Origin of the sequence: Cellulomonas hominis, from assembly GCF_901521055.1 — a bacterium.
GTDB lineage: Bacteria > Actinomycetota > Actinomycetes > Actinomycetales > Cellulomonadaceae > Cellulomonas > Cellulomonas endometrii.
In genome coordinates, this window is the sequence record NZ_CABEGA010000012.1 from 1 (window position 1) to 54,542 (window position 54,542).

General features: G+C 75.4%; 62 protein-coding genes and 1 other RNA gene. 35 read left to right on the forward strand and 28 right to left on the reverse strand.

Annotation, left to right across the window (positions count from 1 at the left end):
* The 5 genes from KJP73_RS02345 to KJP73_RS02365 form a co-directional block, all read right to left on the reverse strand.
* A partial coding sequence (locus KJP73_RS02345; protein ID WP_213281155.1) for a hypothetical protein occupies positions 1-181 on the reverse strand: 181 nt, incomplete at its 3' end.
* Positions 182-212: 31 nt separating this feature from the next.
* Positions 213-1,586, reverse strand: coding sequence for an NAD(P)/FAD-dependent oxidoreductase (locus KJP73_RS02350; RefSeq protein WP_213281156.1), 1,374 nt, complete (start codon positions 1,584-1,586; stop codon positions 213-215).
* Positions 1,587-1,675: 89 nt separating this feature from the next.
* Positions 1,676-2,743: an ATP-dependent DNA ligase gene (locus tag KJP73_RS02355; RefSeq protein ID WP_213281157.1), complete on the reverse strand. Its 1,068-nt coding sequence runs from the start codon at positions 2,741-2,743 to the stop codon at positions 1,676-1,678.
* 18 nt (positions 2,744-2,761) lie between these two features.
* Entirely contained in the window at positions 2,762-3,496 is a 735-nt protein-coding gene (locus KJP73_RS02360; RefSeq protein ID WP_213281158.1) for an ABC transporter permease, read from the reverse strand.
* On the reverse strand, positions 3,493-4,473 hold the full coding sequence (locus KJP73_RS02365; RefSeq protein WP_213281159.1) for an ABC transporter ATP-binding protein: 981 nt from the start codon (positions 4,471-4,473) through the stop codon (positions 3,493-3,495). Before KJP73_RS02365 ends, KJP73_RS02360 begins: the two co-directional genes overlap by 4 nt.
* 182 nt (positions 4,474-4,655) lie before the next feature.
* Here KJP73_RS02365 and KJP73_RS02370 point away from each other — a divergent pair, with 182 nt between their 5' ends.
* Positions 4,656-5,492, forward strand: a complete 837-nt coding sequence (locus KJP73_RS02370) for a TetR/AcrR family transcriptional regulator (protein WP_213281160.1) — start codon at positions 4,656-4,658, stop codon at positions 5,490-5,492.
* Positions 5,493-5,495: 3 nt separating this feature from the next.
* On the opposite strand, the gene KJP73_RS02375 is transcribed toward KJP73_RS02370, so the two are convergent.
* Positions 5,496-5,999, reverse strand: coding sequence for a DUF6328 family protein (locus KJP73_RS02375; RefSeq protein ID WP_213281161.1), 504 nt, complete (start codon positions 5,997-5,999; stop codon positions 5,496-5,498).
* Between the two features lie 76 nt (positions 6,000-6,075).
* Entirely contained in the window at positions 6,076-6,561 is a 486-nt protein-coding gene (locus KJP73_RS02380) for a GNAT family N-acetyltransferase (RefSeq protein ID WP_213281162.1), read from the reverse strand.
* A 193-nt stretch (positions 6,562-6,754) separates the two neighbouring features.
* Between KJP73_RS02380 and ssrA the strand changes: the two genes are divergently transcribed.
* Positions 6,755-7,122: a transfer-messenger RNA gene (ssrA, locus tag KJP73_RS02385) on the forward strand.
* Between the two features lie 78 nt (positions 7,123-7,200).
* On the opposite strand, the gene KJP73_RS02390 is transcribed toward ssrA, so the two are convergent.
* Positions 7,201-8,283, reverse strand: a complete 1,083-nt coding sequence (locus KJP73_RS02390; protein ID WP_213281163.1) for a Fic family protein — start codon at positions 8,281-8,283, stop codon at positions 7,201-7,203.
* A gap of 199 nt (positions 8,284-8,482) precedes the next feature.
* Entirely contained in the window at positions 8,483-9,280 is a 798-nt protein-coding gene (locus KJP73_RS02395) for a MerR family transcriptional regulator (RefSeq protein ID WP_213281164.1), read from the reverse strand.
* A 78-nt stretch (positions 9,281-9,358) separates the two neighbouring features.
* On the opposite strand from KJP73_RS02395, the gene KJP73_RS02400 reads away from it, so the two are divergent.
* The 3 genes from KJP73_RS02400 to KJP73_RS02410 are packed head-to-tail and all read left to right on the forward strand — an operon-like array spanning position 9,359 to position 10,258.
* Positions 9,359-9,727 (forward strand): nuclear transport factor 2 family protein, encoded by a 369-nt coding sequence (locus tag KJP73_RS02400; protein WP_213281165.1) that lies wholly within the window; start codon positions 9,359-9,361, stop codon positions 9,725-9,727.
* A gap of 10 nt (positions 9,728-9,737) precedes the next feature.
* Positions 9,738-9,998: a type II toxin-antitoxin system Phd/YefM family antitoxin gene (locus tag KJP73_RS02405; protein ID WP_213281166.1), complete on the forward strand. Its 261-nt coding sequence runs from the start codon at positions 9,738-9,740 to the stop codon at positions 9,996-9,998.
* Entirely contained in the window at positions 9,995-10,258 is a 264-nt protein-coding gene (locus tag KJP73_RS02410; protein ID WP_213281167.1) for a type II toxin-antitoxin system RelE family toxin, read from the forward strand. Before KJP73_RS02405 ends, KJP73_RS02410 begins: the two co-directional genes overlap by 4 nt.
* A gap of 33 nt (positions 10,259-10,291) precedes the next feature.
* Here KJP73_RS02410 and KJP73_RS02415 read toward each other — a convergent pair whose 3' ends face one another.
* From KJP73_RS02415 to KJP73_RS02430, 4 genes are read right to left on the reverse strand one after another with little or no spacing between them, the layout of a single operon-like run.
* Positions 10,292-10,966 (reverse strand): hypothetical protein, encoded by a 675-nt coding sequence (locus KJP73_RS02415; RefSeq protein ID WP_213281168.1) that lies wholly within the window; start codon positions 10,964-10,966, stop codon positions 10,292-10,294.
* Between the two features lie 52 nt (positions 10,967-11,018).
* A complete protein-coding gene (locus tag KJP73_RS02420) occupies positions 11,019-11,423 on the reverse strand; it encodes a nitroreductase family deazaflavin-dependent oxidoreductase (RefSeq protein WP_249669032.1) in 405 nt (134 codons plus the stop codon).
* Between the two features lie 15 nt (positions 11,424-11,438).
* Positions 11,439-12,539, reverse strand: coding sequence for a winged helix DNA-binding domain-containing protein (locus KJP73_RS02425; RefSeq protein WP_213281169.1), 1,101 nt, complete (start codon positions 12,537-12,539; stop codon positions 11,439-11,441).
* Complete coding sequence (locus tag KJP73_RS02430) at positions 12,536-13,906, reverse strand: FAD-binding oxidoreductase (RefSeq protein WP_213281170.1); 1,371 nt, start codon at positions 13,904-13,906, stop codon at positions 12,536-12,538. Before KJP73_RS02430 ends, KJP73_RS02425 begins: the two co-directional genes overlap by 4 nt.
* Before the next feature lie 113 nt (positions 13,907-14,019).
* Here KJP73_RS02430 and KJP73_RS02435 point away from each other — a divergent pair, with 113 nt between their 5' ends.
* The 5 genes from KJP73_RS02435 to KJP73_RS02455 all read left to right on the forward strand — a co-directional run bounded on the left by KJP73_RS02435 (position 14,020) and on the right by KJP73_RS02455 (position 16,285).
* A complete protein-coding gene (locus KJP73_RS02435) occupies positions 14,020-14,307 on the forward strand; it encodes a DUF1905 domain-containing protein (protein WP_213281171.1) in 288 nt (95 codons plus the stop codon).
* 114 nt (positions 14,308-14,421) lie between these two features.
* Positions 14,422-15,357 (forward strand): aldo/keto reductase, encoded by a 936-nt coding sequence (locus KJP73_RS02440; RefSeq protein WP_213281172.1) that lies wholly within the window; start codon positions 14,422-14,424, stop codon positions 15,355-15,357.
* Between the two features lie 43 nt (positions 15,358-15,400).
* Positions 15,401-15,640 (forward strand): ribbon-helix-helix domain-containing protein, encoded by a 240-nt coding sequence (locus KJP73_RS02445; RefSeq protein ID WP_213281173.1) that lies wholly within the window; start codon positions 15,401-15,403, stop codon positions 15,638-15,640.
* The gene (locus KJP73_RS02450; RefSeq protein ID WP_213281174.1) at positions 15,637-15,942 is read left to right on the forward strand and encodes a type II toxin-antitoxin system PemK/MazF family toxin; all 306 of its coding nucleotides are present in this window, start codon (positions 15,637-15,639) and stop codon (positions 15,940-15,942) included. The genes KJP73_RS02445 and KJP73_RS02450 overlap by 4 nt, the downstream gene beginning before the upstream one ends.
* Positions 15,943-15,982: 40 nt before the next feature.
* On the forward strand, positions 15,983-16,285 hold the full coding sequence (locus KJP73_RS02455) for a DUF1905 domain-containing protein (protein ID WP_213281175.1): 303 nt from the start codon (positions 15,983-15,985) through the stop codon (positions 16,283-16,285).
* Between the two features lie 39 nt (positions 16,286-16,324).
* Here KJP73_RS02455 and KJP73_RS02460 read toward each other — a convergent pair whose 3' ends face one another.
* From KJP73_RS02460 to KJP73_RS02470, 3 genes are read right to left on the reverse strand one after another with little or no spacing between them, the layout of a single operon-like run.
* Positions 16,325-16,762: a type II toxin-antitoxin system VapC family toxin gene (locus tag KJP73_RS02460; RefSeq protein ID WP_213281176.1), complete on the reverse strand. Its 438-nt coding sequence runs from the start codon at positions 16,760-16,762 to the stop codon at positions 16,325-16,327.
* Complete coding sequence (locus KJP73_RS02465; protein WP_213281177.1) at positions 16,759-16,986, reverse strand: FitA-like ribbon-helix-helix domain-containing protein; 228 nt, start codon at positions 16,984-16,986, stop codon at positions 16,759-16,761. Before KJP73_RS02465 ends, KJP73_RS02460 begins: the two co-directional genes overlap by 4 nt.
* 50 nt (positions 16,987-17,036) lie before the next feature.
* Positions 17,037-17,387: a CBU_0592 family membrane protein gene (locus tag KJP73_RS02470; protein ID WP_213281178.1), complete on the reverse strand. Its 351-nt coding sequence runs from the start codon at positions 17,385-17,387 to the stop codon at positions 17,037-17,039.
* Between the two features lie 154 nt (positions 17,388-17,541).
* Between KJP73_RS02470 and KJP73_RS02475 the strand changes: the two genes are divergently transcribed.
* Both KJP73_RS02475 and KJP73_RS02480 read left to right on the forward strand, forming a co-directional pair.
* Positions 17,542-18,444, forward strand: coding sequence for a LysR family transcriptional regulator (locus KJP73_RS02475; RefSeq protein ID WP_213281179.1), 903 nt, complete (start codon positions 17,542-17,544; stop codon positions 18,442-18,444).
* 50 nt (positions 18,445-18,494) lie between these two features.
* Complete coding sequence (locus tag KJP73_RS02480) at positions 18,495-19,736, forward strand: flavin monoamine oxidase family protein (RefSeq protein ID WP_213281180.1); 1,242 nt, start codon at positions 18,495-18,497, stop codon at positions 19,734-19,736.
* A 31-nt stretch (positions 19,737-19,767) separates the two neighbouring features.
* Here the strand turns inward: KJP73_RS02480 and KJP73_RS02485 are convergent, their stop codons facing one another.
* Genes KJP73_RS02485 through KJP73_RS02495 form a run of 3 tightly spaced genes read right to left on the reverse strand, consistent with a single transcriptional unit; the run spans position 19,768 to position 22,371 of the window.
* Complete coding sequence (locus KJP73_RS02485) at positions 19,768-20,277, reverse strand: DUF6584 family protein (RefSeq protein ID WP_213281181.1); 510 nt, start codon at positions 20,275-20,277, stop codon at positions 19,768-19,770.
* A 9-nt stretch (positions 20,278-20,286) separates the two neighbouring features.
* Positions 20,287-21,387 carry a GtrA family protein gene (locus tag KJP73_RS02490; protein ID WP_213281182.1) on the reverse strand — a complete coding sequence of 367 codons (1,101 nt, stop codon included), beginning with the start codon at positions 21,385-21,387 and terminating at the stop codon, positions 20,287-20,289.
* 3 nt (positions 21,388-21,390) lie between these two features.
* On the reverse strand, positions 21,391-22,371 hold the full coding sequence (locus tag KJP73_RS02495) for a phosphodiester glycosidase family protein (RefSeq protein ID WP_213281183.1): 981 nt from the start codon (positions 22,369-22,371) through the stop codon (positions 21,391-21,393).
* A 157-nt stretch (positions 22,372-22,528) separates the two neighbouring features.
* On the opposite strand from KJP73_RS02495, the gene KJP73_RS02500 reads away from it, so the two are divergent.
* The 3 genes from KJP73_RS02500 to KJP73_RS02510 all read left to right on the forward strand — a co-directional run bounded on the left by KJP73_RS02500 (position 22,529) and on the right by KJP73_RS02510 (position 25,753).
* Complete coding sequence (locus KJP73_RS02500; protein WP_283770208.1) at positions 22,529-23,407, forward strand: class I SAM-dependent methyltransferase; 879 nt, start codon at positions 22,529-22,531, stop codon at positions 23,405-23,407.
* Between the two features lie 70 nt (positions 23,408-23,477).
* Complete coding sequence (locus KJP73_RS02505) at positions 23,478-23,900, forward strand: VOC family protein (protein WP_213281184.1); 423 nt, start codon at positions 23,478-23,480, stop codon at positions 23,898-23,900.
* Between the two features lie 41 nt (positions 23,901-23,941).
* Positions 23,942-25,753: an AfsR/SARP family transcriptional regulator gene (locus KJP73_RS02510; RefSeq protein ID WP_213281185.1), complete on the forward strand. Its 1,812-nt coding sequence runs from the start codon at positions 23,942-23,944 to the stop codon at positions 25,751-25,753.
* Here the strand turns inward: KJP73_RS02510 and KJP73_RS02515 are convergent.
* The gene (locus tag KJP73_RS02515; protein WP_213281186.1) at positions 25,725-26,291 is read right to left on the reverse strand and encodes a GNAT family N-acetyltransferase; all 567 of its coding nucleotides are present in this window, start codon (positions 26,289-26,291) and stop codon (positions 25,725-25,727) included. The two genes, KJP73_RS02510 and KJP73_RS02515, sit on opposite strands and share 29 nt — an antisense overlap.
* A complete protein-coding gene (locus KJP73_RS02520) occupies positions 26,284-27,645 on the reverse strand; it encodes an NYN domain-containing protein (RefSeq protein WP_213281187.1) in 1,362 nt (453 codons plus the stop codon). Before KJP73_RS02520 ends, KJP73_RS02515 begins: the two co-directional genes overlap by 8 nt.
* Positions 27,646-27,734: 89 nt before the next feature.
* Between KJP73_RS02520 and KJP73_RS02525 the strand changes: the two genes are divergently transcribed.
* The gene (locus KJP73_RS02525; RefSeq protein WP_213281188.1) at positions 27,735-29,276 is read left to right on the forward strand and encodes a PucR family transcriptional regulator; all 1,542 of its coding nucleotides are present in this window, start codon (positions 27,735-27,737) and stop codon (positions 29,274-29,276) included.
* 117 nt (positions 29,277-29,393) lie between these two features.
* On the opposite strand, the gene KJP73_RS02530 is transcribed toward KJP73_RS02525, so the two are convergent.
* Positions 29,394-29,852 (reverse strand): PPC domain-containing DNA-binding protein, encoded by a 459-nt coding sequence (locus tag KJP73_RS02530; RefSeq protein ID WP_213281189.1) that lies wholly within the window; start codon positions 29,850-29,852, stop codon positions 29,394-29,396.
* Between the two features lies 1 nt (position 29,853).
* Entirely contained in the window at positions 29,854-30,885 is a 1,032-nt protein-coding gene (gene add, locus KJP73_RS02535; protein WP_213281190.1) for an adenosine deaminase, read from the reverse strand.
* A gap of 373 nt (positions 30,886-31,258) precedes the next feature.
* On the opposite strand from add, the gene KJP73_RS02540 reads away from it, so the two are divergent.
* The 12 genes from KJP73_RS02540 to KJP73_RS02595 all read left to right on the forward strand — a co-directional run bounded on the left by KJP73_RS02540 (position 31,259) and on the right by KJP73_RS02595 (position 43,222).
* The gene (locus KJP73_RS02540) at positions 31,259-32,332 is read left to right on the forward strand and encodes an ABC transporter substrate-binding protein (RefSeq protein ID WP_213281191.1); all 1,074 of its coding nucleotides are present in this window, start codon (positions 31,259-31,261) and stop codon (positions 32,330-32,332) included.
* Complete coding sequence (locus KJP73_RS02545; RefSeq protein ID WP_433995139.1) at positions 32,329-33,177, forward strand: ABC transporter ATP-binding protein; 849 nt, start codon at positions 32,329-32,331, stop codon at positions 33,175-33,177. Before KJP73_RS02540 ends, KJP73_RS02545 begins: the two co-directional genes overlap by 4 nt.
* The gene (locus KJP73_RS02550; RefSeq protein ID WP_249669034.1) at positions 33,174-33,956 is read left to right on the forward strand and encodes an ABC transporter permease; all 783 of its coding nucleotides are present in this window, start codon (positions 33,174-33,176) and stop codon (positions 33,954-33,956) included. Before KJP73_RS02545 ends, KJP73_RS02550 begins: the two co-directional genes overlap by 4 nt.
* Positions 33,953-34,741, forward strand: coding sequence for an ABC transporter permease (locus KJP73_RS02555; protein ID WP_213281192.1), 789 nt, complete (start codon positions 33,953-33,955; stop codon positions 34,739-34,741). The genes KJP73_RS02550 and KJP73_RS02555 overlap by 4 nt, the downstream gene beginning before the upstream one ends.
* Positions 34,738-36,369 carry an N-acyl-D-amino-acid deacylase family protein gene (locus KJP73_RS02560; protein WP_213281193.1) on the forward strand — a complete coding sequence of 544 codons (1,632 nt, stop codon included), beginning with the start codon at positions 34,738-34,740 and terminating at the stop codon, positions 36,367-36,369. The genes KJP73_RS02555 and KJP73_RS02560 overlap by 4 nt, the downstream gene beginning before the upstream one ends.
* Entirely contained in the window at positions 36,366-37,556 is a 1,191-nt protein-coding gene (locus KJP73_RS02565) for an alanine racemase (protein ID WP_249669035.1), read from the forward strand. Before KJP73_RS02560 ends, KJP73_RS02565 begins: the two co-directional genes overlap by 4 nt.
* Positions 37,557-37,610: 54 nt before the next feature.
* Positions 37,611-38,822 carry an amidohydrolase family protein gene (locus KJP73_RS02570; protein ID WP_213281194.1) on the forward strand — a complete coding sequence of 404 codons (1,212 nt, stop codon included), beginning with the start codon at positions 37,611-37,613 and terminating at the stop codon, positions 38,820-38,822.
* 53 nt (positions 38,823-38,875) lie between these two features.
* Positions 38,876-39,643 (forward strand): hypothetical protein, encoded by a 768-nt coding sequence (locus KJP73_RS02575; RefSeq protein WP_213281195.1) that lies wholly within the window; start codon positions 38,876-38,878, stop codon positions 39,641-39,643.
* A gap of 90 nt (positions 39,644-39,733) precedes the next feature.
* A complete protein-coding gene (locus KJP73_RS02580; RefSeq protein ID WP_249669036.1) occupies positions 39,734-40,927 on the forward strand; it encodes an NAD(P)/FAD-dependent oxidoreductase in 1,194 nt (397 codons plus the stop codon).
* Between the two features lie 101 nt (positions 40,928-41,028).
* A complete protein-coding gene (locus tag KJP73_RS02585; RefSeq protein WP_213281196.1) occupies positions 41,029-41,844 on the forward strand; it encodes a PP2C family protein-serine/threonine phosphatase in 816 nt (271 codons plus the stop codon).
* Positions 41,845-41,972: 128 nt separating this feature from the next.
* Positions 41,973-42,605, forward strand: coding sequence for a ClpP family protease (locus KJP73_RS02590; RefSeq protein ID WP_213281197.1), 633 nt, complete (start codon positions 41,973-41,975; stop codon positions 42,603-42,605).
* Positions 42,605-43,222, forward strand: a complete 618-nt coding sequence (locus KJP73_RS02595; RefSeq protein WP_213281198.1) for a ClpP family protease — start codon at positions 42,605-42,607, stop codon at positions 43,220-43,222. Before KJP73_RS02590 ends, KJP73_RS02595 begins: the two co-directional genes overlap by 1 nt.
* Before the next feature lie 75 nt (positions 43,223-43,297).
* On the opposite strand, the gene KJP73_RS02600 is transcribed toward KJP73_RS02595, so the two are convergent.
* Positions 43,298-43,750, reverse strand: a complete 453-nt coding sequence (locus KJP73_RS02600) for a helix-turn-helix domain-containing protein (RefSeq protein WP_213281199.1) — start codon at positions 43,748-43,750, stop codon at positions 43,298-43,300.
* A gap of 165 nt (positions 43,751-43,915) precedes the next feature.
* Here KJP73_RS02600 and KJP73_RS02605 point away from each other — a divergent pair, with 165 nt between their 5' ends.
* A complete protein-coding gene (locus tag KJP73_RS02605) occupies positions 43,916-44,809 on the forward strand; it encodes an LLM class F420-dependent oxidoreductase (protein ID WP_213281200.1) in 894 nt (297 codons plus the stop codon).
* 46 nt (positions 44,810-44,855) lie between these two features.
* A complete protein-coding gene (locus KJP73_RS02610; protein WP_213281201.1) occupies positions 44,856-45,236 on the forward strand; it encodes a VOC family protein in 381 nt (126 codons plus the stop codon).
* Between the two features lie 28 nt (positions 45,237-45,264).
* Here KJP73_RS02610 and KJP73_RS02615 read toward each other — a convergent pair whose 3' ends face one another.
* A complete protein-coding gene (locus KJP73_RS02615; RefSeq protein WP_249669037.1) occupies positions 45,265-45,762 on the reverse strand; it encodes a MarR family winged helix-turn-helix transcriptional regulator in 498 nt (165 codons plus the stop codon).
* An 87-nt stretch (positions 45,763-45,849) separates the two neighbouring features.
* Between KJP73_RS02615 and KJP73_RS02620 the strand changes: the two genes are divergently transcribed.
* Together KJP73_RS02620 and KJP73_RS02625 are read left to right on the forward strand one after the other, a co-directional pair.
* Positions 45,850-46,884: an EamA family transporter gene (locus KJP73_RS02620; protein WP_213281202.1), complete on the forward strand. Its 1,035-nt coding sequence runs from the start codon at positions 45,850-45,852 to the stop codon at positions 46,882-46,884.
* Between the two features lie 17 nt (positions 46,885-46,901).
* Positions 46,902-48,536 (forward strand): SpoIIE family protein phosphatase, encoded by a 1,635-nt coding sequence (locus KJP73_RS02625; RefSeq protein ID WP_213281203.1) that lies wholly within the window; start codon positions 46,902-46,904, stop codon positions 48,534-48,536.
* Positions 48,537-48,539: 3 nt separating this feature from the next.
* Here KJP73_RS02625 and KJP73_RS02630 read toward each other — a convergent pair whose 3' ends face one another.
* The gene (locus KJP73_RS02630) at positions 48,540-50,174 is read right to left on the reverse strand and encodes an endo-1,4-beta-xylanase (RefSeq protein WP_213281204.1); all 1,635 of its coding nucleotides are present in this window, start codon (positions 50,172-50,174) and stop codon (positions 48,540-48,542) included.
* A 122-nt stretch (positions 50,175-50,296) separates the two neighbouring features.
* Between KJP73_RS02630 and KJP73_RS02635 the strand changes: the two genes are divergently transcribed.
* The 3 genes from KJP73_RS02635 to KJP73_RS02645 all read left to right on the forward strand — a co-directional run bounded on the left by KJP73_RS02635 (position 50,297) and on the right by KJP73_RS02645 (position 52,890).
* Positions 50,297-51,097 (forward strand): endonuclease/exonuclease/phosphatase family protein, encoded by an 801-nt coding sequence (locus tag KJP73_RS02635; protein ID WP_249669046.1) that lies wholly within the window; start codon positions 50,297-50,299, stop codon positions 51,095-51,097.
* Positions 51,094-51,897, forward strand: coding sequence for a M15 family metallopeptidase (locus KJP73_RS02640; protein WP_213281206.1), 804 nt, complete (start codon positions 51,094-51,096; stop codon positions 51,895-51,897). Before KJP73_RS02635 ends, KJP73_RS02640 begins: the two co-directional genes overlap by 4 nt.
* An 87-nt stretch (positions 51,898-51,984) precedes the next feature.
* Entirely contained in the window at positions 51,985-52,890 is a 906-nt protein-coding gene (locus tag KJP73_RS02645; protein ID WP_213281207.1) for a universal stress protein, read from the forward strand.
* Between the two features lie 2 nt (positions 52,891-52,892).
* On the opposite strand, the gene KJP73_RS02650 is transcribed toward KJP73_RS02645, so the two are convergent.
* Positions 52,893-53,492 (reverse strand): sugar O-acetyltransferase, encoded by a 600-nt coding sequence (locus KJP73_RS02650; RefSeq protein WP_249669038.1) that lies wholly within the window; start codon positions 53,490-53,492, stop codon positions 52,893-52,895.
* An 11-nt stretch (positions 53,493-53,503) separates the two neighbouring features.
* The gene (locus tag KJP73_RS02655; protein ID WP_213281208.1) at positions 53,504-54,541 is read right to left on the reverse strand and encodes a LacI family DNA-binding transcriptional regulator; all 1,038 of its coding nucleotides are present in this window, start codon (positions 54,539-54,541) and stop codon (positions 53,504-53,506) included.
* Between the last annotated feature and the right edge of the window lies 1 nt (position 54,542).

Below are 54,542 nucleotides of genomic sequence, written 5' to 3' on the forward strand. Positions count from 1 at the left end.
CGCCGGCGGGCGGCTCGACGTCACGGGCGACGAGCCCGGCGGCCCACTCCCGCGACTCGGCCACGGCGGGGTCGGTGTCGGCGGCGTTCCGGAAGGCACCGGGGCGCGGGGACGGCGCGTCGGCGGCGCGGCCGCGCCGCCCGCGCCCCGTGCGGTGGAGCTCGCCGCCGCCGGCGGCCACCCCGGCCCCCTGACCGTCCCGGCCGCCGGCGTCAGCTGCCGGCGACGTCCTGCGCGCGCCGCGTCGGGTGCTCCGCCCCGCGGGACCGCAGCACCGTGCGCCCGACCACCTGCTGCCAGGTCGCGGTGCGCTCGGACCGGCCGGTGCCGATGAACGACACCGCCCAGTGCAGCAGCGTCGTGACGCGGTTCTTGAAGCCGACCAGGTAGACGATGTGCACGCCGAGCCACAGCAGCCACGCGACGAACCCGGCGGTCTGCACCGGCCCGATCTTCGCGACCGCCTGGAACCGCGACACCGTGGCGAGGCTGCCCTTGTCGCGGTAGACGAACGGCTCACCGGTCGGCTCGCCCTTGACGTGCCGGATGATCTCCTCCGCCGCGTACCGCCCGGACTGCATGGCGGCGGGCGCGACGCCGGGGACCCCCTTGCGGGAGGCCATGTCGCCGACGACGAACACCTCCGGGTGCCCGGGCAGGGACCCGTTCGGCTCGACGCTCACGCGCCCCGCCCGGTCCACCTCGGCGCCGGTCTGCTCCCCGAGGCGGCGGGCCAGCGGGGAGGCGGACACGCCCGCGGCCCACACCTTGGTCTGCGCGTCGATGCGGGTCCGGTTGCCGTCGGTGTCCTCCACGTCGACGAAGTCGGCGCCCACGTCGACGACCTTGTGGTTCATCAGCAGCTCGACGCCCAGGCCCTCGAGCGTGCGGGCGGCCGACTCCTGCAGCTTCTCGGGGTAGCCGGGCAGCACCTGCGGCACGGGGTCCACCAGCAGGATGCGGGCCTGCGACGGGTCGATGTGCCGGAAGTTGCCGCGGAGCGACCGGTGCGCGAGCTCCGCCAGCTGCCCCGCCATCTCCACGCCGGTGGGGCCCGCACCGACGACGACGGACGTCATGAGCCGGGTGCGCTCGGCGGGGTCGGTGGCGAGCTCCGCGAGCTCGAACGCCCCGAACACCCGGCCGCGGATCTCGAGGGCGTCGTCGATGCTCTTCAGGCCCGGGGCGTGGTCCGCGAACTGGTCGTTGCCGAAGTAGGACTGCCCGGCGCCGGCGGCGACGATCAGGCTGTCGTAGGGCGTCCGGGTCTCCCCGAGCGGCGAGGACGACACGACGACGCGGTTCTCCACGTCGATGTCCGTCACCACGCCCAGCAGCACGCGGGCGTTGCGCTGGCCCCGCAGCACGTCGCGGGTCGCGGGGGAGATCTCCCCGACCGACAGCACGCCCGTCGCGACCTGGTAGAGCAGGGGCTGGAACACGTGCGTCGCGGTGCCGTCGACGACGGTCACCCGCACCGGCGCGCCGGCCAGGGCCTTCGTGGCGAACAGGCCGCCGAAGCCGGAGCCGATCACCACCACGTCGTGGGGCTTTCCGGGTGTGCGCGAGGGGACGCTGGCGCTCATCAGGGGTCCTTCCGCGGAGGGGTGGCGGGACCCGTCCGACCCTACGAGCGCGGTGGTCGGAGCGCGCGCGGAGCCGGCACCGCCTCCCGTCAGGCCGGCGGCGCGAGGATGTCCGCCAGGCTGAACCCCACCGGCTCCTCGAGCTGCGCGTAGGTGCAGGTGGCCGGGTCGCGGTCGGTGCGCCACCGGCGGAACTGGGCGGTGTGCCGGAACCGGTCGCCCTCCATGTGGTCGTACGCGACCTCGACCACGAGCTCGGGGCGCAGCGGCACGAACGACAGGTCCTTCCCGGCGCTCCACCGGCTGACCGCGCCGGGCATCCGCTTGTCGCCGTGGGCGGACTGGTCGGCCCAGTCGCCCCACGGGTGCCCGGACAGGTCGTCGGCGCGCAGCGGCTCCAGCTCCTCCACGAGCGTCTTGCGCCGGGCCATCGGGAACGACGCCGCGACGCCCACGTGCTGCAGCCGGCCGTCGTCGGTCCACAGGCCGAGCAGCAGCGAGCCGACGACCGGGCCGGACTTGTGCCAGCGGAAGCCGGCGACCACGCAGTCGGCGGTGCGGGCGTGCTTGACCTTGAACATCGTGCGCTTGTCCGGCTGGTACGTGCCGTCCAGCGGCTTCGCGACGACGCCGTCGAGCCCGGCGCCCTCGAACCGGCCGAACCAGTCCTGGGCGACCGCGAGGTCCGCGGTCGAGGGTGTCAGGTGGACCGGCGCCTGCGCCCCGCCGAGCGCGTCGACGAGCCGCGCGCGCCGGTCCGCGAACGGCGTCCGCATGAGGTCCTCGTCGCCGAGCGCCAGCAGGTCGAAGCCGACGAACGACGCGGGGGTCTGCTGGGACAGCAGCCGCACGCGGCTGTCCGCCGGGTGGATGCGCTGCTGCAGCGCGTCGAAGTCCAGCCGGTCGCCGGACACCACGACGATCTCCCCGTCGACGACGCACCGCTCGGGCAGGTTCGCCTTGAGGGACTCGACGAGCTCCGGGAAGTACCGCGTCATCGGCTTCTCGTTGCGGCTGCCCAGGACGACCTCGTCGCCGTCCCGGAACACGATGGTCCGGAACCCGTCCCACTTGGGCTCGGTGTGCCCGAGGTCGGGGATCTCGGGCACGGCCTTGGCCAGCATCGGGGACACGGGTGGCATCACGGGCAGGTCCATGGCGCCCATCCTGCTCGTTCACGCCCGGCGGCGCAGCGCCCAGACCGCTCCGGCCACCGACGCCGCGCACCAGGCGAGCAGCACGACGAGGGAGCGCGCGGGCAGGGTGAACGCGTCGCTGACCAGGCCCGCCCGGACGAGCTGCGCCATCGGCTCGATCGGCAGCCACTCGTGCGCGCCCTGCAGCCACCCGGGCATCCGCTCGGCGGGGTAGGACACCGGGCTGAACAGCAGCACGACGAACACCAGGGCCTGCGTCATCAGGGACGCCAGCGCGGGCGCGAGCAGCGAGGCCATCGCGTACCCGACCGCGGCGGCCGTGAGCGAGACCAGCAGGGCGCCCGGCACGAGCCACGGCGCGAGCGACAGGTCGACGTCGAACCGCAGCACGCCGGCGACGACGCCCAGCACCATGCCCGGCAGCGCCAGCACGGTCCAGACCAGCAGGTCGCTGATCAGGAACAGCGACCGCGGCACCGGCAGGGTCCGCATCCAGTCGAGGCTGCCCTCGGTGCGGGACTGGGACAGCAGCTGCGGCGTGACGACCAGGCCGATGGTGATGAGCGTGACCGTCGGCGCGCCGGTGGCGAGGTACAGCGCGGTCACCGGGTCCGGGTCCCCGACCAGCAGGCCGTAGCCGATCACGGTGGCGACGGCCATGAACACCTGCACCACGACCATGAGCGGCAGGAAGGCCGACTGGCGGCGGAGCTGCCACTGCGCCAGCAGCAGGGTCTGCTCGACGGCGGTCACGCGGCCTCACCCGCCAGGGCGGTCGCGGTGCCGGCGTGGTGCTCGTCGCCGACCAGGTCCACGTACACGTCCTCCAGGGACGCGGGGGTGAGCGCGTACCGCTCCAGACGGTCGGCCGCGACCTCCGCCTGCGCCCACCGCACGACCTCCGCGGCGTCGTCGGACCGGACCGTCCCGGTCTCGCGGCCGCGCGAAGCGGACACGCCGCGGACGGCGGGGTGCCACGCCCAGGCCGCGCCGTCGAGGTCGTGCGCGAGGTCGGCCTCGACCGTGAGCGTGTCCTGCAGGTGCGCGGTGAGGCCCGCGGGGGTGTCGTCGGCGAGCACGACGCCGTGGTCGAGCACGGCCAGGCGGTCGACCACCCGCTCCGCCTCGCGCACGTTGTGGGTGACCAGCAGGACCCCGCGGCCCTGGTCGGCGAGCGCGCGGATCTGCTGCCACAGCAGCCGGCGGCGCACCGGGTCGACATCGTTGGTCGGCTCGTCCAGCACCACGAGCCGGCCCGGGGCGACGACGGTCATCGCGAACGCCGTGAGGCGGGCGATGCCGCCGGAGACCTTCTCCGCGGGGGTGTCGGCCCACGGGCCGAGGTCCAGCGCGTCGATCAGCTCGGTCGCACGCTCCCGGACGGCGGGGCGGTCGGCGCCCCGGATGCGTCCCACGAGCTCGATCGCGCGGCGGGGCGTCAGCCCGGTGATCGGGACGTTGGCCTGCGCCTGGATCGACACGAGCCGGCGGGCCTGGTCGGGGTGTGCGACCGCGTCGACCCCGGCGAGGCGGATGGTCCCTGCGTCGGGCCGCACGAGGCCGACCACCTGGTTCACGAGCGTGGTCTTGCCCGCTCCGTTGTGGCCCAGCAGCCCGACGACCTGCCCCGCGGCGACGTCCAGGTCGATCCCGTCGTTGGCCTGCACACCGCTGCGTCCGCGGTACCGCTTGCGCAGCCCCCGCACGCTCAGCACGTCTGCCGATCCCATCGTGCACCTCCTCCGTCTCGTCACATACCGATCGGTACATCGGTGACCGTAGCAGCACATGGCGTCACATACCAGGGGGTATCCATCGAGCCGGGGGCGTGTCTGCGCAGGTCCGGGCGCCGGGACGATCGTCTCGACGTCGTCGACATACCGCGCGGTACGCCCGTGGGTATGATGGCGGGATGGCCCGGACCCCCGACCGCGACGAGCACCCCGACGACACCATCGGCGCCGCCACCCGCGCCCTGGCGGACGCGACCGCCGCCCTGACCCGCCTCATCGGCAAGCAGGTGCAGAGCGTCGTCCCCGAGGTCTCGGAGGCGGTCGCCGCGAGCCTGCGCGAGGCGTCACGCGGCCTGGCGGACGCGTCCGAGCACGTGCAGCGGGCCGGCGACGGCACCCGGGCCGAGGGTCGCCGGCGGGAGAAGGTGGACCGCACCCGCGCCGACCTGCTCGACGCCGCCGCCCGCGTCATCGCCGCGAAGGGCTACGAGGGCGCGTCCGTCGGCGACATCGCCGCCGAGGCTGGGTACACCAAGGGGGCCCTGTACGGGCACTTCGGGTCCAAGGAGGGCGTGTTCCTCGCCCTCGCGCGCGAGCGCCTGGGGATCGCGATGTCCGACCCCGACCTGGACATCCCCGGGCTCAGCACCGACGGCGTCGACACCGCGGCCCTGGCGGGCTGGCTGCGGGACGCGCAGGACGACCCGAACCTGCTGCTGTCCCTGGAGTTCCTGACCTACGGGCTGCGCAACCCCGACGCGGGTGGCGAGCTCGCGGCGCTGCACGTGCGGTCCTTCGACCTCGTCGCCGAGCAGGTCGCGGCCATGCGGCTGGCCCGGCGCCGCGCTGCCGGTGCCGAGCCGGGGCCCGCCGAACCGACGCAGGAGGACCGGGACGCGGCGCTCGCGGTCATCAGCGTGCTGAACGTCGCGACGCTCGAGGGCAAGCTCACCGGGTCGGAGCACATGTCGCCGGAGGCCGGAGCCCGGATCATCGCCCGGCTGCTGGCCGGCTGAGGCTCAGCCCGCGTCGCGGTGCGCGTTGCGGGACAGCCGCAGCGGCACGGCGAGCCACACGACCGACAGGCCGACGATGACGAGCGCGCCGGCGATCCAGCCCGCCGTGCGGTCGACCACGACGTCGAACAGCAGCAGCGCGGAACCCGCCAGCACGAGCGCGAGCATCGCCAGGCCGGTCTGCGCCATCTTGTCCGCCGACTCCACCAGCTCGCGCTTGAGGTGCCGCCGGAACAGGATCCGGTGCAACGACACCGGCGCGACGATGAAGCCCGTCGCCGCGACCGCGAGCACCACCAGGACCAGGTAGACGGCCTTCTGGTACTCGTCGAGGTCGAGGAACCGCTGCTGGAACGGCACCGTGAGCAGGAACCCGGTGAGGATCTGCACGCCGGTCTGCGCGACGCGCAGCTCCTGGAGCAGCTCGTTCCAGTTCCGGTCCATGCGCTCGGTCGGCGTCTCGCTGCGCCCGTCGTCGGTGCGTGCGGCGCGCTGCTGGTCGGTCATGGTCGTCCTCCGTCCCGCGCCGCGGGGGAGGGGGAGTCCCGCGACGCGCTCGCCGTATGGTGCCGCGCCCGCGGGCTCAGCGCAGGTCGAGCAGCAGCGTGTCGGACCCGCCCACGCGGCCGACGGGCCGGAACCCGCGGCGCTCGTACATCGCGCGCGCCACGGCGTTGCCGTCCTCGACCGACAGGCTGACCGCCCGCCGACCCGCCTGACGTGCCCCGTCGAGGCACGCGTCGAGCAGCGCGGAGCCCGCACCCGTGCCGCGCGCCGGCGCCAGCACGGCCATCGACAGCTCCGGCACGTCGTCGGCCACGTACCCCCACCCCGGGGCGTCGGCGGTCAGCAGCCGCAGCCACGCCGCGCCCACCGGCTCGCCCGTCCCGTCGAGGGCGACCACCCCGAGGTCCGACGGCCGGCCCCACCCGGCGACGTACCGCGCCAGGTGCGGGTCGGCGGCGACGTCCTGCGCCCGGACGCGCTCCTCGCCGGTCCAGTTCACGGCGGCAGCGACCAGGCCGGTCAGCAGGTCGGCGTCGTCGGCGGTCGTGGGTCGCAGGTGCATGGCGGGAGTCTCGTCCGCCCCGGGCGCGCGGCGCCACCGGATTCGGGTCCGTGGGCAGGGGGCGGCGGGAATGACCGTGCGGCCGGGCGCGTTGGAACGGTACGATCGACATGCTGCGCGCGGCGACCGGGTCACACCGGGAGGCGGGCGCGGTGATCGACACGAGATTGACAACTCCACAGCAGCACCCACTGGGGGTGATCGGTTTCGACGGTGATCGTCGAACCAGGAGAAGCGGGCCGAGGACACACGGTTATCTCGCTAACGCTCCGTGTAAACCAATAGGTGCCGATAACAAGCGCACCGACTTCGCCCTCGCCGCCTGAGCGAGCCTCGAAGTCCGTCAGCCTGAGCTAGCTTCCGACTCAGTTCCTGGCGTCATCTAGGGAGCCACTGCTCGCAGCCTTCGTCACCGGGGCTGCGGGGACTTTCAGGTGACTGAGCCCGTCCGCGACTTGTCTGCGTGATCGCGGGGGCCGAGAAAATCTGCTGCAGACTGCGCCCGGAGAAGCCCTGGTCCCACGTCATCGGACGCGGGTTCGATTCCCGCCACCTCCACCAGTGACACGAGGCCCGTCCCGCTCGCGGGGCGGGCCTCGTCGCGTCTGCGGCGGCGCGCGTCGGCCTGTTCGCGATCGGTCAGCCGAAGCGGAGACGGTCGACCATGAGGTCGGCCTCGTCGAGCACGTCGCCGGCCGCCCACGTCATGTCCCGACGGGACTCGGTGATGCGGCGCAGGACCCCGGCCTCCTCCAGCCGGTCGATCGCCGCGTAGGCACGTGCCGTCGAGGCGCCGGTCAGCCGAACGACGTCGCTCGCGTCGACGACGGGATGTCGGGGCAGCAGGTCGAGCAGGACGGCCGCAGCGGAGCCGGAGCGTGGGCTCACGAGGTCACGCCAGACGGCTGGAAGCGCGATCAGCCGCTCGGCCGAGACGGTGGCCTCTCGGGTCGCGCGGGCCGTGGCCTCCGCCAGGTACGCCACGAACGGCTCGACGGTCCCGGTGCGGTAGTCGTTGACCAGCGCGAAGTACCGGTCGCGGTCGGCGACGATCGCCGAGGCGACGGGCACGGCCATCCGCGTGGTGGTACCGCGGTAACGCCAGATCGCGTTGATCAGCGAGCGGCCGACGCGGCCGTTGCCGTCGGTGAACGGGTGGATGGACTCGAACTGGGCGTGCGCGACGGCGGCCTGCACGACGGGATCGAGGTCCGTGCGCCGGAGGAAGTCGACGAGGTCCGCCATGAGCGCCGGCAGCAGACTCGGCGCCGGGGGCACGTGCAGTGCTCCTCGCGGTGAGCGGTTGGAGCCGCCGGTCCAGTTCTGCACCGTGCGCAGCGTGCCCGCGTCCCACTTCTCCTCGGGGTCGTCGGCCATGAGCGGGCGGTGGGCCGCGAGGATGTCGTCGAGCGCGATGCCGTGGGAAGCCCGTTCCACCAGCAGGGACAAGCCGTCGATCGCGCCCTTGACGGTCCGGGCGGATCGCGGGGCGCGGATGCCGTGCTGCGCCCGTGCCAGCTGGTCGACGGTCGTCAGCTCTTCCTCGATCCGCGACGAGGCGATCGCTTCGGTACGGAGCAGGAACGGCTCCAGCGTGGAGACCTGGTGGGCGAAGCGCTGCTCCAGGACCCGGACGTCGACCGCGGCGCTGCGGGCGACCTCGAGCAGGCTCCCGCCGAGCGGCAGATCGAGAGCCGCGATCCGGGGCGGGATGCTGGCCACGTAGGTGTCGATCTCGGCGCGTCGCCCTGCGCGGGACGCCCAGGGCAGCGTCTCGTGGTCATGCGGTGGCACTCGGAGGGCGGAGGGAGGCATCGGTCTCCGTAAGCGAGAAGAGCGGGCTCGCTATTCTCGCTTACGGGCACAACCGAGAACAAGGGCGACGGTCTTCTCGCTTCGTGGGTCGTCAGCGGGGGGATCGTCAGGGCGCGGCCACCCGGAACACCGGCCACCCGATCTCGGTGCGCCAGGCCGACGGCTCCGCGGTGTCGCGTGGCCCGACCACGTAGATCTCCCGCACCGGCCCGGCGACCGCCAGCGCGTTGGCGACCACCCACCTGCCGAGCTCGCCGTAGGTGACGTCGATGTCGTGGTGCTCGCCGACGTGCGTCGCGACGGCCATCTCGACCGCCGGCAGGGTCACCGGGTGCACCCGCCCCGTGCGTGGCGGCCGCGCCGTCGGGCGGTAGACCAGCGCGTGACCCCGGCCGTCCTCGAACAGCGCGTTGTCGTACAGGCCGCCGGGTACGCCGGTCGGCTCGGGGACCGCGGCGTCCAGCTCGGCCATGGCGCCCGCGTACCAGGCGATGACGTCGTCGTGCGCCACGTCGCCCTCGACCGCGGCGACGGTGGTCGCCGGCACGGCCCGCAGCTCGACGTCGAGCGGAGCCGGTGCCGGCCGCAGCAGCCGGCGCAGCGACGCGACCGCGGCGCGCGTCCGGTCGAGCTCGGACTCCAGCCGCTGCAGGTGGTCGGCGACCAGCTCGGCGCGGGTCCCGGGGTCGGGGGAGCGCAGGATGCGCTGCACGTCGGCGAGGGGGACGTCCAGCTCGCGCAGGCGGTGGACCACCTGCGCGGTGGGGATCTGGTCGGGGCTGTAGGAGCGGTAGCCGGTCACGCCGTCGACGCTCGCCGGCTCCAGCAGCCCCGCGTCGTGGTAGCGGCGCAGCGTCCGCACGCTCAGGTGGGTGAGCCGCGAGAACTCACCGATGGCCAGCACGCCGCCATGGTGCACCCTCTCCCAGGGGGAGAGTCCAGCCGTTGACCCTCGCGCACCGGGAGCGCCCAGGGTCGAGGCATGACCACTCCCGCAACAGTCCAGCCGGGTGAGCTGCCCGCCACGATCCGTGATTACCTCGCCGCGCACACCGCCGACGACACCGACGCGGCGCTCCGCGCGTTCACCTCGACCGCCGTGGTCGTCGACGACGGCACGACCTACCGGGGCACCGAGGAGGTCCGGCGGTTCCTGTCGAAGGCCGGGGCCGAGTTCCGGTACACCACCGAGCTGATCTCGGTACGGCGCGTCGACGACGCGCACTGGGTCGCGACGCAGCGCCTGGAGGGCGACTTCCCCGGCGGCGTCGTCGACCTGGCCTACCGCTTCGCGATGGACGGGGACTTGATCGAGGGACTGGTCATCGCGCCGTCACACGGTGATGACTAGAATGGTGGTCATGACCACGACGACGTCCCTCGCCCACGTCAAGGCGCACCTGTCAGCCGTCGTCGGGTCCGTGCACGACACCCACGAACGAGTCGTGATCACGCGCAACGGTGAACCCGCCGCCGTGCTCATCTCGCCCGACGACCTTGCCGCGCTCGAGGAGACGCTCGAGATCCTGTCCGATCCCGTCGCGATGGCGGAGCTGCGCGAGGCGGCAGCAGCGATCGAGGCAGGCGTCACAGCGGAGCTGCGGGCGTTCCCGCGCCGGTGAGCTACCGCATCCGCTGGGCTCCACCCGCGCGGCGCGCGATCGAGAACGGCCTCCCGGAGTCGGTCGCGGCCGCGGTGTGGGAGTTCGTCAACGGACCCCTCGCCGAGAACCCGCACCGCGTGGGGAAGCGACTGCTCGGTCCGCTCGCAGGGCACTGGTCGGCGCGTCGTGGGCAGTACCGGGTGATCTACGTGGTCGACGACGACGCGATCATCATCACCGTCGTGAAGGTGGATCACCGGCGCGACGTCTACCGCTGAGGCGCTCCGCGCGTGTCCGAACCGCACCGCGGGTCAGCGTCGCCCGCGCTCCGCCAGCCAGATCGCGTGGTCGACCATCCACGGCGTGACCACGCGTGACCCCTCGGTGAGCTCCGCCGCCAGCTCGGCCAGCACGGTCCGAGCCCCCGCGACGTCGGTCGGGCCGTCGTGCCGCGCGAGGAATCTGAGGACCATGCGGTCCGGCTTCACCTGGTGGTCGTCACCGACCAGCATCCAGAAGTACGCCCGCCGCACGCCGTCCCCCGGGACGCGTGCGAGCTGCTCGTCGATCGCCACGAGCCGGTCGGTGTCACCGACCACCGACGCGGCGTCAGCGCCGGTCGTGATCCCGTGGGAGCGGAGGATCGTCGCGTAGCGGAGCGCCGCCTCCGCCTTGAGGACGCCCCCGCGGGTCGAGGTGCGCTGGCGGTTCGTCGCACCGGCCAGCGTGTCGGCGTCCGGGTAGTCGGCGAGGAACCGCTCCAGCGGGTAGGTGTCCTCGTCGGGCGCCGCGCCGGGCTCGGCGGTGGGGGCCGCGACGTCGGCGGCCGCAGCGACACCGCGCACCACGGGGACGACGACGCGGTCGTAGTGCGCGCCGATCGACCACACAGCGTCGAGCACGCAGAACGTCACGCTCGTCCAGACGCGTGCTCGAGGCGTGATGTCGAGCGCGGACGCGGCCGCGCGAAGCCCGGGAGAGATCACCCCTCGCACTGTGCTCCGGTCGACGCCTCCTGCAGGGCAGTTCCCGGACGGTTCACCCGGACGAGCGTTGCCCGCCCTGCACCGGCAGCTCCACGTAGTCCCGGCAGCGGACCGGCCACCGCAGGACGGTGCGCTGCGGCTGCGGGACCCGGCGGAACGCCTCGGCGGGGTCGACCGGCCGGGGCGCGCCGAGCCGCAGCACCCGGCCGCGCAGGAGCATCCGGCACCCGCCCGCCGCGCGGACGTTGCGGAGCCACTCGACGTCCGGCCCGTAGGTCAGCGCCACGGTGACGGTGTCGCCGTGCCGGAACGCCATGAGCGGCGTGCGCCGCACCGTCCCGGTCCGCCGTCCGACGTGCTCGAGCACCACGATCGAGCCCCAGCGGCCGGCCACGCGCAGCATGAGGGGGTTGAGCACCCGCCGGTTGAAGCCGGTGATGCGGGTGGTGATGGGCACGGCGGCCTCCGGGGCTCAGGTGATCGTGACGCGGTCGGTGTCGAGGTCGAGGAACGCGGCCATCCGTGCGCCCTCCGTCAGCACGGCGTCCGGGTCGTGGAGCGGCTGCAGGGGGTGCACGAGCAGCGTGCCGTCCTCGACGGTCCACCGCGCGGCGACGAACCCGTCGACCAGCACCGTCGCGTGCACCATCGAGTACCCGGGCATGACGGCGGCACGGTGCGCCTCGGGCAGGATCCGGGTGCGGTCGCGGTGCCCGAGCACGGCGTTGTCGAACGCCGCCAGGAACCGGACGGGCGCGGGCGCGTCCTCGTCGGCGATCTCCGCGTCGGGCAGGTCCAGCAGCTCGGCGCCGTCGGGGCCGTGCAGCACGCGCAGCTCGTCCCGCATCGCGTCGACCACCGGCCGCAGCCGCGTCAGGCCGGTGTACGTCTGCAGGTCCATCACGCCGGCCGGCCCGAACGCCGCGAGGTACCGCCGCACCAGCGCCGGCAGGTCCGGCGGGGCCATCGGCCGACCGAGCCACGCCTCGGCGTCGGACACCGCGATGGACCGGCGGCTCCACCACGACCCCCAGGCGGACGTGTCCGGGCCGTGCACCACCGGCGTGAGCGCCTCGACCGCGGCCGCGAGCACCGCGCCGCGCCGGCCGGGCCAGCGGCCGACCAGCGTCGCGGCGAGGTCCCGGCGCCGCACCAGGTCGTCACCGAGCGCCTCGCGCGCGGCGGCCACCAGCTGCTCCGGGTCGATGCCGCGGGTCTCGGCGGTGTAGTAGGTCGACCGCGCGAGGCGGCTGAGCACCGGCTGGATCGTGGGCCGCAGCCACACGTAGTCCTCCGCCGTGGTGAGGTGCTGCGTGCCGCGGAGCAGCGGCCCGCGGACCAGCTCCCGCCGCTCGACCGCCGCCTCGAGGTCGTCCCGCGCGAACCCGGCGACCCGCGACCACAGCCCCGCGAACACCCAGTTCGGCTCCTGCGCCTGGAGCGCGAGCACCCGCGAGGTCGCCGCCGCCGGGGACAGGTCGGCCCGGGTGTCGAGCAGCTGGCGTCGCAGGAGCGTCCGGTTGAGCTGCCGGAGCGTCAGCGTGGCCCCGCGGGTCACGGAGGAACCGCTCACCCGACGGGGACGACGTTCTGGTTCCGCCGGAACAGGTTCTCCGGGTCGTACGTCGCCTTGATCGCCGCCAGCCGGTCCCACGTCGGACCGGGGTAGGCGTCGCGTACCCGCTCCGGCCCCTCGTCGCCGAGGAAGTTCACGTAGGCGCCGGCGTCGCCCTGGTCGAGCAGCGCCGCGGTCCCGGCCACCCACTCGGCGCGTTGCGCGCGGTCGCCCGGGTCCTGCACGAACGCGGCGACGTTGCCCATCACGCGGCTGGCCCGGTGCGCGTACGCGGTCGCGTCGGCGGCGACCCGCGCGATCGCGCCCCCGAGGACCCGCAGCTGCACGACCCGCATCCCGTCGGTGCTCGTCAGCCGCTCCAGCACACGCTCGGCCAGCGGGAGGTCGACGTGGTCGAGCAGCAGCGTCCGCGCGACCGCGGTCGGGTGGTACTCGGGGTCCGCGGGCGGGAACAGCTCCGGGTAGGCGACCGGCCGCACCATGTCCGCCAGCGGGGTGGCGAGCGACCGGAAGGGTGCGAGCGCGCCCTCCGCCGCCTCCGGGGCGCCCGACCAGCACAGCAGCGCCATGACGACGAGCGTCCCGTGGTGCTCCGCGGGCACGAACGGCAGCGGCGGGCAGGGCATCACGTTCATGATCGCGCTGAGCTCGTCCGGCGCGGCGGCCGCCGCCGCCATGAACCCCGCGACCACCTCGGCCGACGCCGGCAGCAGCAGCATCCCGCCGGTGACCCCGTCGAGCGGGTGCAGCCGGTACCGGAACCGCGTGACGACGCCGAAGTTCCCGCCGCCGCCCCGGATCGCCCAGAACAGGTCCGGGTGCTGCTCGGCGTCCGTCCGCACGACCCGGCCGTCCGCGAGCACCACGTCCGCGGCCAGGACGTTGTCGATCGTCAGGCCCTGGACGCGCGACAGGTAGCCGACCCCACCGCCCAGCGTGATGCCGGAGATGCCGACGGACCCCGTGTCCCCGAACCCGATCGCGAGCCCGTGCGCCGCGGTGGCCGCGGTGACCTCCCCGGCGGTGAGGCCGGCCTCCGCCCAGGCGGTGCGACCGTCGACATCGACGTCCAGCTGCTTCCGGTCGCGCAGGTCGACCACGAGGCCGCCGTCGACGGTCCCGTGGCCCGCCCCGCTGTGGCCGCCGCTGCGGACGGCGACGGGAAGGCCCGCGTCCCGAGCGAACGTGACGGCCGCGGAGACGTCGCCGTCGTCCACCGGCCGCACGATCACCGCGGGGCGGGGGTCCGTGCCGCCCAGCACGATGCCGCGGTACGCGTCGAAGTCGGGGTCGCCGGGCTCCACCACGCGCCCGGTCAGGCGGGAGCGGAGGTCGGTCAGGGAGGTGCTGCTCGACGTGGTCATGCGGCGCTCCTTCGCGCGGCGGGACGGAGTCACCAGCGTCGACCTGCCCGGTCCGCGGGGGCAAGGACTTTGGAGAGGTTCCCGGCCGGGTGCCGCGTCCGTACGCTGGCGCGATGGACCTGCGGTTCGAGGGCGAGGTCGTCTGGTGGCGCGGGCCCGCCCCGTTCCACTTCGTCCGGGTGCCCGACGAGGAGGCCGCGGCGCTCCGGGCCGCCGCGTCGCTCGTGTCCTACGGGTGGGGCGTCGTCCCCGTCGCGGTGACGCTCGGGTCGACCCGGTGGACCACGTCGTTGTTCCCCCGGGACGGCGGGTACCTCGTGCCGGTCAAGGACGCGGTGCGCCGGGCCGAGGACGTCGAGCTCGGTGACACGGTCGCGCTGCGGCTCACCGTGGACGTGTAGCACCGACCCCGCTCGCGCGGTCGTCGGTGGTCGTCCGTAGGCTCGGGGCACGGCCTGCCGACGACGTCGCCGGGCCGCCTCGTCGTCACCGTCGACCCGAAGGACCGGCCCCGCATGAAGACGTTCACCCTGCCCGGCACCGACATCGTCGCCCCGGACGTGATCCTCGGCCTGATGCGCATCCAGGAGAAGTCCGACGACGAGGTCCGGGAGCTCGTCCGCACCGCGCGGGACGCCGGCATCGCGTTCCTCGACCACGCCGACATCTACGGCGACCGGCCGCACGGCTGCGAGGAGCGGTTCGCGGAAGCGCTGGACCTCACGCCCGCCGAGCGCGAGGAGTACGTCATCCAGACCAAGTGCGGCATCGTCAAGGACGGCCCGTACTTCGACTTCTCGTACGAGCACATCATCGAGTCGGTGAACGGCTCGCTCGCGGCGCTGCGCACGGACTACGTCGACATCCTGCTGCTGCACCGCCCGGACGCGCTGGTCGAGCCGGACGAGGTCGCGCGGGCGTTCGACGAGCTCGCCGCCGCCGGCAAGGTCCGGGCGTTCGGCGTCTCGAACCACACGCCCCGCCAGATCGAGCTGCTCAAGCGGTCCGTCACCCAGCCGCTCGTCGTCAACCAGGTGCAGCTGAGCATCACGCACTCCCCGCTGATCGCGCAGGGGGTCGCAGCGAACATGGCGGCGCTCGACCAGTCGATCGACCGGGACGGCGGGATCCTGGACTACTGCCGGCTGAACGACATCACGCTGCAGGCGTGGTCGCCGTTCCAGAAGGGCTTCTTCGACGGGGTCTTCCTCGGCGACCGGGAGGCGTTCCCCGAGCTGAACGAGGCCATCGACCGGCTGGCCGAGAAGTACGGCGTGACGCCCCTGGGCATCGCGACCGCCTGGATCACCCGGCACCCCGCGCAGATGCAGGTCGTGCTGGGGACGACGACGCCGTCCCGGGTGACGGAGGCGGCGGCCGGCTCGGACGTCACGCTGACGCGCGCCGAGTGGTACGAGCTGTTCCGGACGTCGGGCCACACCGTGCCGTGATCCTGGGATTCACGATGAATCCCAGCGGTGCTACCGTCGCGGGATGAGCACCCAGATCACGGTCCGGCTGCCCGACGACATGGTGGCGATGGTCGACTCGCTGGTGACGTCGGGTCGCGCCCGCAGCCGCGCGTCGGTGGTGGAGCAGGCGCTGGAGCACGAGGTCCGGCGCCTGCTCACCGAGCGCGACGTGGCGATCCTCCGCGGGGACGGCGCCCCCGACGACCTCGCTCCGCTGGCGGCCTGGGCGCAGGGGCGGCCGGTCGAGGGGCTCGACGGATGAGGTCGATCCACGTCGCCGAGCTCGACGAGCGGCGCCCGGTGCTGGTGCTCACCCGGGAGGCGGTGCGGCCGTACCTCGGCAAGGTCACCGTCGCGCCGATCACCAGCACCGCGCGCGGTCTCGCGACCGAGGTGCCCGTGGGCCCCGAGAACGGGCTGGACCAGGCGTCCGTGGTCAGCTGCGACAACCTGCTCACCGTTCCCGCCGGTTCGCTCGGCCCGCAGATCGGGATGCTGCTGCCCGACCAGGAGCGGGCGCTGGCGCGGGCGATCTCGCACGCCTTCGACCTCGCGTCGACGTGACGGCCTGCGCGGTGTCAGCGGTGTGCGGGAGCATCGGCGCATGATCTTCGACTTCGAGGCCCCGCTGTGGGAGTGGGACGCCCGCCGCACCGAGCGGTGGACGTTCGTGAGCGTGCCCGAGGACGCGTCCGACGAGATCCTCGAGCGTGCCGGCGCGTTCGCGCGCGGGTTCGGGTCGCTGCGGGTCGAGGTGACGGTCGGTGGCACGACCTGGCGGACGTCGATCTTCCCGGACGGGAAGCGCAAGGCGTACTCGCTGCCGGTCAAGAAGGCCGTGCGCGCGGCCGAGGGGCTGACGGTCGGCGGGCCGGTGCGGGTGACCCTGCGGGTGCTGGACGTCTGACGGGCCGGAGGCGACGGCGGGTCCGCCCCGCGCCGCGCCTCAGAACGGGGGACTGTCAGGGGTCGACGCGTCCCACGGGTTCACGAGACGGAGCCCGAGGCCCTCGAAGTCACGCGTGTTGCGCGTCGCCAGCGTCGCGTTCCGAGCCGAGCAGATCGCGGCGATCATCCCGTCCTCGGTGCTGAGCGGCCGGCCTGCCGCGAGACGCTGCTCCTGCAGCGACGCGTAGCGGCGAGCGGCTTCCGTGTCGTACGGCAGGACGTCGTCCCGGAACCGCTGCACCACGTCCTGCACGGCCGTCATCAGCCCGTCTCGTCGCCGGCCCGCGGGGAGGCAGCGGACTCCGACGAGCAGCTCTCCGACGCTGACTGCCGTCACCCCGACGGCTTCGGTCACCTGGTCGAGCCACGCGATCACCCGGTCGTCCGGGGACAGCCGCATCGGCTCGGAGAGGACGTTCGTATCGAGGACGATCACCCGAGGTCCACCGACCGCGGCACCGACCGGGCGGGGAGCTCCAGGTCATCGCCCCGGAGCTCGCGGGTCGCGGCCACCCACGCCTGCGTCAGCCCGGTGTCGTTCACGGCCGCGCTGAGGATCGCGCGCACCTCCGCCTCCATGGACCGGTGGTGCGACGCCGCTCGCTGCTTCAGTCGTCGCTGGACCTCGTCATCGAGGTTGCGGACCGTCACGGTCGCCATGGCGCACCTCCTCTCGCTGGGACTGCTGTCAATGCTAGCAACCAGCGGGCTCAGGCGGCGAGGTCGACCACCCGCGGCCCGAGGTCCGGCGCCTCGGACAGCGCGGCAGCCGGTGCCGGCGCGGCCGCAGGCGCCTGCGCGGCCTCGCGGGCCCGCTGCCGGCGCGCGCGCAGGACCACGGCGACCGCGTGCGTCCCGACCAGCGCCCACACCGCGTTCGTGACCACCGACGGCCACACCCCGCTGCTCGCCGCGACGAGGCCCATGAACAGCCCGGACACGACGTTCGCCGCCTGGTACCGCCCGGAGGTGGGGGACCACTTCCCCTGCGTGACGAGGACGTAGGCGACGAGGCACGTGACCGCGCCGAGCCAGCCGAGCGCGGTGACGAGAGCGGACACGGGCGTGCTCCAGGAAGGACGAGGGGTGGGTGGAGGGCTGCCGGGTCCCCGCGTGCGGGGTGGGCCGACGCCTCCATTCTGGGCCTGTCACGGGTTCAGCACAATCGAATGATGTTCCGACCCGGATTTAGCAGGAGTGAATTAGGATGAATGGGTGCCGACCGACCCGCGCCGCCTCGCCGTCCTGCTCGCCGTCCACCGCGCCGGAGGGGTCCTCGCGGCCGCCGACGTGCTGCACGTGACCCCCTCGGCGGTGTCGCAGCAGATCACCCGGCTGGAGGCCGAGGAGGGCGTCGCGGTGCTGGACCGGAACCCCCGGGGGGCGACGCTGACCGCCGCGGGTCGGATCCTCGCGGAGGCGGCGGAGCGCATCGAGTCCGAGCTCGTCGAGGCGCGCAAGTCGCTCGCCGCGCTCGGGGGCGAGCTCTCCGGCCGGGTCACGCTCGCCGGGTTCCAGACGGCGATCCGGGCGGTGGTCGCACCGGCGCTGGGCGTCCTGGCCGAGCACCACCCGGGTGTCGAGCTCGTGGTGGAGGAGCGCGAGCCGGGGGAGTCGATGCGCCGGCTGCGGGAGGGCGACGCGGACATCGTGCTGCTGGAGCGCGACGAGGACGCCGACACCCACGTGCCGCGCGGGCAGCGGGACGTGGTGCTGCTGGAGGAGCCGTGGCGCGTGGTCCTGCCGAGCTCTGTCGCGACGCCGACGCAGCTGTCCGACCTCGCGGGGGTGACGTGGCTGGCGGCGGAGGCCGGGACGGCTGCCGCCCGGGCGCTGAGCCGGGTCGCGGCGGCGCTGGGGCCGGTGACCAGCCGGCACGTGTACTACGACTTCGACGTGGCGCTCGCGCTGATCGCCGCGGGTCAGGGCGTCGGGATGCTGCCGGCGCTAGCGCTGCAGGGCGAGCTCCCCGACGGCGTGACCGTCGCGACGGTGCCCGGCCTCGGCTCGCGGCGGCTGGTCGCCCGGCACCGCGCCACCCGCAGGGAACCCGGCCCCGCCGTGGTCGCGGTCGTGGAGGAGCTGCTGGCGGTCGCGTCGGGGCTCGACCTGGTCTGACCGGCGCGCTCGCCCGGGCGGGGCCGCGGGGCCGACCGTACGCTCCCGGCATGGACTGCGACGTGGTGATCGTCGGTGCCGGGCTGGCGGGCTTGACCTGCGCGCGGGCGCTGCACCGGCGCGGGTACGCGGTGCGGGTGCTCGAGGCCGCCGACCGGGTCGGCGGCCGGGTGACGAGCCAGCGCGTCGACGGGTTCACGCTGGACCGCGGCTTCCAGGTGGTGAACCCGGCGTACCCGGCCCTGGCGGACCTCGTGGACGTCGAGGCCCTGCGGCTGCAGCGGTTCCTGCCCGGGGTGGCGGTGCGCCGCGACGACGGTCTCGCGCTGCTGGCCGACCCGCGCCGCGCGCCCCGGGACCTGCTCGCGACGCTGCGCAGCGGCTACCTCCGGCCCGTGGAGCTCGCGGCGCTGGCGCGGTGGCTGGCGCCGGCCCTCGGACCGGTCCGGCGGCTGGTCGAGGGGGACGACGCCACCCTCGCCGACTCGCTCACCGCCGCCGGGGTGGACGGGCGGATCCGGCGCGAGGTGCTGGAGCCGTTCCTGGCCGGCGTGCTCGGTGACCACGCCGGCGAGACGTCGGCGGCGTTCGTGCGGCTGGTGCTGCGGTCCGACACGCTCGGCACGCCGGGGCTGCCGGTGGGCGGCGCCATCGCGCTGCCGCAGCAGCTCGCCGCCGGGCTGCCCGACGTCGCGACCGGCGTGCGGGTCGACGAGATCGCGGCCGTCCCCGGCGGGCAGGTCGTGCGCGCCGCCGGGGTCGAGGTCCGCGCGCGGGCCGTCGTCGTGGCGGCGGACCCCGTGACCGCGGCGTCGTTGACGGGGCTGCCGGCTCCGACGATGCGCGGGCTGTCCACCACGTGGTGGGCCGCCGACGCGCTGGTGCACCCGACCCGGGCGGTGGTGGTCGACGGCCGTCGGCGCGGGCCCGTCGTCAACGCCGCCGTGGTGTCACGGGCCGCCCCCTCCTACGCCCCCGCGGGGACCCACCTGGTCGAGGCGACGTGCGTGCTGCCGCCGGACGGCGACGCACCGGACCGGGACGCGGTGCGGCGCCAGGCGGGGGAGATCCTGGGCGCGGACCCCCGCGGCTGGACGGAGCTCGCGCGGCACGACCTGCGGCACGCCCTGCCCGCCCTGCCGCCGCCGCTGCGGGACCGCGTCCGCCAGGACGTCGACCTGGGGGACGGGCGCTACGTCTGCGGGGACCACCGGGACACGCCGTCGCAGCAGGGAGCGCTGGTCTCGGGCCGGCGCACGGCCCGGGCGGTGGCAGCGCGCCTCGCGGCCTGAACCGAGCGGACCCGGCGTCACCCGTCGCGCGTCACCAGACGAGCCCGACCAGCCACCGCACGATCGTGACGGCGCCGACGACGAGGCACGCGACCAGCCCGCCGAGCACCGCGACCGCGATGACGTCACCCCACCACGGGCCCGGCACCGGTTCCGGCCGGGGGTCGCGCCAGTCGACCGTGCCGCCGGCGTCGTCCTCGGCCGTCGCCCGGAGCGCGCGCAGCCGCTCCTCCGCGACCTGCGACCCCGTGCCGTCCTCCGCGCCCTCCCACCGCAGCGCCCTCATCATGGAGCGAGCGTCGCCGCGGTGGGCCTTCGCGAACGCCCGCAGCTCCTCCGGCGACGTCTGCTCCGAGAGGTAGCCCCAGCGGCCGGCCTCCTGCCGGTTGCCGGTGCGCCGGTAGACGTCCGCGAGCCGCTCCCGGACGTCGAGCCGGCGGGGGGCGTGGTCGGCGAGGCTCACCAGCCGGGTGCGCGCGCCGTCGAGGTCGCCCGCGGCGACGAGGGCGTCGACGCGCTCCAGGGTCTTCTCGATGGGCACGCCGTGACGCTAGCGGTCGGCGGTGCTGGGTGCGGGCGTTTTTCCCGTCCGCTCGGCGGGGGCCCGCGGGTGTGCGGGGGTCGCGGGCGCGAACACGAACCGGCGCTGCACCTCGAAGCTCGCCAGGTACACGACGGCCTCCGTGACCACCTTCGAGGCGAGCAGCCCGAGCCCGAGGCCGGTCAGCAGCCGGAGCAGCAGGTAGTTCCCGGCCAGCAGCACCACCGCGAGCACCGCGTACCGCACCGCCGCGCGCCCGGCCCGCACCCGGTCGCGGCCCCGCCCGAACACGAGCCGCCGGTTCACCGCGAAGTTCGTCCCGGCGCTGAGCAGCCGCGCCCCCACCACGGACGCCAGCAGCGACCCGGTCAGCGCGTGCAGCACCAGCAGGGCCAGCGTGTCGAGCACGAACGCCGACAGCGACGACAGCGTGAACAGCAGCAGCGGCGCCAGCACCCGCACGGAGTCGGCGAGCGGCCGGAAGTGCGAGGACGCGTTCCGCTCCAGGTAGATGGTCGCGATCTCGACCTCCTCGACGGGCAGCCCCTCCGCCGCCGCGCGCAGCAGGAGGTGCAGCTCGTACTCGAACCGCTCGCCGCGCACGGACAGCAGCCACGGCAGGAGCGCCGCGGGGTAGCCACGCAGCCCGGTCTGGGTGTCCCCGAGCCTGCGGCCCGTCGCGAGGTGGAACACGCGGGCGGTCACGCGGTTCCCGACGACCGAGCGCGCGGGGACGGGACCGGTGAACGACCGCCTGCCCAGCACGGTCGCAGGGCGGCCGGCGGGCTGCGCGGCGAGCGCCGCGGCGACCCGGAGCACGTCCGCGACGGAGTGCTGGCCGTCGCTGTCCGCGCACACCACGTCGTGACCCGGGTGGTGGCGCTGGACGTAGGCGAAGCCGGTCTTCAGCGCGCAGCCCTTGCCGCGGTTGGCCGGGTACGTCAGCACGGTGCAGCCGGCGGCGCCGACCCGGTCGAACAGGGCCCGGTACGCCGGGCCGCTGCCGTCGTCGACGACGAGCACACCCACGTCCGGGGCGGAGGCCCGCAGGTCCTCGACCAGGCGGACCAGGCGCTCGTCGGGCTCGTAGGCGGGAATGAGCACGATCACGGCTCAGCCCTCGATGTACAGGATGTCGGAGGTGCCGCGCTCGGTGCCCTTGCCCAGGGGGTCGTTCACGAGCGAACCGTCGAAGTACATGGTCGACGAGCCGCCGCCGTCCAGGTTGTAGGCGGTGGTGGCGCCGAGGGACTGCATGATCCCGGCGAGCTCCGTCATGTCGACGCCCGCGCTGTAGCCCGGGGAGCGGCCGTCGACGACGACGAACACCAGGTGGTTGTCGTCGATCACGCCGACGGCGGTGCGGGGCTGGTCGCCCTGGATGGAGTGGTTGCCGACGTTGGTGTCGACCTCCACGTCCTCGATCCCGTCGACGACCTCGCCGTCCGCCACGATCGCCGGCCCGAACGACAGGGTGTTCCAGACGCCCGCGGCGACGAGCTCGTCCGCGGTCGTGGTCGTCTCGTCGTAGATCTCGACGGTCCCGTCGGCGTAGAAGGCCAGCCCCTCCCGGGCGCCCTCGTCGCGGTACACCACGCCGTTCCGGATGACGATGCCCGTGTCCCGGAAGCCGTAGTAGTCGCCGTTGACCGCGAACACCGCGTCGTTCGCCTCCGCCATCTCGGACGTGGTCTGGGTGATGTTGGTGCCGAACTGGTTGTTCGCGAACGCCGACCGGAGCACGGTGGCGTCCGACAGGGTCACGTCGGCGACGTAGTACGTGACCTGGTCGTCGCCGCTGCCGGTGACCACGGTCGAGATGCTCACGGCGGCGTCGTCGGACGCGTACGTGGTCGCGGTGGTCGTGGCGTCGTCGTCGGCGGTGCCGTCGTCCGAGGTGCCGGTCGTGGTGCCCTGCTGCTCGGCCTCGTAGGCCTGGACGTCGGCGATCTCGACGTGGTCGACCACGAACCTGTCGAGCGCCCACGCCACGCCGCCGCCGAGGGCGAGGACCAGGACGAGGGCTGAGACCAGGAGTGTGCGGCGGAGGCGCCGGCGCGGGCGCGGAGGTCGGGTCCGGGGCTGCTGCGTCATGCGCCCAGGTCTACGGAGCGGGTCCAGGACGCCGCGGTGCGGAGGCTGTGCGCCGCGTGTGAGCCGTCACACGCCCGCGCACACGCCGGGGGTGTTGCGTCGTCCTCATCAGGCGTCCGGGACGGTCCGGGCGCCGCTCACGACGAGGTGGCTCGAGATGATGACGGTGATCGGTGGCCCGGTGCAGGCCGGCCCGACGGCTCCGGACTGGGGCGCGGTGAAGGACAAGCACCGTGCGATGTGGGCGCTGGGGGACTACCCGGCCCTGGCGGCCGAGGTGATCGCGGACCTCGGGCCGGCCCTGGTCGAGGCGCTGGGCGTCCGGCCCGGGGAGCGGGTGCTCGACGTCGCGGCCGGCTCCGGCAACGCGGCGGTCCCCGCGGCGCTCGCGGGCGCGCAGGTGGTGGCGTCCGACCTGACGCCGGCCCTGCTGGCGGCGGGGGAGCGGGTGGCCCGCGAGCGGGGCGCGACGCTCGACTGGCAGGAGGCCGATGCGGAGGACCTGCCGTACGCCGACGGGTCGTTCGACGTGGTGATGTCGTGCGTCGGCGTGATGTTCGCGCCGCGGCACGAGGCCGCCGCGGCCGAGCTGACCCGCGTGTGCCGCCCCGGCGGACGCATCGGGCTGATCGCCTGGACGCCGGGCGGGTTCATCGGGCAGATGTTCGCCACGATGAAGCCGTACGCCCCGCCGCCGCCCGCCGGCGCGCAGCCCCCGCCGCTGTGGGGTGACGAGCAGCACGTGCGGGACCTGCTCGGGGACCGCGTGCAGGACGTGCGGGTGGAGCGCCGCACCGTCCGCGTCGAGCTGTTCGCGACGCCGGAGGAGTTCCGGGACTACTTCGCGAGCCGCTACGGCCCGACGATCGCGGTCTACCGGGCGGTCGCCGACGACCCGGAGCGGGGCGCGGCCCTCGACCAGGCGCTCGTCGAGCTGGCGCGCCGGTTCGACCTCGCCGCACCGGGGCAGCCGCTGGTGCTGGACTGGGAGTACCTGCTCGTCACCGCCCTGCGGAGCGACGCCGGGCAGTCTTGACGCAGCGAGGGGCGGGCGGCAGTGTGATGAGCGTCACAGCGCCGTCCGCCCGTCGATGCAGGAGCACGCCATGCCCACGCGCCTCAACCCGTACCTCGGCTTCCGCGACAACGCGCGGGACGCGATGGAGTTCTACCAGTCGGTGTTCGGCGGGGAGCTGACCGTCAGCACGTTCGGCGACTTCCAGGCCAGTGAGGACCCGGCCGAGAAGGACAAGGTCATGCACTCCCAGCTCGAGACGGCGGCCGGCCTCGTCCTCATGGCCGCCGACACCCCGAACGCGATGGCGTACACGCCGGGGGACAACTTCTCGGTCTCGCTCAGCGGCGGGCCGGACTCCGACGCCGAGCTGCACGGCTACTGGGACAAGCTCGCCGACGGCGGCACGGTCGTCGAGCCGCTGGCCGTCGCGCCGTGGGGCGACGCCTTCGGCATGGTGACCGACAGGTTCGGCGTGACCTGGCTGGTCAACATCGCGGGGAACGCCGCCTAGGCCCCGCGGCCCGTCCCCGGGCGCACGAGGGGACGCGGGAGGTGACCTCCGGCATCACCCTGCTCGGCCCGCCCGGCGTCCGGCGGGCCGGGGTGGACGTGCCGGGGCCGCGGGGCAGCAAGGCGTGGCTGCTGCTCGCGTACCTGGTGCTGGCGGGGCGTCCCGTCCCGCGCAGCCGCCTCGCGGGGCTGCTCGTCGAGGAGGCCGACGACCCCGGCGCCGCGCTGCGGTGGAACCTCTCCCAGCTCCGTCGCACGCTCGACGGCGTCGCGGGGCTCGGCGGCGACCCGCTCGTGCTCCGGCTGGAGCCCGGCACCGTGGTCGACGTGCCGGTGCTGACCTCCGGGGCGTGGGCCGAGGCGCTCGCGCTGCCCGGCTTCGGCGGGGCGCTGCTGGAGGGTGTCACGCCCCGGGGGAGCGCCGCGCTGGAGCTGTGGCTCGCCGCCGAGCGGGAGCGGGTCGCCGGGCTGACCGCCGCGATCCTGCACGAGGCCGCGCACAGCCGGCTCGCCCGCGGCGACGTCGCGTCCGCGGTCGCCCTGGCCGGGCGGCTGGTGGCCGCGGAGCCGCTCGCGGAGCGCGGGCACGAGCTGTGGGTGCGGGCGCTGGTCGCGGCCGGCGACACCGCGGCGGCCGAGCGCCGGGCGGCCGAGTGCCGGGCGCTGTTCCGGCGGGAGCTGGGGACGGACCCCTCGCCGAGCCTCGCGGCGGCGCTGCGGCCCCGGCCCGCCCCGGCGCCCGCGCGCTCGCCCGCGGCGGTCGACGCGGCGGTCGAGGGCGGCGACGGCGCGGCGCACGTCGGCGCCTACGAGCGGTCGATCGACCTGCTGCGCTCGGCGGTGGAGGGCGCGCGGGCCCTCGGCGACGAGCCGCGCCTCGCCACCGCCCTGGGCGCGCTCGGGCGGGTGCTCGTGCACGGGGTGCGGGGCAGCGACGAGGAGGCGATGACGGTCCTGCACGAGGCGATCGTCGTCGCCCGGCGCACCGGGTCCTCCGGGGTCGCCGCCCGGGCGGCCCTCGAGCTCGGCCACGTCGAGACGCTGCGGGGCCGGTACCCGCGGGCCGACATGTGGTTCGGCCGGGCCGTCCGGCTCGGGGGCGACGACCCCCGCCTGCGGGCCTGGGTCGGGGTGTTCGCCGGCATCGGCCGCACCGACCAGGGCGACTACCGGGGCTCCGCGTCGACGCTGGACGCGGCGGTCGCGGACGCGCGGGAGGCCGCCGACCTCCGGGCCGAGGCGTACGCGCTGACCGCGCTCGGCCGCCTGCGGGTGCTCCGCGACGAGCGGGACGCGGCGCTGGTCGCCCTGGACCGGGCGTGCGCCGTCGCCCAGGACCTGGGCTGGACGTCGTTCCTGCCGTTCCCGCGGTCGCAGCGCGCCGAGGTGCTGCTGCGCTCCGGGGACCTCGACGCGGCCGGGGCTGCCCTGGAGGGCGCCTACGCGCTGGCGTGCCAGGTCGGCGACCCCTGCTGGGAGAGCTACGCCGTGCGGGGCCGCGGGCTGCTGGCGGCCGCGCGCGGGGACGACGCCGCCGCGCTGGACCTGCTCACCGAGGCGCCGACCGTCTGCGGCCGGCAGCGCGACGCCCACGACTGGGTCCAGGCGTACTGCCTCGACGCGCTGTGCGGGTTCGCGGTGCCGCGCGGGCTGCCGAGCGCCGCCGGCTGGGTCGAGGACCTGGAGGCGTTCGCCGCGCGGCGGGGGATGCGCGAGCTGGTGGTCCGGGCGGCGCTGCACCGCGCCGCCCTGGGCCAGGCCGGCGCGCAGGAGCACGCCGACGCGCTGGCCGCGGGGATCGACAACCCGGCCCTGCGCGCGCGGCTCAGTCCCGCGCCCGCAGCTCCCGCTTGAACCCGACGTGCGACGCCGTGAAGCCCAGCCGCTCGTAGAACGCGTGCGCACCGGTCCGGGCCCGGTCGGAGGTCAGCTGCACGAGCGCCGCGTGGCGCCGGACGCCCTCGGCGCACGCCCACGTGATCATGGCGCGCCCGACGCCCCGGCCGCGCTCGCTCGCCGCGACCCGCACCGCCTCGATCTGCAGGCGCTCGGCGCCGCCGCGGCTCAGGCTCACCAGGGACGAGAGCTGCAGGGTGCCGACCACCCGGCCGTCGCGCTCGGCCACCAGCAGCAGGTCGTGCGGGTCGGAGTCGATCCGCTGGAAGGCCCGGGCGTACGCCGCGGCGTGCTCGGGCCCGGCGGAGTCGCCGCGCGCCGCCGCGAGCTCGTCGTCGGCGAGCACGGCGACCAGCCCGGGCAGGTCCTCGGCCGTGGCCCGGCGCAGCACGACCGGGCCGGACGGCAGCGCGACGGTGGTCGGCAGGTCGGGCGGCAGGTCGGGCGGCGAGGGGAGGGCGGGCGGTCCCGGCGAGCCGGCGCCCGCGTCAGTCATCGAGCTCGTCCAGCAGGCCACCGCCGACCCAGTCGTCGATCGCGGCCTCGTCGGCCTCGGTGAGCTCCATGCGGGCGCCGCGGCACAGCCCGACGACGTTGTCCGCCCACGCCTCGGCGACGTCCTCGGCCGTGACGGTGTCGTCGAGCTCGAGCCCGACGTACAGCACGCCCGACAGGACGAAGTTGACCGTGGACTTCCCGACCGCGGCGCCCTCCTTCTGGCAGGCGTCGCGGACCCGCCGCGCGGTGGCGGCGCGCTCGAACGGGTGCGCGCGCACGTCGTCGGCGATGGCGGTCAGCAGGACGCGGTAGTTCTCCTTGCTCAGCCCCGGCGTGTCGGTCACGGAGATGACCTGCCGCTGCAGCGCCGTCGGGTCCGTGCCCACCGCGGCGGCGCCGGGCAGGTCGGCCTCCCCGAACCGCTTCGGGTCCCAGACGTAGCCCGGCGACGGGCGCGCGGACACACCGAGCTCCGGGACGGCCTGCGCGAGCCACGGCAGGAAGCCGCCCGCGCCCGCCCAGCGGGTCGACGGCAGCGTGGGGTCGGCCTTCTGCGCGGCCGTCGCGACGGCGCCCGTCGGCACGGGGCGGTCGGCGGAACGCACCCGCTGCAGGACCGCGCGGCGGGCGGCCAGCGAGCCGGGGGAGGACAGCGCGGCCGCCTGCTCCTCGCGGCGGCCGGACCGGGCGTGGTCGCCGGCGGTCGGGGCCGAGGCGGGGGCGTCCGCCGACGCGGCGGGCGTCGCGGCTGGTGCGGGGACGTCGGCCACGTCCGGGGTGTCGGACCCGGGTGCGGCCGCGTCGCCGACGGTCACGAGCTCGGCCAGGTCGTCGGCGGTGATGACGGAGTCCGCCACCGCGCGGTACGCGCTCGCGGCGGGGCTCGCCGTGATGATCGTGACGCGGCGGTCGGCCGCGCGGCAGCGCTGCACCAGGGGGGTGAAGTCGGCGTCGGCGGACACGATGAGGAACTCGTCGTACCGGGTGTCGGCGTCCAGCGCGTCCACGGCGTCGAGCACCAGGTTGATGTCCGCGCTGCTCTTGCCCTGCTGCGTCAGCGACGGGCAGTCGACGACCTGGAAGCCGGCGCGCGTGAAGTTCGGGCGGTACCGGGAGAACACCGACGGGTTGAGGTAGCAGGCCCGCACGAGGAACCGCCGGGTGAAGTCCCCGTCGGCGTCGGTGCCGGACTCGAGCTCCCCGAGCCAGTGCCCCGGGTCGGTGGCGAACGCCTCCGCGGCGTCGGGGTCCAGACGGCGCAGGCCGATGTAGACGTTGTCGAAGTCGACGAACATCGCGGCGCGCAGGCGTCGTCCGGTGTCGAGGCGGTCGGGGACGAGGTCGGTGCTCACGTGCCCATCTTGCCCGGTCCGGCGTCCGGGCCGCCCGCGGGGGCGCTCGTACACTGTCCCGGTGCCGAGCGGACCCGGGGTGATGACCAGTGGACGTCCGTGACCTCCTGGCCGACCCGGGGCTCGGGCTGAGCGTCGTCGCCGCCGAGCCGGACGCCCTCGACCGGCCCGTGACCGCCGCCTACATCACCGACCTGCCGGACCCGTCGCGGTTCCTCTCGACGGGCGACGTGGTGCTGACCTCCGGCCTGTGGCTGGACCGTCCGGACGGCGCGGCGACGTTCCTCGGCGCGCTCGCGCAGCAGAACGTCGCGGCGCTGATCATCGGGCTGATCGAGATCGGCGTGATCCCGGACGAGGTGATCGCGACCTGCCGCGCCCGCGGGCTGACGCTGCTGACCGTGTCGCCCGGGGTCTCGTTCCGGCAGATCGCGGACGAGATCGCGGCGCGCCAGCCCGGGTCGGCCACCGGCCTGGCGACCCGCACCATGCGGTTCAGCCGCCGGATCGCCGACACCGTGTCGCGCGGCGGTGGCGTGGCGGAGCTGCTCGCCCAGCTCGGCGCCGAGTTCTCGATCGGCTGCTGGGTGATCGACGAGACGGGCGTGCTGCTCGCGTCGGCGGGTGCGGCGCCCGACCGCGCCCAGGTCGCCGCGCAGTGGAACGCCGTCATCGCCCGCGACGACCGGCGGGTCATCGTGCAGGGCGACCAGGGACCGGCGACGATCACCCGCACGGGGGCCCGCGACCGGTCCGGGTTCTTCGGCTGCTGGGGCGACCACCGGTCGTTCTCCGACGAGGTGACGCTCGCGATGGACGCCCTGGTCGGGGCGCTGCGGGTCGAGATGGAGCTCGCGGGCCGGTGGCGCGAGACCCGCGACGCCCAGGTCGCCTCCCTGGTGACGGCCATCCGGGACCAGGAGGCGTCGCCCGGCGCCATCTCCGCCCGGATGCGGCTGGAGGGCCTGGGACCGCAGGACGAGACCACGATCGTCGCCGCCCGGGTCGACGACCCGCGGTTCCCGCTGCCCGCGGTGCTGGAGATGCTGCAGCGCACCCTGTCCGCCCGCGGTCACCGGGTGATGGGCTGCCGGTCGGGCGACCTCGCGGTGCTGCTGGTCAACGGCCCCGGCGACGACGACCGGCCGCTCGAGGAGCAGCTCACCGAGGAGCACCACCTGCTGCTCGCCGGGCGCCAGCTGCGCGTCGGGATGAGCGACCCCGTCAGCGGGGTCAGCCGGCTGAACTCGGGGATCGCCACCGCGGTGGAGCGCGTGCAGAACGCGTCCGGGTCCGGGCCCGTGGTCGTGTCGACGGCCCTGCACGTGCAGACCCACCGGGCGCTGCTGCGGATGCTGGGCGAGAGCACCCGGTCCGGGTACGCCCAGGAGGTGCTGGCGCCGCTGCTGTCCTACGACGAGCGGCACAACGCCGACCTGGTCGGGACGCTGCGGGCGTTCCTGGACGGCGGGGGCGCGTGGCAGGAGACCGCCCGGCAGCTGCACCTGCACACCAACACGCTGCGGTACCGGATCGCGCGGATCGAGGAGCTCACGCACCGGGACATGAGCACGATGGCCGACCGCGTCGACCTGTTCCTGGCGATGACCTGCCTGGACGAGACGGACTGACCCTCCAGGAGCCGGCCGCGAGGTCGTCACATCCGCACGAGGTCGTCCCGCAGGACTGGCGACCTCGTGCACGTGTGACGACCTCGAGGGGCCGGCGCGCGCGTCGGCGCGCCGGGGTCAGGCGAAGCGGAGGGTCGGGATGCCGTAGGCGACGGGGTCCGGGACGCGGAGCATCGCCGGGGCGAGGACCTCCTCGAGCAGCACCTCGACCGTGTAGTGCGCCTCGGCGCCGAGCAGGTGCCCGGCGAAGCCGGCGGCGGCCGCGTTCTTGACGCCGACGGCCAGGTGCACGTGCGGGAGCGCGGACTGCGACGCCTCGTCCCACAGGATCGTCCCGCTGCCGATGCCCTCGGTGTACGTCACGGTGACCTCGTGCGGGAGCGGGGGCTCCTGGTCGGTGACGGGGGAGTCGGCGGCGATGAACCGGACGCTGCGGAACGCCCCGGAGAACACCGGCACGAAGCCCTGCCGGATGCCGTGCTGCCGGCAGGCGTCGGCGAGGCAGCCGAGCACGTCGTCGCCGGGCTCCAGGACGACCGCGACCCGGCGGCCGGTGGTGACCTCGCTGCTGCGCACGTCAGGCCGCGCCGACGGGGTCGAGCGCCAGCGGGGGCACGGCGGCGCCCACCGACTCGGCGTACGCGCGGACCTCGGCGAGCAGCGCGGCCTTCGCGTCGTCCGGCAGGAACGAGGAGACGACCGCGTTCGCCGCGAGCACCCCCAGGTCGTCCTGCGTGACCGTGCCGGCGGCGTGCAGCGCGCGGACGGCGTCGTCCAGGTACCCGCCGAAGTACGCCGGGTCGTCCGAGTGCACCGACGCGCGCAGGCCCTCGTCGAGCATGACGGCGATCGGGTGGTCGGCGAGGTCCGGTCCGGCGGTGCGCAGCGCGACGTTGGACAGCGGGCACACGGTCAGCGGCGTGCGGGTCTCGCGCAGGTGCGCGACCAGCTCCACGTCCTCCAGCGCCCGGTTGCCGTGGTCGATCCGCTCGGCGCCGAGGACGTCCAGGGCCTCCCAGACGTAGTCCGGCCCGCCCTCCTCGCCGGCGTGCGCGACGCGGCGCAGGCCCTCGGCGGCGGCGCGCTCGTACACGTCCCGGAACAGCGACGGCGGGAACCCGACCTCGCTGGAGTCCAGCCCGACGCCGAGCAGGTGCTCGCGGTACGGCAGGACGTCCTCGAGGGCGGCCATCGCGGCGTCCGGCCCGAGGTGCCGCAGGAAGCACACGATCAGCCCGCCGGACATGCCGTGCCGCTCGCGGGCGCCGGCCAGCGCGGCGGACAGCCCGAGCAGCACGTCCGCGACGGGCACGCCCCGCTCCGTGTGGCTCTGCGGGTCGACGAACACCTCCGCGTGCCGGACGCCCGCGGCGGCGGCGCGGTCCAGGTAGCGGGCGCCGAGGTCGTGGAAGTCCTGGCGGGTGCGCAGCACGTCGAGGTTCGCGTAGTAGAGGTCCAGGAACTCCTGCAGGTCGCGGAACGGCGCGCTCCGGTCCATCCGCGCCGCCCCCTCGGGCACCGGCAGGCCGTTGCGCGTCGCGAGCGCGCGGATGAGGTCGGCGTCGAGCGTGCCCTCGATGTGCACGTGCAGCTCGGCCGTCGGCCACATGCCCCGCTCCTCCTCGTCGTCGGCGTCGCGCGGACAGGGGGTCCGGCGCCGTCCCGGAAGCCAACCACAGGGCCCCGGCCAGCATCTTCGTGCGATCGACCAACGACGGCCGCCGCGCCCGCGCCCCGGGCCTGGGCGATCCGCCGGGCCGCCGCGGTGCCGCACCCGTCGTGTGACGTCCGTGTGACGCGCTCGGGCGGTCGCACAACGGACCGCACCGTCCGGGGCGGGGGAGTTCGGAGGATCCCACATGGCGACGGCGGCGGCGGGCCCTGTGGGATGGAGGGCGTCGCCGCACCGCCGGCGCACCCTCCCCCCTGGCACCGCAGCCACCCGATGCCCCGGGTGGCCGCACGACGTGATCGAGGTTGACGTGACCCGCACCATCACGACCCCGCGCCCCCGGCGCCGCACCGCCGGCCTGGTCGCCGCGGTGACCGCCGCCGGCCTGCTGCTCAGCGCGTGCTCCGGCTCCTCCTCCGACGAGGGCACGGCCGCGGCCGGCGGGGGCGAGGACTCCTTCGACGCGATCAGCGTCCAGCTGTCCTGGCTGAAGAACCAGCAGTTCGCGGGGGAGTACGTCGCGGCGGAGGACGGCCTGTACACGGACGCCGGCTTCGACGACGTGACGCTGACCGCGGGCGGGTCGTCCGCCACGAGCGCCGAGGCCGCCGTCGCCACCGGCCAGGCCTTCGTCGGCATCTCCTCGCCGCTCATCACGGCTCCCGCGATCCAGGGGGGCGCGGAGCTGAAGATCATCGGGTCGACCTACCAGCGCAACCCGTTCGCGCTGATCTCCGCGGCCTCGGCGCCGATCGAGGGCCCGGAGGACCTCGCGGGCGCGACCATCGCGGTCTCCGACTCGAACACCCTGGTGTGGAACGCGTTCCTCGCGGCGAACGAGATCGACCCCGCCGACGTCACGACGGTCCCGCTGTCCGACACCTCGATGCTCACGACCGGCCAGGTCGACGGCTACATCGGCTACACCACGTCCGGTGCCTCCGCGCTGGTGCAGGCCGGGTTCGACGCGACCGAGTTCCTGCTCGCCGACGAGGGGCTGCCGATGGTCGGCGAGGTGCTCGTCACCAGCCAGGAGGCGATCGACGAGCAGCCGGAGGCCGTCAAGGCGTTCCTGCTCGCGACGGTCCAGGGCTGGCAGGGGGCGCTGGCCGACCCGGAGCGCGCGGTCGACCTGACGGTGAACACCTACGGCAAGGACCAGCAGTACGACCTGGACGCCACGACGCTGGCGTTCGACCGCCAGGCGGAGCTGATCGCGACCGACGAGACGGCGACGAACGGCATCCTCACCGTCAGCGACGAGCTGCAGGAGGGCACCATCGCCTCCCTCGGCTACGCCGGCATCGACATCGCGGCGCAGGACCTGTTCGACCTCTCCCTCCTGGACGAGGTGTACGCCGAGAACCCGGACCTGCTGTCGTGACGTCCCCCCAGTCCGCGCCCGTCCCCGTGCAGCCGGCTCCCTCGGCCGCGGGGGCGGGCGCGCCCACGTCCCCGTCCGCCGCGCGGCCGGGCATCGAGATCTCCGGGCTGGACAAGGAGTTCCGCTCGGGGCGCCGCACCGTCACCGCGCTGGAGGACGTGAGCCTGTCCACGCCCCGCGGGTCGTTCCTGTCGCTGCTGGGCCCGTCCGGCTGCGGCAAGTCGACCATCCTGCGCATCCTCGCCGGGCTCGAGACGCCGTCGGCGGGCACGGTCGCGGTCAACGGCACCCCGGTGGCCCCGGGCCGGCGCGCCGACGGCATGGGCATCGCGTTCCAGGACCCGGCCCTGCTGCCGTGGCGCTCCGTGCAGAAGAACATCCGGCTGCCGCTGGAGATCCAGGGCCGCAAGGACGACGGCATCGTCGACGAGCTGATCGAGCTCGTCGGCCTGACCGGGTTCGAGAAGTCGCGGCCCGCGCACCTGTCCGGCGGCATGCGGCAGCGCGCGTCCATCGCCCGGGCGCTCGCCGTCCGGCCGGACTTCCTGCTGCTCGACGAGCCGTTCGGCGCGCTCGACGACATGACGCGCCAGCGCCTGAACTTCGAGCTGCAGCGCATCTGGACGGAGCGGTCCGCGACGACGCTCATGGTCACGCACGGCATCGCCGAGGCGGCGCTGCTGTCCGACGTGGTCGCCGTGATGTCCGCGCGCCCGGGCCGGATCGTCGAGCTCGTCGACATCCCGTTCGAGCGCCCGCGCACGCCCGAGATGATGCGGACCCCGGAGTTCCACGCGATCGTCGACCACCTGTCCGGGCTGCTGTTCTCGGACGCCCGGCGGTGAGCGTGCTCGCGCCCGCCCGCCGCGCGCTGGCCCGCCCGTGGGTCGGCGGCACCGTCGGCATCGTCCTGCTCCTGGCCCTGTGGTGGGCGATGACGGCGAACCTGGAGAACAGCACCTCGTTCCCGTCGCCGGTCGACGTCGCGCGCTCCGCGGCGGATGACGGCTGGTCGTTCTACGGCCCGAACGTCAGCCCGACGCTGGCCCGCGCCGCGCAGGGCTACCTGTGGGGCAATCTCGCCGGTCTGGCGCTCGCGGCCGTCGTGCTCGTGGTGCCGCGGCTGGAGGAGGTCGTCACCCAGCTCGGCGTCATCAGCTCCTGCCTGCCGGTCACCGCGATCGGCCCGATCGTCATGGTCATCTTCGGCGGCCGCGCCGCGGCGATCTTCCTCGGCGCGCTGCTCGTGTTCTTCACCACGCTGGTGGGGGCCATCCTCGGGATGCGCTCCGCCAGCCGCAGCTCGCTGGACCTGGTGGCCGCGTACGGCGGCGGCCGGTGGACGCGGATCCGCAAGGTCCAGCTCATGTCGGCGCTGCCGGCGATCGTCACCGCCCTGCAGGTGGCGATCCCGGCAGCGCTGCTCGGCGCCGTCGTCGGGGAGTACCTCGGCGGCATCGACTCGGGGATCGGCGTGGCGCTCAACGCGGCGCAGCGCCAGGTCCAGCCGGACCGGGTCTGGGCGCTGAGCATCCTCGCCGGGCTGATCTCGCTCGGCGGCTACGCGCTGGTCGGGCTGCTCGGCCGGCTCGTGACACCGTGGGCGCAGGAGCGGCGCGCATGACCGGCACCTGGGGGTTCGTCGCCCGGCGCGCGGGCACGCTGCTGCTCGCGGTGGTCGTCGCGATCGGTGTGTGGGTCGCGGTGCTCGAGGTGTTCGACGTCAGCGACCTGGTCGGCAAGCGGCCGTGGCAGGTGCTCGACTACGTCGTCACCGGCGAGGGCGCCGCGGAGCACCGGGCGACCATCGCGGCCGACCTGGTGGTGACGCTGCGGGACGCCGGCATCGGCTACCTGGTCGGCCTGGCCGCGGCGTTCGTGCTGGCCGTGGTGTTCTGCGTCTCGCCGGTGCTGGAGCGGATCGTCATGCCGACCGCGATGGTGCTGCGGTCCATCCCGCTGGTCGTGCTGACCCCGCTGATCACGCTGATCTTCGGGATCGGGCAGACCGGCGTCACCGCGATCGTCATCATCGTCGTGTTCCTGCCGGCGCTCGCGAACATCCTGTACGGCCTGCGCAGCGTCTCCGGGGAGCACCGCGACCTCGTGCTGGCCTACGGCGGCTCCGCCTGGACCGTGCTGCGCAAGGTGGCCCTGCCCGCGGCCGTGCCGTCGACGCTGGCCTCCGCCCGGATCGCCGTCCCGTCCGCGGTGACCGGCGCGATGATCGCCGAGTGGCTCTCCACCGGCAAGGGGCTGGGCGGCGCGATCTCCCGGGCGGCCGGGTCGTTCGGGTACGACGCGATGTGGGCGTCGGCGATCACGGTCGCGGCGGTGACGATGCTCGCCTACGCCGTCGTCAGCATCGCGGACACCCTCGTGCAGGACCGGATGGGCCGGCTGTCGTGACCGGCCCCGTGACGCTCGTCCTGCGCGGCGGCACCGTCGTCGACGGGACGGGCGCGGACCCGGTCGTCGCGGACGTGGCGGTCGCGGGGGACCGGGTGCACGCGGTGGGCCGGGACCTGCCCGCCGGGGACGCGCGGGTGCTGGACGTCGGCGGCCTGGTCGTCGCCCCGGGGTTCGTCGACGCGCACACGCACTCCGACGTCGTGCCGTTCATGACGGAGCCGCAGCCGTTCAAGGTGCTGCAGGGCGTCACCACGGAGGTGGTCGGCAACTGCGGCAACTCCGCCGCCCCGCTGGTGGACGAGCGCGCGGTCGACCTGCACCGCCCGATCTCCAGCACCGTGGCCGCCGGCGTCGGCTCGTGGCCGCGGACGTTCGGCGAGTACCTGGACGCCGTCGAGCGCCACGGGCCCACCACGCACGTCGCGTCGCTGGTCGGCCACAGCACCCTGCGGATCAGTGCGAACGGCATGGCCGAGCCGCTGGCGCCCGGTGCGCTGGACCGGATGGTCGCGCTCGCCGAGGCGGCGTTCGCCGACGGGGCCTTCGGGCTGTCCAGCGGCCTGATCTACGCCCCGGGCGTGTACGCCGGCGCCGACGAGGTCGCCGCGCTGGCCGCCGTCGCGGCGCGCTGGGGCCGGCCGTACGCGACGCACCTGCGCGACGAGGGCGACGGCCTGGCCGCCTCGCTCGCCGAGACGTTCGACGTCGCCCGGCGCACCGGCGTGCGGGTGCAGGTGTCGCACTGCAAGGCCGCGGGCCGCCGGAACCACGGCCGGGCGGCCGAGCTGCTGGCCGCGCTGCACGCCGCGCGCGACGAGGGCATCGACGTGCACGGCGACCAGTACCCGTACACGACGGGGGAGAGCTTCCTCACCGCGCTGCTGCCGGCCGAGGCGCAGGTGGGCGGCCGCGACGCGCTGGCCCGCCGGCTCTCCGACCCCGCCGCCCGCGCGTCGCTGCGGGACCGCGCGCTGGCCGGCGGCCCCGGCTCCGGGTCGTGGACGCAGACCACCCCCGAGGGCGTCCTGGTCAGCATGCACACCGACTCCCGGCTGCTGGGCGCCAGCGTCGCGCAGGTCGCCGCCGAGCGCGGCGTCGGCGTCTGGGACGCGCTGTGCGACCTGGTGCTCGCCGACCCGGGCGCGATGATGGTCTACGAGCTCATGGCCGAGGCGGACGTCCGCACGATCCTCGCGGACCCGCTGATCGGCATCGGCTCGGACAACTCCGTGCCGGTCGGCAACGCCCACCAGCGCGGGTGGGGCTGCTTCCCGACGGTGCTCGGGCGGTACGTCCGCGACCTCGGCGTCCTCGACCTCCCGGAGGCGGTCCGCAAGATGACCTCGCTCACCGCCGACGCCCTCGGCCTGCCGGGGCGCGGGCGCCTGGTGCCCGGGGCCGTCGCCGACCTCGCCGTGCTGGACCCGGCCACGGTCGGGCACGCCGGGACGCCGCAGCGGCCGTGGGTGCGGCCGACCGGGGTCCGCTGGACGGTGCTCGCCGGGGTGGTCGTCGTCGAGGACGGGGAGTTCACCGGGGTGCGCGCGGGGCGGGTGCTGCGCGCGGGACGGCCGGAGCCGCGCGGCGCGAGCGGCGCGGTCGGCGTGGGCGGGGCGGCGGCGTGAGCGGGCAGGACCCCGGCGCGGACGCGTCCGTGGACGCCCTCGAGCTGCCGGTGATGCTGCTGCACGACGCGGCGGTCGACCACAACGTCCGCGTCATGGCGGAGTGGTGCCGCGCCGCCGGCGTGCAGCTCGCCCCGCACGCCAAGACCCACATGTCCCGCGAGCTCGTGCGCCGGCAGGCGGACGCCGGGGCCTGGGGCTTCACCGCCGCGACGCCCGCGCAGGTCCGGACGCTCGCCGGGTGGGGCGTCGCCCGGGTCCTGCACGCGAACGTGCTGGTCGACCGCGCCGCGATCGCGTGGGTAGCGACGCACCTGCTGACCGCGGACGCGGCGACCGAGTACCTCTGCTACGTCGACAGCGACGCCGGGCTCGACCTGCTGGAGGCGGAGCTGGCACGGCACCGCCCGGCCCGTCCGCTGCCGGTGCTGGTCGAGCTCGGCTTCCCCGGCGGCCGCACCGGCGTGCGGGACGACGTCGCGGCGCTCGCGCTCGCGCGCCGCGTGGCCCGGTCCGCGCACGTGCGGCTCGCGGGCGTGTCCGCGTTCGAGGGCCTCATGCCGGCCGGCGACGACCCCGGCGCTCCGGACGGTGCCGTCGAGCTGCTCGCCCGCGTCCGGGCGCTCGTCACCGCGGTGACCGACGAGGGCCTCGTCGCGGGCGTGCCGGTGGTCACCGCCGGCGGCTCCTCGTACTTCGACCTCGTCGCCCGGGAGCTCGGGCCGGCGCAGTGGGACCGGCCCGTCACGACCGTGCTGCGGTCCGGCTGCTACGTCACCCACGACCACGGCGTCTACCGCCGGACGTCCCCGCTCGGCGCCGACCGCGGCACCGGCACGCTGCGCCCCGCGTTCGAGCTGCGGGCCAGCGTGCTGTCCGTCCCGGAGGAGGGACGGGCGGTCGTCGGGTTCGGCCGCCGCGAGGCACCCACGGACGACCGGCTCCCGGTCGTGCTCGGGGCGGTGGGGTCCGAGGCCCGCGACCTCGACGTGTGGGGCTGGGAGGTCACCGGCGTCAACGACCACCACGCGTTCCTGTCCGTGCCGCCGGGCGTCGCCCCGACGCTCCGCCCCGGGACCGTCCTGCGGTTCGGGATCAGCCACCCGTGCGGCGCGTTCGACCGGTGGCGGCGCATCCCGCTCGTCGACGGCGACCGGGTCGTCGGGTCGATCACCCCCGCGCTCTGACCGCGCTCCCGTCCGCGCACCCGCCCCCTGCCCCTGCTCACGAAGGACTCCCGCATGACCGACACCGCAGCGCCCGAGCACCTCCTCGACGGCATCCCGCTCTGGGACGGCGAGCTGGAGGTCGGGCCCGCGCGGCTCACGTGGTCCGGCGACCGCATCGTCGCGGTCGACCCGGCTCCGCTCCGGCACGACGGGCTCAGCGTGATCCCCGGCCTGGTCGACACGCACGTGCACCTCGGCTACCCGGCGGGCGCGCCGGCGGCGGACCCGTCCGCGTGGCCGATCCTCACCCCGCCGGAGGAGCGGTCCCTGCACGTCGCGGCCAACGCCCTGCGGTGCGCTCGCGCGGGCGTGACCACGCTCCGCGACCTCGCCGCCGACTCGGTGCAGCTCGCGGTGGGCCGCGCGTTCGACGCGGGCATCCTCGCCGGCCCGCGCCTGCTGTCCCACGGGCAGGTCGGGATGACCGCCGGGCACGGCGACCTGTTCGTGCCGCCGCACTACCCGCACCGCCCGCCGACCGCCGACAGCCCCGACGAGTGCCGCAAGCTGGTCCGGGTCTGGGCCCGCTCGGGCGCCGCGGGCGTGAAGATCTACACCTCCGGCGGCGTGCTCTCCATGGGCGACAAGGTCGGCTGGCGGAACCAGACGCGCGAGGAGATCCGCACCACCGTCGACGAGGCCCACGCGCTGGGGATGCTCGTCGCGGCGCACACGCACAGCGCGGAGGGGCTCGACATCGCGCTCGAGGAGGGCGTCGACTCCATCGAGCACGGCACCGGCATCGCGGAGCGGCACCTCGCGACGCTCGTGGAGCGGGACATCCCCGTCGCCCCGACGCTGCTGATCAACGACATCATCGCGGAGGCCCGCCGCCCGGTCTCCGCCGAGGCGCAGGCCAAGGCCCGCGACGTCGTCGCCCTCCGGGACGCCGGGTTCGCCCGGGCCGCGCAGGCCGGGGTGCGGTTCGTGCTCGGCACCGACGCCTCCGGGCAGTTCGTCGGCTTCGGGGACCAGATGGAGGAGGTCCGCGAGATGGCCGCGATGTTCGGGTGGACGCCCGCGCGGGCCCTGGCCGCCGCCACCTCCGACGCCGCCGACGCGATCCGCATGGGGTCGGTGACCGGGCGGCTCCGCGCGGGGCTCGGCAGCGACTTCGTGGTGCTGCGCGGGCGGCCGTGGGAGGACGTGTCGGCGCTGCGGGTCGAGAACATCGTCGCGGTGGTGTCGCGCGGGGTGGTCGTGGCGGGCGCGCTGCCCGCGTGAGGCGGCTTCGCTCCCCGGGTGTGGCACCCCGGGAGCAGGGCACGATGGCGGACGTGCCCGCCCGCAGACCCCGCGCCGCCGTCCTCGCCGTCCTCCTGCTCGCGAGCGCCGCGGGGCTCGCCGCGTGCGGCCCGGGCGGGTCCGACGACGCGGCCACCACGCCGACCCCCGCGCACACCCCCGCGCCGACGCCGTCGCCCACCCCGACGCCCACGCCGACCCCCACCGGGGCGGCGCTCCCGACGGTCCGGCTCGACGCCGGCGCCGTCGCCGACGGCGCCGCGGCGGCCGTGTCCGGCGAGGGGCCCGCGCTGGTGAGCGTCCGCCGGGAGGGCGAGCTCGGCGTCGTCGCGCACCTCGACTGCTCCGCGTGCACGGGCGAGGTCGTCGTCACGGCCGAGGGCCGCGGCGACCCGTGGGGCGCGGGGACGGCGCCGCTCAGCGGGTCGTACCTCGTCGACGTCTTCCGCGACTCCGAGCCGAAGCAGACGCTCGTCGTGCAGGCGCAGGGCCCGTGGACGATGCGGCTGGAGAGCTGGAACGACCTCCCCCCGGTGACCGGCGTCCAGCAGGGCTCCGGGTCGACGGTGCTGCTCGTCGGGGACACGGCGAGCGCGGTCCGGGTGGACTACACCCCGGCGGGGCCGGGCGACGACCTGCTGGCGCGCGTGTTCTCCGCGGTGGAGGTCGAGGACACCTGGAGCCCGGCCTCCCTCCTGTTCGGGGACGACGTGGCGTTCAGCGAGACGGCCGACGTCCCGATGCCCGGGATCGTCGCCCTGTCGACGAACGGGTCGTGGACGGTCACACCGGTGCCCTGACCTGACGCCGGTGCCGAGGGGGGTGCGTCCCGCCGCCCGCCGCGCCAGGCTGGGGGCAGGACGGTGGCGCTCGGGAAGAGGGTGGGCACGGTGCGGGACAGCTACGACTACGTGATCGTCGGGGCCGGCATGGCGGGTGACGCGGCCGCGCGGGGGATCCGCGAGGTCGACGCGGACGGGACCGTCGCGGTGGTCGGCCGGGAGCCCACGGCGCCCGTGACGCGCCCGGCCCTGACGAAGGACCTGTGGAACGACCCGGGGTTCACCTTCGACCAGGTGTGGCTGCGGACGGGCGAGGACACCGGGGCCGACATGGTCCTCGGCGAGTCGGTCGTCGGGATCGACCGCGCGGCCCGCACCGTCACGACCGACGCCGGCGTGACGCTCCGCTACGGCGCCCTGCTGCTGGCGACGGGCGGCCGGCCGCGGCACGTCGACGGGGTGGACGACTCCGGCCGCGTCATCTACTACCGCACCGTCCGGGACTACGAGCGGCTGCGGGACCTCGCGGGGGGTGGGCGGCACGTGGTGGTGGTCGGCGGCGGCTACATCGGGACGGAGCTCGCGGCGGCGCTCGTGCGGAACGACACCCGCGTCACCCTGGTGCTGCCGCAGGACACCCTCACGTCGGCGTCGTTCCCGGGCGGTCTCGCGCGGCACCTGGACCGGGTGTACGAGGACGCCGGGGTGACGCTGCTGCGCGGGGCGCGGGTGGCGTCCACGGTGTCGGGGGCGGACGGCGTCACGGTCGTGCTCACGGACGGCCGGGAGGTCGCCGCGGACGGGGTGGTCCTGGGCACCGGCATCGTCGTCGAGACGGAGGTGGCACGCGCTGCCGGCCTGGACGTGGACGACGGCGTCGTCGTGGACGAGCAGCTGCGGACCTCCGACCCGCACGTGTGGGCCGCCGGGGACGTCGCCCGGTACCCGGACCGCATCCTCGGGCGGCGGCGGGTCGAGCACGTGGACAACGCGACCTCGATGGGCCGGCAGGCGGGCCGGAACCTGGCCGGGGCGGGGGAGGCGTACGACCACACGCCGTTCTTCTACTCGGACCTGTTCGACGCGGGGTACGAGGCGGTCGGCACCCTGGACGCGTCGCTGACGACGGTCGAGGACTGGCACGAGGACGACTTCGGCGCGGGCGTCGTCTACTACGTCGACGCGGACCGCGTGGCCGGCGTGCTGCTGTGGAACGTGTGGGACGCGACCGACAGGGCGCGCGAGGTGGTCGACCACCAGCGGGACGTCCGGCCGGAGGCGCTGCGCGGCCTGATCCGCTGAGGCGGCCCCGGCGGGCCGCGCACCCGTCCGGGCGATCTGCCGGACGGGTGAGGTCGTGGCATCGTGGGTGCACGAGGTACCCGACCCCCCGGAGGTGCCGCATGCCGCTGTCGCTCGTCACCGCCGTGCGCTCCGTCGCGGGCCCGCACCGGTCGCGCAACGAGGACTCGGCGGGTGCCGCCCCGGCGTTCGCCTTCGTCGCCGACGGCGTGGGCGGGCACGCGGGCGGCGACGTGGCGTCCTGGACCGTGGCGCACCGCGTGACGTCGGCGCTGGCCGCGGTGGACGGGCCGGCGCTCGGGGTCGACGAGCTGCGCGCCGCCGTGGCGGTCGCGAACGCGGACCTCGCACGCAGGGTGCGCCGGGAGCCGGAGCTCGAGGGCATGGCCACGACCTTCACCGGCGTGTTCTGCGGCGCCGACGCCGTCCGGGTCGTGCACATCGGGGACTCGCGGGCGTACCTGCTCCGGGACGGCGACGCGCGGCGGGTCACGCGCGACGACTCCCTCGTCCAGCTGCTCCTGGAGGCCGGGGTGATCGACCCCGCGGAGGCCCCGCAGCACCCCCGCCGCAACGTGATCCTGCACTGCCTTGCCGGCGACACCGCCGACCCGGCGCACGTCACGGTGCTGGAGGTCGACGCCCGGCCCGGCGACCGCTGGCTGATGGCGACCGACGGGCTCACCGACTACCTGCCGGAGGACCGCGTGCTCGAGCTGCTCGCGTCGCAGGACGGGCCGGACGGGGCCGCGGACGCGCTGGTCGAGGCGGCGATGGACGCGGACGCGTGGGACAACGTGAGCGTGGTGGTCGCGGACGTCGTCGTCGCCGAGGGCTCCGCGTCGACGCGGGAGGCCCGGCTGGCCGGCGCCGCCGCGGACGACTCGCGCGGGGTGGTGCTGGACCCGACGGCCTGAGCGGCCCGGCGTCCCGTCTGCCCGGCGTCCCGTCTGCCCGGCGCAGATCTGCCGAGGGCAGACCGGACGGCGTCCGCCGCCGCCCGCGGTGCGAGCGTGCAGGGACCAGCCCACCCCAGGAGGTCCCCGTGCCGTTCCCCTCACCCACCGCCCGCACCGCGGCACCGCCCGTCACCCGGCCGTTCGACGACGACCTGGCGGCGCGGCTGCTGCACCAGCGCATCGTCGTGCTCGGCCAGGAGGTCGACGACGCGGTCGCGAACCGCGTGTGCGCCCAGCTGCTGCTGCTGTCCGCGGAGGACCCGCGCCGCGACATCGCGCTGTACATCAACTCGCCGGGCGGCTCGGTCAGCGCCGCCCTGGCGATGTACGACACGATGCGCCTGATCCCCAACGACGTCGCGACCCTCGCCATGGGGCTGGCCGCCAGCGCGGGTCAGTTCCTGCTCAGCGCGGGCACGCCCGGCAAGCGGAACGTCATGGCGCACGCCCGGGTGCTCATGCACCAGCCGTCCGGCGGCATCGGCGGCACCGCGGTGGACATCGCGATCCAGGCGCAGAACATGGCGCACACCAAGCGCACCATGCAGCAGCTGATCGCCGAGCACACCGGCCAGAGCGTCGAGACGATCGAGCGCGACTCCGACCGGGACCGGTGGTTCACCGCGCAGGAGGCCCTCGCGTACGGGTTCGTCGACCGGGTGGTGGAGCACCTGGACGACGTGCGCCCCGACGCGTCGCAGCGGCGGGCGGGCCTGTGATGGCCGGCCAGTACACCGTCCCGGTGGTCGTCGAGCAGCGGCCGAACGGCGAGCGCGCGTCCGACGTGTTCTCCCGGCTGCTGAGCGACCGGATCGTGTTCATCGGCACGGAGATCGACGACGGCGTCGCGAACGTCGTGATCGCGCAGCTGCTGCACCTGCAGCAGGAGGACCCCGACAAGCCGATCCACCTGTACCTGAACTCGCCCGGCGGCTCGGTGACCGCGCTCCTCGCGATCTACGACACGATGCGGTACATCCGCCCGGACGTCGCGACGTTCTGCCTGGGTCAGGCGGCGTCCGCGGCAGCGGTGCTGCTCGCGGCGGGCACGGCGGGCCAGCGGCACGTCCTGGAGCACGCCCGGGTGCTGCTGCACCAGCCGTCGGGCGGGGCGCAGGGCACCGCGGCCGACCTCGAGCTCCAGGCCGCGGAGATCCTGCGGCTGCGGGCGCAGGTCGACGAGATCCTCGCCGCGCACACCGGACGCAGTCTGGAGCAGCTGCGCGCCGACACCGACCGCGATCTGGTGCTCACGGCGCAGCAGGCCGTGGCCTACGGCATCGCGGACACGGTGGTCACGACGATCAAGCGGCCGGAGGCCCCGGCCGCCGCCTGAGTGCTCCGAGTGGAGACTTCTGCCCGACTCGCGCGGCGTGTCCGGGCAGAAGTCTCCACTCGACGGCAGGGGGCGTCAGGCCGCGAGGCGGACCGCGCTCCGCGACAGCCGCGCGCCGTCGGGGCGGGCCAGGGCCGGGGCGGGAGCCGCCGCGAGGTCGAGGACCACCCGGCCCTGCGCGCGTGCGAGGTGCGCGTGGGCCTCGCCGACCAGGTCGACGAGCCCGAGCCCGAGCGCCCGGCACACGGCCCCGAGCACCTCGGACGACGCCTCCTTGCGGCCGCGCTCGATCTCGGACAGGTACGGCACGGAGACCCGGGCGTCCTCGGCCACGTCCCGCAGGGTGCGGCCCTGGCGCTCGCGGTGCCGCCGCAGGATCGCGCCGACCAGCACGCGCAGGGGCGGCTCCGGCCGGGCGGGATCGGCGGCCTGGGCGGGACGGGCGGTGCGGGTGGACCGGGCGGGACGGGCGGTGCGGGCGGGGCGCGCGGGCGGCGCGACGGGGGACTGCGGCTGCGACGGCGACATGAGACCTCCTCGGCTCCCGTCACGCTATCCCCGCACCCCCGGGCGCCACCCGCACCGGCGTTCTGCCCTGAGCAGACGCTTGACTTCGAGCGCGCTCCAAGGGGCATCGTCGGCCGTGCCGCGCGGGCCCCGGGCGGCGATCCCACCGCCGTCGGAGGAGCAGCCATGCGTCTCGGTGCCCATCTCATGCGGTTCGACCCGGTCGAGCCCGCCCGCCTGCGTCAGGAGCTCGCCGACACCGCGGAGGCCGCGGAGGAGGCGGGCCTGTCCTGGCTGTCCGTGATGGACCACTTCTTCCAGATGGAGCCCGCGGGCTTCCCGGCGAGCGACCCGATGCTCGAGGCGTACACGACCCTCGGGTTCCTGGCGGCGCGGACCGAGACGGTGCAGCTCGGTGCGCTCGTCACCGGCGTCACGTACCGGCACCCGGGCCTCCTGGCCAAGATCGTCGCGACGCTCGACGTGCTGTCGGCCGGGCGCGCGACGCTCGGCATCGGCGCCGCCTGGTACGAGAAGGAGCACCGGGCGCTCGGGGTGCCGTACCCGGCGCTGGCGGAGCGGTTCGAGCGGCTGGAGGAGACCCTGCAGATCTGCCGGCAGATGTGGACGCCCGGCGCCGACGGGCCCTTCGACGGCGTGCACTACCAGCTCGCCGAGACGCTGTGCTCGCCGCTGCCGCTCAGCCGTCCCGGTCGCGGGCCGGAGATCCTGGTCGGCGGGTCCGGCGAGCGCAAGACGCTGCGGCTGGTGGCGCAGTACGGGGACGCGTGCAACCTGTTCGAGACCACGCCCGACGAGGTCGCGCACAAGCTGGACGTGCTGCGCGGCCACTGCGACACGGTCGGGCGCGACTACGCCGACATCCGGGTGACCCTGCTCATGGCCGGCGACCAGCTGCTGACGGGCGACGTCGACGGGTTCGTCGAGGCCGCGCGGCCGTACGCCGAGCTCGGTGTGGAGTCCGTGATCCTGCGCCCGCCGGCCACGCCCTCGGCCGCCTGGGTCCGGGACCACGTCGCCCCCGTCGTGCCGAGGATCGCCGAGCTCGGGACGCGCTGAACCCGCCCGACGTGCCGCATCGGCCCGTGGCACCCACGATGGGCAGATGCGGGGGCGTGCGCGGGACGGCTGGTGGGGCGTGGTGATCGACGCCCCGGACCCGACGGCGCTCGCGGAGTTCTACGCCGCGGTGCTCGGCTGGCAGGTGGTCGGCGACGACCCGGACCACGCGGTCGTCGCCGCCCCGTCGGGCGTCGCGTACCTGGCCGTGCAGCGCAACCCCGGCTACGTCCCGCCGGTGTGGCCCGCCGAGGCGGGGGCGCCGCAGATGATGCTGCACCTGGACGTCGAGGTCGAGCAGCTGGACGAGGCCGTCGCGGACGCCGTCCGGCTCGGGGCGCGGCTGGCCGAGCACCAGCCGCAGGCCTCGCTGCGCGTGCTCGTCGACCCCGTGGGGCACCCGTTCTGCCTGTACCGCGACGGCTGACCCGCGCGGCGGCCGGCGCGCGGCGGGGTCAGGACGGGTCGACCGCCGCGAGCAGCTCCCGGAGCATCGCGTCGATCTCGCGCCGGCGCTGGGGTGGGATCGACGCGAGCAGGCGCTGCTCGGCCGCGAGCCCGGCCGCGACCGCCTCGTCCACCACGTCGGTGCCGCGGTCGGTGAGCGTGATGCGCAGCGCCCGCCGGTCGACCGGGTCCGGGCTGCGGCGCACGAGCCCGGCGCGCTCCAGCCGGTCGAGGCGCTGCGTCATGCCGCCGGACGTCAGCATGAGCGTCGCGGACAGCGCCGAGGGGGAGAGCGACCCCTCCGGGCCGGAGCGGCGCAGCGTCGCCAGCACGTCGAAGTCCGCGCGGGTCAGGTGGGAGCGCGCGTACGCCGCCGCCGTCGCGTCACCGCCCGCGCGGGCCAGCCGGAAGATCCGCCCGAAGATGCCCATCGCCTCGGTGTCGAGGTCGGGGCGCTCGCGCGCCCACTGCTCGAGGATCCGGTCCACGCCGTCGCTGTCGCCCACGCGCCCATCGTGCCACGAACCCTCTTGACGGTCGCTTGCTTGCGAGTATCTTAGGCGCTAAGCAATCACTGCGGGGAGATGAGCGACATGGACGGTGCGCGCGGGACGACCACCGGACCCGGGACGACCACCGGACCCGGGTCGACCAGCCTGCCCGGGACGGCGCCTGCCGGCGGCGCGGCGGCGGGCAGCGGACCTGCGGCAACGGCGGACGGGCGCGCCGGCCTGCTCCTCACGCTGACCACGGCGGTGGCGCCGGCGGTGTGGGGCACGACGTACCTCGTCACCACGGAGCTGCTGCCCGAGGGACGGCCGCTGCTCGCGGGGGCGCTGCGCGCGCTGCCGGCCGGGCTGCTGCTCCTGCTGCTCACGCGGCGCCTGCCGTCCGGCGGGTGGTGGTGGCGCGCGGCGGTGCTGGGTGCGCTGAACATCGGCCTGTTCTTCGCGCTGCTGTTCGTGGCGGCCTACCGGCTGCCGGGCGGGGTGGCGGCGACGCTCGGCGCGGTGCAGCCGCTGCTCGTGGCGGGGCTGGGGTCGCTGCTGCTCGGGCAGCGGGTCCGTGCGGGGACGGTGGTGGCGGGGATCGCGGGCGTCGCCGGTGTCGCGCTGCTCGTGCTGCGGGCGACGGCGCAGCTGGACGTGGTCGGGGTCGTCGCCGCGCTCGGCGGCGCGGCGGCGATGGCCCTCGGCGTGGTGCTGACCGCGCGCTGGGGGCGGCCCGTGCCGCTGCTCGCGTTCACGGGCTGGCAGCTCACGGCGGGCGGGCTGCTGCTCGTGCCCGTCGTGCTCCTGGCCGAGGGGGTGCCGCGCGAGCTGGACGGCGCGGCGCTGGGCGGGATGGTCTACCTCGGGCTGGTCGGGACCGCGCTGGCGTACGTGCTGTGGTTCCGCGGGGTGCAGCGGCTGCCGGCGGCCCGCGTGTCGTTCCTGGGGCTGCTCAGCCCGGTGGTCGCCGCTGCCCTCGGCTGGCTCGTGCTCGGGCAGGCGCTGAACGGGTGGCAGCTCGCCGGAGCCGGCCTGGCCCTCGCCGCGCTGGTCCTGGCGCAGCGGTCCGGGTCCCCGAGGTCCGGTGCGCTGCAGTCCGGCGCGCCGGGTGCCGGGGGACGACGCGCGGAGCGCTGACGCGTACTGTCAGCGCGGTGAGGTCACCCTGGTTCCGACGCGTCACCGAGGGCACCGAGTGCGGCGCGCTCGCACGGGAGACGGACTGGGCGGCGACCCCGATCGGCCCGCCCAGCACCTGGCCGCCCGCGCTGCGGGTCGTCGTCGAGCTGTGCTTCACCACGCGCTTCCCGGTCCTCGTCACGTGGGGCCCGGACCTCACGATGATCTACAACGACGGCTACCGGGACATGCTCGGCTCCGACAAGCACCCCGGTGCGATGGGCGCCGCGTTCGCCGAGGTGTGGAAGGAGATCTGGGACGACCTCGCACCGTCGGTCGACCGGGTCCTGCAGGACGGCGAGCCGACGTGGTCCGTGGACCAGCACCTGGTGATGAACCGGTCCGGGTACGACGAGGACACGTACTTCACCTACTCGTACTCCCCGCTGCGCGACTCCTCCGACGTGGTCCGCGGCCTCCTGGACATCGCGACGGAGACGACCGAGCAGGTCGTGGAGCGCCGGCGGATGCGGCTGCTCGGCGACCTGTCGGTCCGCCTGACGGCTGCCCACGGCGACGTCCAGGCGCTCGCCGCCGAGACCATGGACCTGATGCGGGACGCTCCCGACGTGGTGGCGGCCGAGCTGCACCTGGTCGACGGGGACGGCGCGCTCGCCCTGACCGGGACCACGGGGTCGGCGGGCGTGCCGGCCGTGCCCGCGGACGTGCTCGCGCGGGTGGCGCGGACCGCGACGGCGGAGGACCGCGGCCGCGCCCTCGTCGTGCCGCTGCTCGCGACGGGCGACCCGGCGGCGAGCGGCGTGCTCGTGCTGGCGGCGGGCAGCCGTCGCCCGTGGGACGACGCCTACCGGGCGTTCTTCGGCCTCGTCGCCTCCGCGGTGGGTGCGGCGGTGAGCGGCACGCTGCGCCACCTCGAGGAGGTCGACGAGCTGCGGCACGTCAGCGACACGCTGCAGGCGGCGATCGTCCCGGGCGGGTCCGTGCTGCCGGGCGTCGTCGCGCGGTACGTCCCGGCGGTGGGCGACCTGGCGGTGGGCGGCGACTGGTACGACGTGCTCGAGCTCGCCCCCGGCACCCGGGCGCTCGTGGTCGGGGACTGCGTGGGGCACGGGCTCGACGCGGCCGCGCGGATGGGCCAGCTGCGCGCCGCGGCCCGCTCGCTGCTGCTCGACGGCCGAGGCCCGGGGGCGGTGCTGGACGGTCTCGACCGGTTCGCCCGGACCCTGCCCGGCGCGGAGTGCACGACGGTGTTCTGCGGGATCGTCGACGAGGTCCAGCACACCCTCACGTACTCGCTGGCGGGGCACCTGCCGCCGGTCCTGCAGCACGCGGGCGCCGGCACGGTCCTGCTGCAGGAGGGCCGCGGGGCGGCGCTCGCGATCAGCGACAAGCCGCACCCCGAGGCGGTCGAGGCGCTGTCCGACGGCGACCTGCTGGTCGTCTGCACGGACGGGCTGGTCGAGCGCCGGACGGAGTCGCTGGCCGTCGCGCTCGAGCGGCTCGCCGCGGTGGTGGCCGGACAACCCCTGACGGCCCGCACCGCCGCGGTGGCGGACGACCTGCTGCGCACGCTCGTCCCGAACGGCGCCGACGACGACGTGGCGCTGGTCGTGTACCGGGCCGGCTCGGTCGAGGTGCCCGGCGCGTAGGTCTCAGCTCCCGTCGGCCCCGTCGACGAAGCCCCAGAACGCCGGCTTCGCCTGCAGGTCGTCGTCGAACAGCAGCGGCGCCTCGAACGGCCGGTCCTCCGGCCAGAACCGCAGCCAGGACCGCGCGTCGTACAGGCCCCAGACGCTGACGGACGCGAGGTCGCGCTGCGCGAACGCCGCCACCAGCGCGCGGTACTGCTCCTGCTGCTGCGCGAGGCGGTCCTGCGGGGTCGCGTCCAGCTGCTCGTCGCGGCCGGAGACGGCGACGTCGAGCTCGGTGACCGCCTGCCGGAGCCCGAGCGCGGCCACGGCGTCGAGCGTCGTGGCGACGTCGTCCACCGACGTGTCCAGCCCGACGTGCATCTGGTGCCCCACGCCGTCGACCGGCACGCCCTGCGCCTGCAGCTCCATGACCAGCTGCACGAGCGCGCGCCGCCGGTCGGGGGCGTCGGTGTCGTAGTCGTTGAGCAGGAGCGTCACGTCGGGGCCGAACGCCTCGCGCGCGATCCGGAACGCCTCGCCGACGTACTCCGGGCCGAGGACCTCGTACCAGCGGCTGCGGCGCAGCCCGTCGTCCTCCTGCGGGTCGAGCGCCTCGTTCACCACGTCCCACGAGGTGACGGGGCTCTGGTCGCCGTACCGCTCCTCGAGGTGGTCGGCCACCGCCTGCACGTGCGTCCGGAGCCGGTCGAGCAGCAGCGCGCGGTCCTCGTCGCTGTCCGTCAGCGGCCGGCCGTCGGCGGTCTCGAAGAACCAGTCGGGCGTCGAGCGGTGCCACACGAGCGTGTGCCCGTGCACCGTGAGGCCGTGCTCCGCCGCGAAGTCCAGCACCTCGTCCATCGGCGCGAAGTCGAACGTGCCCTCCTCGGGCTGCAGGGTCACCGGCTTCATCGCGTTCTCGGGGGTGACCTGGTCGAAGTGCCGCGCCAGCAGGTCGGCGGGCCGCCCGGTGAGGTCCTGCGGGCCCACGGCCACGCCCACGGGGAACGCGGCGACGTCGCGCAGCGCCGGGACGTCCGTCTGCACCTCGGGGGTCGGGCGCTGCACGGTGACGTCGTCGAGCCGCAGGTCGGCCAGCGACTCCGGCGTCTCGACGTACAGCCGCCAGGCGCCGCCGCCCTCGGGGACCTGCGCCGTGCCCGCGACCTGCACCCAGCCGTCGGACGTCGCGGTCGCGCGCCCGACGTGCACGTAGACCGGGTCCTCGTCGCCGCTGCGGCCCTCGAGCGTGAGCTGCACGTCGGCGTCCTCGGGCCGGTCGTCGCCGTCGTCGGCCAGGCGCACCCACGCGGAGATCGTGTGCGCCGCGCCGGGCGTGAGCGCACCGGAGACGTCGACGGCGGCGCCGTGCCACGGCTCCGTGCGACCGGTGACGAGCAGGCTGCCCGCACCGGCGTGCGTCACGTCCTGGGCGGTCGCGACCGCGACGCCCTCGCCGAGCGGCTCCCAGCCCTCGTCGTCCTCGTCGAACCCGCTGGACAGCACGGTGGTCACCTCGGCGGCGGGCGCGACGGACGCGGTCGGGGAGGCCTCGGGCGCGGGGGAGCGGTCGTCGCGGGACACCAGCACCACCACCAGGACCACCACGAGGACGAGGACGAGGGCTCCGGCCCCGATCAGGACGGCGGGTCGGCGCACGCGGCGGGTTCCTTCGCGGTGGGGGACGGGAGGCACCACGGTAGGCACGCGCGGCGCGCCCTGGCCAGCCGCCCCGGTGAGCGCCTGGTCACGGGCGTCCCTAGGCTGGCCGGGTGCGAGCCATGACGTGGAACGTGTGGTGGCGCTTCGGGGGCGCGTGGCGGGAGCGGGAGCCCGCGATCCTGCGCGTGCTCGAGGAGGCCCGGCCGGACGTCCTCGCGCTGGTGGAGACGTGGCGCGACGCCGACGGGACGCAGGCGGACCGGGTGGCCGAGCACCTGGGCCTGCCGGCGGCGGTGTTCGTGCCGACCGGCCTGCCGCCCGAGCCCGACCCGCCGGAGCACCCGGACCAGGCCGGCGTCGAGATGGGGATCGCGCTGGTATCCCGGTGGCCCCCGACCGCGACCCGCACGGTGCCGCTGCCCGGTGCGCAGCGGGGCGGTCCGCCCGCGCACGCCCTGCTCGCGACGCTCGACCACCCCGCCGGCCCGCTGCACGTGGTCGTGGCGACGATGGAGTGGCAGCCGCAGTACGACGAGGACCGGATGGCGCAGGCGTGGGCGCTGGCGGACCTCGCGATGGACGCGTCGCTGGACGGGGACCTGCCGGTGCTGCTGCTCGGGGACCTCAACGCCACTCCCGCGGGACCCCAGATGGCGGCGCTGACGCGGCAGCTCACGGACCTGTGGCCCGCCGGTGGCGGCGACCCGGCCGCCGTGACGCTCAGCTCCCGCGTGCCGCAGGCGCCGCTCGAGGCCACGGAGCTGATCGACCAGCGGATCGACCACGTGCTCGCACGCCCGGGGCGCCCCGGCGGCATCGTCCGGGCGACCGGCGCGCGGCTGGCCGGGTCGGCACCGGTGGGCGGCCTGTACCCGTCGGACCACTTCGCTGTGGTCGTCGACGTGGAGCTGACGCCGTGACGCGGCGGGTCGTCAGCGCGGTCGCGCTCGCCGTGGTCCTCGCCGTGGCCCTGGCCGGCTGCGCGCCGACGGACGACCCCGTCCCGTCCCCGGGCGTCGTCGCCGAGGCCCGGACCCCGGCCGCGCCCGGCGCCACGCCGACGACCGCGGAGATGCTCCCCGCCGAGCCCGTCGTCGCGCCCGGGGCGCCGTGGACGGACCACGACGCCGTCGCCCCCGACGCCTACGCGGCCGGGTACGCGGGCGCCGTCTCGGCGATCACGCCGGAGCTCGCCGCGCGGATGGCGCCGTCGTGGCGCGAGGGCTGCCCGGTGCCGCTCGCCGACCTGCGGTACGTGACCGTCACGCACCACGACTTCGCCGGCGGCACGGCGACCGGGGAGCTGGTGGTGCACGCGGACGTGGCCGACAGCGTGGTGGCCGTGTTCGGCGAGCTGTTCGCCCTGGGCTACCCGGTGCGGTCGATGCGCCTGGTCGACGACTTCGACGGCAGCGACGACGCCTCGATGGCGGCGGACAACACCTCCGCGTTCAACTGCCGGCCGATCAGCCGCGGCACCGGCTGGTCCGAGCACGCGTACGGCCGCGCGATCGACCTCAACCCGGTGGAGAACCCGTACGTCCGCGGGTCGCTCGTCCTGCCGCCCGAGGGCGCCCCGTACGCGTCCCGGCCGGACGAGCCCGGCGTCGTGCACGCGGGGGACGAGGTGGTCCGGGCGTTCGCCGCGCACGGCTGGCAGTGGGGCGGGGACTGGTCCTCGCCGGTCGACTACCAGCACTTCTCGACGACCGGGCGCTGACGCCCCGCCGGGGCGGGACCGACGGCCCAGCCGCACCGTCCCGCCGGGGGTGATCCTGGGGGCACGAGTCTCTCTCGGGAGGTCACGATGGACGACAGGGTGATCGTCGGTTACGACACGTCGACAGGCTCCGAGGCAGCGGTGCGCTGGGCGGCCGCGGAGGCCGCCGCGCGCGGCTGGTCGCTGGACGTGGTGCACGCCTGGGGCTTCGCCGGCCAGGAGGGCGGCGGGGCCGGGAGCTCCTGGCTCGGCCGGCAGGTGCAGGCCCAGGTGCAGGAGGTCGCGGACGAGGGCGCCCGCGTCGCGCGCGAGGCCGCCCCGGACGTGGACGCGCGCGGCGTGGTCGCGTACGGCGCGGCCGCCGTCCAGCTGGTCGAGCGCGCCGGGTCCGCCCGGCTGGTGGTGCTCGGGCGGCACGGCGCGGGGCGGTTCGGCGACGGGCTGCTCGGCTCCGTGACGTCCGGGGTCCTGCACCACGCGCCGTGCCCGGTCGTGGTCGTGCCGCAGGAGTCGCACGCCCGCGAGTCCGGCGACCCGGTGGTGGTCGGCTTCGACGGGTCCCCCGGGGCGTACGGCGCGCTGGAGGAGGCCTGCGAGCAGGCGCGGCTGCACGGCACGGACGTGTCCGTCGTGACCGCGTGGAGCGCCACGGGCGAGACGTCCAGCGTGTCGTACTGGGTGCTGGCGTACCCGAACCGGTCGCCCGGCGAGGTCGCCCAGGAGGAGGCGGAGCGGGTGCTGGACCGGGCACGCTCGTGGTCCGCGTCCCGGCACGACGTCGCCGTCTCGTGCGACGTGGCCGAGGGCCGCGCGGCCGAGGTGCTCGCGCGCCGGTCCCGGCACGCCAGCCTCGTGGTGGTCGGCACGCGCGGGCGCAGCGGGTTCACCAGCCTCGTGCTCGGGTCCACCAGCCGCGCGGTGGTGCAGCGGGCGCACTGCCCGGTGCTGGTGACGCGGCCGGCGCGGGCGGTGCCGGAGTCCCCGGCCCCCTGAGGTCAGAGCTCGCGGATCACCCGGGCGGGGTTGCCGGCGACGACGACGCGCGGCGGGACGTCCTTCGTGACGACCGACCCGGCGCCGACGATGCTGTCCGACCCGATGGTCACGCCGGGGAGCACGACCGCGCTGCCGCCGATCCAGACGTTGTCCCCGACGGCGATCGGTGCGACGCGCTCGTAGCCCGCGCGCCGGTCCTCCGGGTCGAGCGGGTGGTTCGGGGTGTAGAACCGCACGCCCGGGCCGATGAGCACGTCCTCGCCGATGGTGATGCGCCCGCCGCCCAGGGCCAGGAAGTCGGTGTTGACGAACGACCCGCGCCCGATCGACAGGTGCTGCCCGTACTCGACGTAGAACGGCGGGCGGAAGTCGACGCCCTCGCCGACGGCCCCGAGGATCTCCCGGAACAGGGCCAGGCCCTCGGCGGGGTCGGCGCGGTACACCTCGGTCAGGCGCCGGCAGGCCTCGTGGTTGGCCGCGGTGATGTCGGCGAGCTCGGCGCTGAGCCGGTAGCGGTACCAGTCGCCGGCGACCATCTTGTCGTACTCGCTGCGGTCCGGGTCGGGCGTCGGTCGGGTCTGCGGGGCGGTGGTGGTCACGGTCGCCCAGCCTAGGGGCGGGCGGGTGCCGCGGTGCTGGCCCGGACGACGAGCCGGGTCGGCACGACGATGCGGGTGTCGGTGAGCGTCTCGCCGCCGCGGATCTGCCGCATCAGCAGGTCGACCAGCTGGTTGCCGATCAGGTGGAAGTCCTGCTGGACCGTGGTGAGCGGGGGCCACAGGAACTCGGTGAGCGGGATGTCGTCGAAGCCGACCACAGAGATGTCCTCCGGGACCCGCCGCCCGTGCTCGTACAAGGCGCGCACCAGGCCCGCCGCCATCTCGTCGTTGGCGCAGAAGACCGCCGTGACGTCCGGGTCCTGCGCCAGGGCGCGGCCCTGCTCGTAGCCGGAGCGCGCCGACCAGTCGCCGCGCAGCACGGGCGGGACGGCCCGGCCGGAGCCGACGAGGTGCTCGCGCCAGGTGTCGACGCGGATCTCGGCCGGCGCGGAGTCCACCGGCCCGGCGAGGTGGTGCACGGTGCGGTGCCCGAGGTCGAGCAGGTGCTGCACGGCGACGTGCGTGCCGGTGACCTGGTCGGCCGCGACGGCGGGGTGGTGGCCCACGAACCGCGAGTCGGAGACGACCACGGGCATGCGCGGCGGCAGCGCGAGGCTCGCGGGCGTCGCCGTCTCCGCGCGGATGATGACGAGGCCGTCGATCGACTGGTGCGACAGCCGGGCCGCGGCCTCGGTGACGTCGTCGGACGAGGGGCTCTGCACGTCGACCAGGCTGACGGTGTAGCCCTGCGCGCGGGCCGCCTCGACGACGGCCTCGACGGTGCGCGACTCGCCGGTGCGGGCCAGGCGGTGCGCGATCACGCCGATGGTCCCGAAGCTGCCGTACCGCAGGGCGCGCGCGGCGTGGTTGGGGGAGTAGCCGAGCTCGTCCATGGCGGCGAGCACGCGCTCCCGCGTCTCGGGCCGCACGTTGTCCGCGCCGGTCGAGACCCGCGAGACCGTCTGCGACGACACCCCGGCGAGCTGCGCGACGTCCGCGATGGAGGGCCCGGATCTGCCGCGGGGGGCCGGGACGAGGTCGGGCGTCATG

Bases quoted from the DNA above. Each gene is read 5' to 3' on its own strand.
- KJP73_RS02350 (WP_213281156.1), bottom strand. From the start codon at position 1,586: ATGAGCGCCAGCGTCCCCTCGCGCACACCCGGAAAGCCCCACGACGTG.
- KJP73_RS02355 (WP_213281157.1), bottom strand. From the start codon at position 2,743: ATGGACCTGCCCGTGATGCCACCCGTGTCCCCGATGCTGGCCAAGGCC.
- KJP73_RS02365 (WP_213281159.1), bottom strand. From the start codon at position 4,473: ATGGGATCGGCAGACGTGCTGAGCGTGCGGGGGCTGCGCAAGCGGTAC.
- KJP73_RS02370 (WP_213281160.1), top strand. From the start codon at position 4,656: ATGGCCCGGACCCCCGACCGCGACGAGCACCCCGACGACACCATCGGC.
- KJP73_RS02375 (WP_213281161.1), bottom strand. From the start codon at position 5,999: ATGACCGACCAGCAGCGCGCCGCACGCACCGACGACGGGCGCAGCGAG.
- KJP73_RS02380 (WP_213281162.1), bottom strand. From the start codon at position 6,561: ATGCACCTGCGACCCACGACCGCCGACGACGCCGACCTGCTGACCGGC.
- KJP73_RS02400 (WP_213281165.1), top strand. From the start codon at position 9,359: ATGACCACTCCCGCAACAGTCCAGCCGGGTGAGCTGCCCGCCACGATC.
- KJP73_RS02405 (WP_213281166.1), top strand. From the start codon at position 9,738: ATGACCACGACGACGTCCCTCGCCCACGTCAAGGCGCACCTGTCAGCC.
- KJP73_RS02430 (WP_213281170.1), bottom strand. From the start codon at position 13,906: ATGACCACGTCGAGCAGCACCTCCCTGACCGACCTCCGCTCCCGCCTG.
- KJP73_RS02435 (WP_213281171.1), top strand. From the start codon at position 14,020: ATGGACCTGCGGTTCGAGGGCGAGGTCGTCTGGTGGCGCGGGCCCGCC.
- KJP73_RS02440 (WP_213281172.1), top strand. From the start codon at position 14,422: ATGAAGACGTTCACCCTGCCCGGCACCGACATCGTCGCCCCGGACGTG.
- KJP73_RS02445 (WP_213281173.1), top strand. From the start codon at position 15,401: ATGAGCACCCAGATCACGGTCCGGCTGCCCGACGACATGGTGGCGATG.
- KJP73_RS02450 (WP_213281174.1), top strand. From the start codon at position 15,637: ATGAGGTCGATCCACGTCGCCGAGCTCGACGAGCGGCGCCCGGTGCTG.
- KJP73_RS02455 (WP_213281175.1), top strand. From the start codon at position 15,983: ATGATCTTCGACTTCGAGGCCCCGCTGTGGGAGTGGGACGCCCGCCGC.
- KJP73_RS02465 (WP_213281177.1), bottom strand. From the start codon at position 16,986: ATGGCGACCGTGACGGTCCGCAACCTCGATGACGAGGTCCAGCGACGA.
- KJP73_RS02480 (WP_213281180.1), top strand. From the start codon at position 18,495: ATGGACTGCGACGTGGTGATCGTCGGTGCCGGGCTGGCGGGCTTGACC.
- KJP73_RS02495 (WP_213281183.1), bottom strand. From the start codon at position 22,371: ATGACGCAGCAGCCCCGGACCCGACCTCCGCGCCCGCGCCGGCGCCTC.
- KJP73_RS02500 (WP_283770208.1), top strand. From the start codon at position 22,529: ATGATGACGGTGATCGGTGGCCCGGTGCAGGCCGGCCCGACGGCTCCG.
- KJP73_RS02505 (WP_213281184.1), top strand. From the start codon at position 23,478: ATGCCCACGCGCCTCAACCCGTACCTCGGCTTCCGCGACAACGCGCGG.
- KJP73_RS02515 (WP_213281186.1), bottom strand. From the start codon at position 26,291: ATGACTGACGCGGGCGCCGGCTCGCCGGGACCGCCCGCCCTCCCCTCG.
- add (WP_213281190.1), bottom strand. From the start codon at position 30,885: ATGTGGCCGACGGCCGAGCTGCACGTGCACATCGAGGGCACGCTCGAC.
- KJP73_RS02555 (WP_213281192.1), top strand. From the start codon at position 33,953: ATGACCGGCACCTGGGGGTTCGTCGCCCGGCGCGCGGGCACGCTGCTG.
- KJP73_RS02570 (WP_213281194.1), top strand. From the start codon at position 37,611: ATGACCGACACCGCAGCGCCCGAGCACCTCCTCGACGGCATCCCGCTC.
- KJP73_RS02585 (WP_213281196.1), top strand. From the start codon at position 41,029: ATGCCGCTGTCGCTCGTCACCGCCGTGCGCTCCGTCGCGGGCCCGCAC.
- KJP73_RS02595 (WP_213281198.1), top strand. From the start codon at position 42,605: ATGGCCGGCCAGTACACCGTCCCGGTGGTCGTCGAGCAGCGGCCGAAC.
- KJP73_RS02600 (WP_213281199.1), bottom strand. From the start codon at position 43,750: ATGTCGCCGTCGCAGCCGCAGTCCCCCGTCGCGCCGCCCGCGCGCCCC.
- KJP73_RS02605 (WP_213281200.1), top strand. From the start codon at position 43,916: ATGCGTCTCGGTGCCCATCTCATGCGGTTCGACCCGGTCGAGCCCGCC.
- KJP73_RS02610 (WP_213281201.1), top strand. From the start codon at position 44,856: ATGCGGGGGCGTGCGCGGGACGGCTGGTGGGGCGTGGTGATCGACGCC.
- KJP73_RS02620 (WP_213281202.1), top strand. From the start codon at position 45,850: ATGGACGGTGCGCGCGGGACGACCACCGGACCCGGGACGACCACCGGA.
- KJP73_RS02635 (WP_249669046.1), top strand. From the start codon at position 50,297: ATGACGTGGAACGTGTGGTGGCGCTTCGGGGGCGCGTGGCGGGAGCGG.
- KJP73_RS02645 (WP_213281207.1), top strand. From the start codon at position 51,985: ATGGACGACAGGGTGATCGTCGGTTACGACACGTCGACAGGCTCCGAG.
- KJP73_RS02655 (WP_213281208.1), bottom strand. From the start codon at position 54,541: ATGACGCCCGACCTCGTCCCGGCCCCCCGCGGCAGATCCGGGCCCTCC.